Source organism: Kribbella sp. NPDC043289 (assembly GCF_056436705.1).
Genome location: NZ_JBWKCB010000012.1, coordinates 113229 through 168764, shown reverse-complemented (window position 1 = coordinate 168764; position 55536 = coordinate 113229). Strand labels below are relative to the sequence as shown.

Annotated in this window: 57 protein-coding genes and 1 pseudogene (2 of these 58 running past the window's edge); 20 read left to right on the top strand and 38 right to left on the bottom strand. The window is 69.2% G+C overall.

The features are described from left to right. From AC0662_RS40355 to AC0662_RS40305, 11 genes are all read right to left on the bottom strand, one after another. A protein-coding gene (locus AC0662_RS40355; RefSeq protein WP_478307285.1) for an MFS transporter crosses the window boundary here: on the bottom strand, positions 1-520 show its 5' portion. The gene continues 860 nt to the left of window position 1, outside the view; 520 of the gene's 1380 nt are visible here — the first part of the coding sequence; its start codon is at positions 518-520; its stop codon lies off the left edge, out of view. Between the two features lie 85 nt (positions 521-605). After that, the gene (locus tag AC0662_RS40350; RefSeq protein WP_478307283.1) at positions 606-1037 is read right to left on the bottom strand and encodes a MarR family winged helix-turn-helix transcriptional regulator; all 432 of its coding nucleotides are present in this window, start codon (positions 1035-1037) and stop codon (positions 606-608) included. Positions 1038-1059: 22 nt separating this feature from the next. Then, positions 1060-1755, bottom strand: a complete 696-nt coding sequence (locus AC0662_RS40345; RefSeq protein ID WP_452192963.1) for an MgtC/SapB family protein — start codon at positions 1753-1755, stop codon at positions 1060-1062. 21 nt (positions 1756-1776) lie between these two features. Beyond that, on the bottom strand, positions 1777-2796 hold the full coding sequence (locus AC0662_RS40340; RefSeq protein WP_452192961.1) for a 2-hydroxyacid dehydrogenase: 1020 nt from the start codon (positions 2794-2796) through the stop codon (positions 1777-1779). Beyond that, entirely contained in the window at positions 2793-4253 is a 1461-nt protein-coding gene (locus AC0662_RS40335) for an FGGY family carbohydrate kinase (protein WP_452192959.1), read from the bottom strand. The genes AC0662_RS40340 and AC0662_RS40335 overlap by 4 nt, the downstream gene beginning before the upstream one ends. 41 nt (positions 4254-4294) lie before the next feature. Further along, on the bottom strand, positions 4295-5095 hold the full coding sequence (locus AC0662_RS40330; protein ID WP_452192957.1) for a DeoR/GlpR family DNA-binding transcription regulator: 801 nt from the start codon (positions 5093-5095) through the stop codon (positions 4295-4297). Continuing rightward, positions 5092-5721 (bottom strand): histidine phosphatase family protein, encoded by a 630-nt coding sequence (locus tag AC0662_RS40325; protein WP_452192955.1) that lies wholly within the window; start codon positions 5719-5721, stop codon positions 5092-5094. The genes AC0662_RS40330 and AC0662_RS40325 overlap by 4 nt, the downstream gene beginning before the upstream one ends. Continuing rightward, positions 5718-7067, bottom strand: coding sequence for an FGGY-family carbohydrate kinase (locus tag AC0662_RS40320; protein WP_452192953.1), 1350 nt, complete (start codon positions 7065-7067; stop codon positions 5718-5720). Before AC0662_RS40320 ends, AC0662_RS40325 begins: the two co-directional genes overlap by 4 nt. A gap of 146 nt (positions 7068-7213) precedes the next feature. Beyond that, positions 7214-7447, bottom strand: a complete 234-nt coding sequence (locus tag AC0662_RS40315; RefSeq protein ID WP_452192952.1) for a hypothetical protein — start codon at positions 7445-7447, stop codon at positions 7214-7216. A gap of 295 nt (positions 7448-7742) precedes the next feature. After that, entirely contained in the window at positions 7743-10394 is a 2652-nt protein-coding gene (locus tag AC0662_RS40310; protein WP_478307280.1) for a hypothetical protein, read from the bottom strand. 26 nt (positions 10395-10420) lie between these two features. Then, a complete protein-coding gene (locus AC0662_RS40305; RefSeq protein ID WP_452192946.1) occupies positions 10421-10642 on the bottom strand; it encodes a hypothetical protein in 222 nt (73 codons plus the stop codon). 119 nt (positions 10643-10761) lie between these two features. Between AC0662_RS40305 and AC0662_RS40300 the strand changes: the two genes are divergently transcribed. Next, complete coding sequence (locus AC0662_RS40300; protein ID WP_452192945.1) at positions 10762-12198, top strand: family 43 glycosylhydrolase; 1437 nt, start codon at positions 10762-10764, stop codon at positions 12196-12198. Position 12199: 1 nt separating this feature from the next. Here the strand turns inward: AC0662_RS40300 and AC0662_RS40295 are convergent, their stop codons facing one another. The 3 genes from AC0662_RS40295 to AC0662_RS40285 are packed head-to-tail and all read right to left on the bottom strand — an operon-like array spanning position 12200 to position 15239. After that, positions 12200-13021, bottom strand: a complete 822-nt coding sequence (locus AC0662_RS40295; protein WP_452192943.1) for a carbohydrate ABC transporter permease — start codon at positions 13019-13021, stop codon at positions 12200-12202. Next, positions 13018-13956, bottom strand: a complete 939-nt coding sequence (locus AC0662_RS40290) for a carbohydrate ABC transporter permease (RefSeq protein ID WP_452192942.1) — start codon at positions 13954-13956, stop codon at positions 13018-13020. Before AC0662_RS40290 ends, AC0662_RS40295 begins: the two co-directional genes overlap by 4 nt. After that, a complete protein-coding gene (locus AC0662_RS40285; RefSeq protein WP_478307277.1) occupies positions 13953-15239 on the bottom strand; it encodes an ABC transporter substrate-binding protein in 1287 nt (428 codons plus the stop codon). The genes AC0662_RS40290 and AC0662_RS40285 overlap by 4 nt, the downstream gene beginning before the upstream one ends. A gap of 294 nt (positions 15240-15533) precedes the next feature. Between AC0662_RS40285 and AC0662_RS40280 the strand changes: the two genes are divergently transcribed. Together AC0662_RS40280 and AC0662_RS40275 are read left to right on the top strand one after the other, a co-directional pair. After that, positions 15534-16253, top strand: coding sequence for a hypothetical protein (locus AC0662_RS40280; protein ID WP_478307275.1), 720 nt, complete (start codon positions 15534-15536; stop codon positions 16251-16253). A gap of 88 nt (positions 16254-16341) precedes the next feature. Next, positions 16342-17049: a hypothetical protein gene (locus tag AC0662_RS40275; protein WP_452192936.1), complete on the top strand. Its 708-nt coding sequence runs from the start codon at positions 16342-16344 to the stop codon at positions 17047-17049. Here the strand turns inward: AC0662_RS40275 and AC0662_RS40270 are convergent. After that, on the bottom strand, positions 17046-17792 hold the full coding sequence (locus AC0662_RS40270; protein WP_452192934.1) for an ArsR/SmtB family transcription factor: 747 nt from the start codon (positions 17790-17792) through the stop codon (positions 17046-17048). The genes AC0662_RS40275 and AC0662_RS40270 overlap by 4 nt on opposite strands. Positions 17793-17858: 66 nt before the next feature. Between AC0662_RS40270 and AC0662_RS40265 the strand changes: the two genes are divergently transcribed. After that, positions 17859-18998: an MFS transporter gene (locus tag AC0662_RS40265; protein WP_452192932.1), complete on the top strand. Its 1140-nt coding sequence runs from the start codon at positions 17859-17861 to the stop codon at positions 18996-18998. 132 nt (positions 18999-19130) lie between these two features. On the opposite strand, the gene AC0662_RS40260 is transcribed toward AC0662_RS40265, so the two are convergent. Then, positions 19131-20750 carry a serine/threonine-protein kinase gene (locus tag AC0662_RS40260; protein WP_452192930.1) on the bottom strand — a complete coding sequence of 540 codons (1620 nt, stop codon included), beginning with the start codon at positions 20748-20750 and terminating at the stop codon, positions 19131-19133. A gap of 61 nt (positions 20751-20811) precedes the next feature. Between AC0662_RS40260 and AC0662_RS40255 the strand changes: the two genes are divergently transcribed. From AC0662_RS40255 to AC0662_RS40230, 6 genes and pseudogenes are all read left to right on the top strand, one after another. Continuing rightward, complete coding sequence (locus AC0662_RS40255) at positions 20812-21372, top strand: RNA polymerase sigma factor (RefSeq protein WP_452192928.1); 561 nt, start codon at positions 20812-20814, stop codon at positions 21370-21372. Between the two features lie 175 nt (positions 21373-21547). After that, positions 21548-22345: an MFS transporter gene (locus AC0662_RS40250; RefSeq protein ID WP_478307272.1), complete on the top strand. Its 798-nt coding sequence runs from the start codon at positions 21548-21550 to the stop codon at positions 22343-22345. A 45-nt stretch (positions 22346-22390) separates the two neighbouring features. Further along, entirely contained in the window at positions 22391-23395 is a 1005-nt protein-coding gene (dhaK, locus tag AC0662_RS40245; RefSeq protein WP_452192925.1) for a dihydroxyacetone kinase subunit DhaK, read from the top strand. A gap of 2 nt (positions 23396-23397) precedes the next feature. Further along, on the top strand, positions 23398-24033 hold the full coding sequence (gene dhaL / locus AC0662_RS40240) for a dihydroxyacetone kinase subunit DhaL (protein ID WP_452193787.1): 636 nt from the start codon (positions 23398-23400) through the stop codon (positions 24031-24033). Then, positions 24030-24440, top strand: a pseudogene (gene dhaM / locus AC0662_RS40235) (dihydroxyacetone kinase phosphoryl donor subunit DhaM); the annotation flags it as partial. The gene dhaL and the pseudogene dhaM, both read left to right, overlap by 4 nt. Before the next feature lie 18 nt (positions 24441-24458). Beyond that, positions 24459-26363 carry an HPr family phosphocarrier protein gene (locus AC0662_RS40230; protein WP_478307311.1) on the top strand — a complete coding sequence of 635 codons (1905 nt, stop codon included), beginning with the start codon at positions 24459-24461 and terminating at the stop codon, positions 26361-26363. Here the strand turns inward: AC0662_RS40230 and AC0662_RS40225 are convergent. The 3 genes from AC0662_RS40225 to AC0662_RS40215 are packed head-to-tail and all read right to left on the bottom strand — an operon-like array spanning position 26342 to position 27984. Continuing rightward, positions 26342-26998: a cupin domain-containing protein gene (locus AC0662_RS40225; RefSeq protein WP_478307270.1), complete on the bottom strand. Its 657-nt coding sequence runs from the start codon at positions 26996-26998 to the stop codon at positions 26342-26344. The two genes, AC0662_RS40230 and AC0662_RS40225, sit on opposite strands and share 22 nt — an antisense overlap. After that, entirely contained in the window at positions 26995-27543 is a 549-nt protein-coding gene (locus AC0662_RS40220) for a GNAT family N-acetyltransferase (protein WP_452192921.1), read from the bottom strand. Before AC0662_RS40220 ends, AC0662_RS40225 begins: the two co-directional genes overlap by 4 nt. Before the next feature lie 9 nt (positions 27544-27552). After that, positions 27553-27984, bottom strand: a complete 432-nt coding sequence (locus AC0662_RS40215) for a DUF1707 SHOCT-like domain-containing protein (protein WP_478307268.1) — start codon at positions 27982-27984, stop codon at positions 27553-27555. A gap of 304 nt (positions 27985-28288) precedes the next feature. Between AC0662_RS40215 and AC0662_RS40210 the strand changes: the two genes are divergently transcribed. After that, the gene (locus AC0662_RS40210; RefSeq protein ID WP_478307266.1) at positions 28289-28855 is read left to right on the top strand and encodes an RNA polymerase sigma factor; all 567 of its coding nucleotides are present in this window, start codon (positions 28289-28291) and stop codon (positions 28853-28855) included. Next, positions 28842-29675 carry a hypothetical protein gene (locus AC0662_RS40205; RefSeq protein ID WP_478307264.1) on the top strand — a complete coding sequence of 278 codons (834 nt, stop codon included), beginning with the start codon at positions 28842-28844 and terminating at the stop codon, positions 29673-29675. Before AC0662_RS40210 ends, AC0662_RS40205 begins: the two co-directional genes overlap by 14 nt. Here AC0662_RS40205 and AC0662_RS40200 read toward each other — a convergent pair. Beyond that, positions 29668-32103: a beta-L-arabinofuranosidase domain-containing protein gene (locus tag AC0662_RS40200; protein WP_478307262.1), complete on the bottom strand. Its 2436-nt coding sequence runs from the start codon at positions 32101-32103 to the stop codon at positions 29668-29670. The two genes, AC0662_RS40205 and AC0662_RS40200, sit on opposite strands and share 8 nt — an antisense overlap. A gap of 174 nt (positions 32104-32277) precedes the next feature. Between AC0662_RS40200 and AC0662_RS40195 the strand changes: the two genes are divergently transcribed. Next, entirely contained in the window at positions 32278-33249 is a 972-nt protein-coding gene (locus AC0662_RS40195) for a LacI family DNA-binding transcriptional regulator (protein ID WP_478307260.1), read from the top strand. On the opposite strand, the gene AC0662_RS40190 is transcribed toward AC0662_RS40195, so the two are convergent. The 5 genes from AC0662_RS40190 to purS all read right to left on the bottom strand — a co-directional run bounded on the left by AC0662_RS40190 (position 33238) and on the right by purS (position 39099). Then, positions 33238-33732 carry a DUF1707 SHOCT-like domain-containing protein gene (locus AC0662_RS40190; protein ID WP_452192911.1) on the bottom strand — a complete coding sequence of 165 codons (495 nt, stop codon included), beginning with the start codon at positions 33730-33732 and terminating at the stop codon, positions 33238-33240. The two genes, AC0662_RS40195 and AC0662_RS40190, sit on opposite strands and share 12 nt — an antisense overlap. A gap of 124 nt (positions 33733-33856) precedes the next feature. Beyond that, the gene (gene purL, locus AC0662_RS40185) at positions 33857-36118 is read right to left on the bottom strand and encodes a phosphoribosylformylglycinamidine synthase subunit PurL (protein WP_478307258.1); all 2262 of its coding nucleotides are present in this window, start codon (positions 36116-36118) and stop codon (positions 33857-33859) included. 1 nt (position 36119) lies between these two features. Continuing rightward, the gene (locus AC0662_RS40180) at positions 36120-38162 is read right to left on the bottom strand and encodes a hypothetical protein (protein ID WP_478307256.1); all 2043 of its coding nucleotides are present in this window, start codon (positions 38160-38162) and stop codon (positions 36120-36122) included. Between the two features lie 14 nt (positions 38163-38176). Beyond that, on the bottom strand, positions 38177-38848 hold the full coding sequence (purQ, locus tag AC0662_RS40175) for a phosphoribosylformylglycinamidine synthase subunit PurQ (RefSeq protein ID WP_452192905.1): 672 nt from the start codon (positions 38846-38848) through the stop codon (positions 38177-38179). Beyond that, positions 38848-39099 (bottom strand): phosphoribosylformylglycinamidine synthase subunit PurS, encoded by a 252-nt coding sequence (gene purS / locus AC0662_RS40170; protein WP_452192903.1) that lies wholly within the window; start codon positions 39097-39099, stop codon positions 38848-38850. The genes purQ and purS overlap by 1 nt, the downstream gene beginning before the upstream one ends. Before the next feature lie 175 nt (positions 39100-39274). Here purS and AC0662_RS40165 point away from each other — a divergent pair, with 175 nt between their 5' ends. After that, entirely contained in the window at positions 39275-39763 is a 489-nt protein-coding gene (locus AC0662_RS40165; protein ID WP_452192901.1) for a hypothetical protein, read from the top strand. Positions 39764-39770: 7 nt separating this feature from the next. On the opposite strand, the gene AC0662_RS40160 is transcribed toward AC0662_RS40165, so the two are convergent. Beyond that, positions 39771-40646, bottom strand: a complete 876-nt coding sequence (locus tag AC0662_RS40160) for a phosphoribosylaminoimidazolesuccinocarboxamide synthase (RefSeq protein ID WP_452192900.1) — start codon at positions 40644-40646, stop codon at positions 39771-39773. Positions 40647-40783: 137 nt separating this feature from the next. Further along, positions 40784-41854, bottom strand: coding sequence for an FAD-dependent monooxygenase (locus AC0662_RS40155; protein ID WP_452192898.1), 1071 nt, complete (start codon positions 41852-41854; stop codon positions 40784-40786). 53 nt (positions 41855-41907) lie between these two features. Between AC0662_RS40155 and AC0662_RS40150 the strand changes: the two genes are divergently transcribed. Beyond that, the gene (locus AC0662_RS40150; protein WP_452192896.1) at positions 41908-42486 is read left to right on the top strand and encodes a TetR/AcrR family transcriptional regulator; all 579 of its coding nucleotides are present in this window, start codon (positions 41908-41910) and stop codon (positions 42484-42486) included. Here AC0662_RS40150 and AC0662_RS40145 read toward each other — a convergent pair. Next, on the bottom strand, positions 42470-42892 hold the full coding sequence (locus AC0662_RS40145) for a hypothetical protein (RefSeq protein ID WP_452192895.1): 423 nt from the start codon (positions 42890-42892) through the stop codon (positions 42470-42472). The two genes, AC0662_RS40150 and AC0662_RS40145, sit on opposite strands and share 17 nt — an antisense overlap. Positions 42893-43297: 405 nt before the next feature. On the opposite strand from AC0662_RS40145, the gene AC0662_RS40140 reads away from it, so the two are divergent. Next, a complete protein-coding gene (locus AC0662_RS40140) occupies positions 43298-43555 on the top strand; it encodes a hypothetical protein (RefSeq protein WP_478307251.1) in 258 nt (85 codons plus the stop codon). Between the two features lie 14 nt (positions 43556-43569). Here the strand turns inward: AC0662_RS40140 and AC0662_RS40135 are convergent, their stop codons facing one another. From AC0662_RS40135 to AC0662_RS40120, 4 genes are all read right to left on the bottom strand, one after another. Continuing rightward, positions 43570-45606: a glycosyltransferase family 39 protein gene (locus AC0662_RS40135; protein ID WP_478307250.1), complete on the bottom strand. Its 2037-nt coding sequence runs from the start codon at positions 45604-45606 to the stop codon at positions 43570-43572. Next, positions 45606-46838 (bottom strand): bifunctional glycosyltransferase family 2/GtrA family protein, encoded by a 1233-nt coding sequence (locus tag AC0662_RS40130; RefSeq protein WP_478307248.1) that lies wholly within the window; start codon positions 46836-46838, stop codon positions 45606-45608. Before AC0662_RS40130 ends, AC0662_RS40135 begins: the two co-directional genes overlap by 1 nt. A gap of 63 nt (positions 46839-46901) precedes the next feature. After that, the gene (locus AC0662_RS40125; protein ID WP_478307246.1) at positions 46902-47294 is read right to left on the bottom strand and encodes a hypothetical protein; all 393 of its coding nucleotides are present in this window, start codon (positions 47292-47294) and stop codon (positions 46902-46904) included. Between the two features lies 1 nt (position 47295). Further along, on the bottom strand, positions 47296-47652 hold the full coding sequence (locus AC0662_RS40120) for a hypothetical protein (protein WP_452192885.1): 357 nt from the start codon (positions 47650-47652) through the stop codon (positions 47296-47298). A 93-nt stretch (positions 47653-47745) separates the two neighbouring features. On the opposite strand from AC0662_RS40120, the gene AC0662_RS40115 reads away from it, so the two are divergent. Next, positions 47746-48312 (top strand): hypothetical protein, encoded by a 567-nt coding sequence (locus AC0662_RS40115; RefSeq protein ID WP_452192883.1) that lies wholly within the window; start codon positions 47746-47748, stop codon positions 48310-48312. A 7-nt stretch (positions 48313-48319) separates the two neighbouring features. On the opposite strand, the gene purB is transcribed toward AC0662_RS40115, so the two are convergent. From purB to AC0662_RS40100, 3 genes are read right to left on the bottom strand one after another with little or no spacing between them, the layout of a single operon-like run. Next, positions 48320-49756 carry an adenylosuccinate lyase gene (gene purB / locus AC0662_RS40110; protein WP_478307244.1) on the bottom strand — a complete coding sequence of 479 codons (1437 nt, stop codon included), beginning with the start codon at positions 49754-49756 and terminating at the stop codon, positions 48320-48322. A gap of 15 nt (positions 49757-49771) precedes the next feature. Beyond that, complete coding sequence (locus tag AC0662_RS40105; protein ID WP_452192880.1) at positions 49772-50383, bottom strand: hypothetical protein; 612 nt, start codon at positions 50381-50383, stop codon at positions 49772-49774. Further along, a complete protein-coding gene (locus AC0662_RS40100) occupies positions 50376-50864 on the bottom strand; it encodes a SigE family RNA polymerase sigma factor (protein WP_452192878.1) in 489 nt (162 codons plus the stop codon). The genes AC0662_RS40105 and AC0662_RS40100 overlap by 8 nt, the downstream gene beginning before the upstream one ends. Positions 50865-50937: 73 nt before the next feature. On the opposite strand from AC0662_RS40100, the gene AC0662_RS40095 reads away from it, so the two are divergent. Beyond that, positions 50938-51450 (top strand): TIGR04222 domain-containing membrane protein, encoded by a 513-nt coding sequence (locus AC0662_RS40095; RefSeq protein WP_478307241.1) that lies wholly within the window; start codon positions 50938-50940, stop codon positions 51448-51450. A gap of 30 nt (positions 51451-51480) precedes the next feature. Here the strand turns inward: AC0662_RS40095 and purD are convergent, their stop codons facing one another. Both purD and AC0662_RS40085 read right to left on the bottom strand, forming a co-directional pair. Continuing rightward, complete coding sequence (gene purD / locus AC0662_RS40090; RefSeq protein ID WP_478307240.1) at positions 51481-52758, bottom strand: phosphoribosylamine--glycine ligase; 1278 nt, start codon at positions 52756-52758, stop codon at positions 51481-51483. Positions 52759-52818: 60 nt separating this feature from the next. Continuing rightward, complete coding sequence (locus tag AC0662_RS40085) at positions 52819-53553, bottom strand: hypothetical protein (RefSeq protein ID WP_478307238.1); 735 nt, start codon at positions 53551-53553, stop codon at positions 52819-52821. Positions 53554-53673: 120 nt separating this feature from the next. Between AC0662_RS40085 and AC0662_RS40080 the strand changes: the two genes are divergently transcribed. Further along, entirely contained in the window at positions 53674-54543 is an 870-nt protein-coding gene (locus AC0662_RS40080; RefSeq protein WP_478307236.1) for an alpha/beta fold hydrolase, read from the top strand. A 90-nt stretch (positions 54544-54633) separates the two neighbouring features. Beyond that, positions 54634-55005: an FKBP-type peptidyl-prolyl cis-trans isomerase gene (locus AC0662_RS40075; RefSeq protein ID WP_387769669.1), complete on the top strand. Its 372-nt coding sequence runs from the start codon at positions 54634-54636 to the stop codon at positions 55003-55005. A 64-nt stretch (positions 55006-55069) separates the two neighbouring features. Here the strand turns inward: AC0662_RS40075 and AC0662_RS40070 are convergent, their stop codons facing one another. Next, positions 55070-55536: the final stretch of a S8 family serine peptidase gene (locus AC0662_RS40070; RefSeq protein ID WP_478307234.1), read on the bottom strand. Its footprint extends 3229 nt past the window's final position; the window shows 467 of its 3696 coding nt (coding positions 3230-3696); its start codon lies beyond the right edge, outside the window — the gene reads right to left on this strand; it ends in the stop codon at positions 55070-55072.

Sequence of the window (55536 nt, the reverse complement as noted above, 5' to 3'; positions counted from 1 at the left end):
AGATCGCCTGCCAGTCGAACGCGCCGACCAGGAAGCCACCGACGCTGGGGCCGAGCGCCGCCGAGGTCTGAGCGAAGACTGACAGCAGCCCGAGGGCACCGACCGCGGAGGCCTTTCGGCGGTCGGCGATGCGACGGATCATCGCAACGCCGGACGGGAACTGCGCGCCGGTGCCGATGCCGAGCAGAACGCGCGCGGCGATCAGCCAGCCGAGGCTCGGCGACAGCGGCGCCAGCGCGGACACCAGCGCGACCAGCACCAACCCAGCGAGGAACACGCGCCGGGCCCCGAGCAGATCAGCCAGCCGTCCGGCGGTCGGCGCCGACACTGCAGTCGCGAGATAGAGCCCGGAGACCAACCACTGCGTCTCCGTCCCGGCGTGGAAGTCCGCGCCGATCGCCACCAGCGCGACCGCGATCATCGAGGAGTTCAGCGGCTGCAACAACGTCCCGAGCCCGACCGACGACGCGTACCGAGCCGGCACCCCCGTCGCGACCCGCTCCTCCACCACCTTCGTCACGCCGCACCTCCCTCGCGGCGGACTTTGAGCCCGCACCAACCATTTCGGCGGCCCCGAAATGGTTGGTGCGGACCCCAGGTGCTGGTCACTGCGGCACCTCGGAGAGTTTGTCCATGAGGCGCGCGGCTAGGTGCAGGAGGTCCTGCTCCGTGGGGGTGAGCGTCGTGTCCATCGCCTTGGCGAGGAAGGTGTCGCGGCGCCGGCGGTCCTCGCGGACGAGCGTGGTCCCGGCGGCGGTGATCTTCAGCAGTACCTGCCGTCGATCGGCGGGATTGTCAGCACGACTGATCAACCCCGTGGCGACCAGCTCGGTGGTCGCGCGCATCATGGTTTGCGGCGTGACCCGCTCGGCAGCCGCCAGCTCCGCATTGGTCTTCGGACCCTCGCGCTCCAGCCACCCGAGCGCATTGAGCTGGGAGTAGCTCAGCTCCCCCTCGGGCCGCTCCTGACGCAACCGCCGGACCAGGCGGAAGAGGCTGGTACGGATCTCGTGGGCGGCAGCATCCGAAGCAGGCATACCATCAGCTTAGCTGATGATCTCAATCATCCTCGTCGTTGCGCAAACGCACCCCGGTGACCCCGTCCAGGTCGTCCAGCGCGAGCACCAGGTTCTGCAGCGGCGGGCGGCCGGAGAACCGCATCGACGCCCGCACCTGTGGTCGCGACCCGTCCCGGTGTACTTCGGTCCCGAGCACCGACGCCTCGAAACCCATAGACGTCGCGGTCGACAGGATCGACCGGAGTACGCCGGCGCCGTCGTCGTACCGCACTGTCACTGTGCGGCGGCGGTCCGGGGACGGCAGGAAGCGGGCGAGCCGGGCGAACGGGCCGACGGCGACGAGGTGCAGCACGGTCGCGGCGACCGCGAGGACCGGCATGCCGGCGCCGCAGGCCATCCCGATCGCGGCCGTCATCCAGATCGTCGCCGCCGTGGTGAGCCCGCGGACGACGTCACGGCGCATGAAGATCACGCCGGCGCCGAGGAAGCCGACGCCGGAGACGATCTGGGCCGCGATCCGGGACGGGTCCAGGTTCACGTCCGTCCCCAGGACGGCGGTGAAGCCGAAACCGGAGACCAGGGTGAAGAGTGCGGCGCCGGTGCCGACCAGGGTGTGCGTCCGCATGCCGGCGCTCTTCTGCCGCATCTGGCGCTCGATGCCGATCAGCATCGAGAGCACGAACGCGATCAGCAGGAGCAGGAGTTCGGTCCAGGTACTGGACGTTTGGAGTTTCATGATTCGAGTCCGATGCCCGGCTTACGCGGACACCAGTCCTACGGGGTCCTTTCCGTTGAGGAACGCGGCGACGGCTTCGGCGGCGATCGAGCCGGCCCGGTGCGCGGTCTGGCGGGTGGCGCCGGCCAGGTGCGGCGTCATCACGATGTTTGGAGCGGTCAGCAGCCTCGAGCCCGTCGGCAGCGGCTCGGCCGGGAACACGTCGAACGCCGCGGCCCCGAGCTGCCCGGACTCCAGCGCGCCCACCGTCGCGTCGTAATCGAGCAACCCGCCGCGCGCGGTGTTCACGAGTACGGCGCCACGTGGCATCGACGCGATCTGTTCGGCACCGATCATTCCGCGGGTCTGGTCGGTGAGTCGCGCGTGCAGACTCACCACGTCCGAGCGCCGCAGCAGTTCGTCCAGTTCGACGAGCTCGATGCCGTCCGGGGCCTGATCGACGAACGGGTCGGCGACCAACACCCGGGCGCCGAAGGCGAGCAGGACCCGAGCGACGCGCTGCCCGATCGCGCCGTACCCGATCAGGCCGACTGTCGAGCCGTCGAGCTCGACGCCGCACTCGTTGTACGCGTAGAGATCGGAGCGCCACTCGCCCTGCTCGAGGGTCTTCTGCAGTCGCGGAAGGTTGCGCAGGGCCCCCATCATCAGCGCGATCGCGTGCTCGGCAGCCGCGACCGCGTTCCGGCCCGGCGTCGACGCGACGGCGATCCCGCGCTTCGCAGCGGCCGCCACGTTCACGTTCACCGGACCGCCGCGACAGACGACCAGGAAACGCAGGTCGGGCGCCGCGTCCAGCACTCGCTCGGTGAACGGGCCCATCTGGGTGACCGCGAGCTCGACCCCGGCCAGCGCCTCGATCAGCTGGTCCTCCACGTCACTGGCCTCGTCCACCTCGGCAACGCGCCCGTACGGCGTCAGCGGCCAGGGCAGCGTCAGCTCGCGGAACTCGAACCCGACGTCCGGGATCGTGCCGAGGGCCGCGGCCAGCAGATCGTTGCGGACAAAGTGATCGCCGGCGAGCAGGGTCTTGACGGTTCTCATCGAACTCCTGGGAAAGTAGGTGCTGGGTCGGACCAGCGCGGGCGGGCCGCGTCGATGCGGCGCAGGTAGTGGGCGTATCCCTCGGCGTAGAACGCGGCGCGCTCCGGATCCGGGTCGACCTGGCGGGTCTCCGCGATCCACTCCGCGCCGGCGCTGTCCGGGTCGACCGCACGGCGCGCACAGATCACGGCTCCGCGCGCCGCAACCTGCTCGGCCTCGGCGGTGTGCAGCGGCGCATTCAGTACGTCAGCGAGGATTTGGGTCCACTCGCTGCTCCGCGCACCACCCCCACACACCGTCACGCGGCCGGTCCACCCTGCTGCATCGAGGCAGTGCCGAGCGGCGTACGCGATGCCTTCGCAGGTCGCGCGGACCAGGTCGGCGGTCGTCGTGGACAGCGAGATGCCGTCGATCGTGCCGCGGGCGCGCGTGTCGACGAACGGCGCGCGTTCGCCGGCTTCCGAGAGGTAGGGCAGCACGGTGACGCCAGATGCGCCGGGTGGGCTGTCCGCGAGCAGCGACGGTAGCTGATCGGTGCTGACGCCGACGAGGGCGAGCACGCGATCGAGGGCCGCCGTACCGACCATGGCGGGCATCGCGCGGAGCCAGACGCCCGGGGTCCACGTCCCGAGGAAGAGGCCGGCGGGTTCACCGTCGACGGGGAGCTCACGCGTGACGACCTGGCAGGCCAACGTTGTACCGACGGTCAGGAGCGCGTCGCCGGGCTCGGTCACACCGGCGCCGGCGGCTGCGGCCGGGAGGTCGTACGGGCCGGCGGAGACTCTGGTGCCGCGGGCCATGCCGGTCGCGTCGGTCCGCAGTTCGCCGACGGGACCTTCGGGCTCGACCGGCGCGAGCAGATGACGCAGTTCACCGAGACCGGTCGCGGCGAGCGCGGCGTCGTCGTACGTGTTGGTGCGCGGATCGAGGAACGGCGCCGACGCGTCCGAGACATCGGTCGCCCGGACACCCGTGAGCTGCTGCATCACGACGTCCTTGCAGTACGCCGCCGTACCGGAGCGCTCGATCACGTCGGGCTCCTCCGCGAGTACGGCGGCCAGCAGCGGCCCCGATGCGCCCGGGAACATCCGGTTTCCGGAACGGCGGAACACGTGTTCCGCGACCCCGTCCGTGGTCCAGCGCTCGAGGATCGCGCTGCTTCGCGCGTCCAGCCACGAGATCGCCGGGCGGGCCGGCGTACCGTCGGCGTCGACGAGCCACAGGCCGTCGCCCTGGGCGGTGATCGCCAGCACCCCTGGACGGTCCCCCACCGTGCCGGCCAGCTCCTTCACCACCTCGTTGACCGACGCAACGATCTCCGAGGTGTCATGCTCGAACCGGCCGCTCGCCGGCCGGACCAGCCGGGTCGGCCGGGAGGCCACCGCCACCGGACGGCCGGCGTCGTCGAAGGCGACCGCCTTGGTCACCGTGGTACCGACGTCGACGCCAACATCCATACGCCCCTCCTAGTGTCCTGAGCCGGAAGTTCGGCGAGTGATCAGAGTTTGGCGACCTCCACGGTCACGCCGTGGTCGCGCAGCGGGGTGATCAGGTCTTCCGGGGTCTTCTCGTCCACGACGACGATGTCGAAGTCGGTCAGCGGGGCCAGCCGGTGCAGGGCGGTGCGCTGCAGCTTGCCGTGGTCGACCAGCAGCACCTTGGTCTTCGCCGAGCGCAGCATGGCCCGCTTCACCAGGACGATCTCCTCCTCCTGGTGGAACGCGTGCGTCGACGACACCGCCGACACCGAGCAGAACAGCAGGTCGGTGTGCAGCGCCTCGACGGCCCCCGCGCACGGCATCCCGCCGAACGAGTCGTGGGTCGCCGAGTAGATCCCGCCGAGTGCCAGCAGCGTGATGTCGCGCAGCTGCGACAACCGGGTGATGGCCGGCAGGAAGTTCGTTGCCACGGTCAACGGGGTGATGTCCTCGAACAGGTCGACCAGAGCCAGCGCGCTGGTCGAGTCGTCGAGCATCACCGACATCCCGGGCTCGATCATCGCCCGCGCGTGCCGGGCGATCGCGGCCTTCTCCGCGTGCGCGGTGTTCAGCCGGTACGCGACGTTGCTCTCGAACACGCTGGTCGGCTGCGCGCTGACGCCGCCGCGGTACTTGCGGACCACGCCTTGGCGTTCGAGCTCGTCCAGGTCGCGGTGCACGGTCATCACGCTCACGCCGAACGCTTCGACCAGGTCGTTGGCCGAGACCGAGCCGTGCTTCACGACGTACGCCGCGATCTCGGCCTGCCGGCGCGCGGGACGGCTCAGTTCGGTGGTGTCACCGTCGACATCCGATGTCATGCCAGGGTCTCCAAACGCAGTGCAGGAATCAGGGGTGGAACGTTGTACGCCTCGAGACCCACTGTGCCGTCCTGCCAACGGAAACGCACCAGTGCCGCGGGACCGAGTGCAGGTAGCAGTCTGCGGTAGTCGTTCAACCGCAGCCCGAGGACCCTGCACACGAGCAGCCGGATGAGCGTGTTGTGAGCGACGACGAGGACCTTCTGCCCCTGGTACTGCTTGCCGATCTCACCGAAGACCTCATGGACCCGATCGGCCGCGGCGACCGGGTCCTCGCCACCCGGCAAGTGGTTCCGCACCGGGTCGAGCTCGAACGCCTTGCCCACCGCCGGCGGCATCTCGCCGAGCATCTTGCCCTCGGCCGAACCGAAGTCGACCTCGCGCAGCCGCGCGTCGAGCGTCGGCGTCAGACCGAGTGCCTCGGCGGTCGGCGTAATCGTCTGCCGGGCCCGCAGCATCGGCGACGCCCAGAGCACGTCGGGCGCATAGTCGGTCGCCCAGTCCTTGAGCTGCTGCGCTTGCTGTGCGCCGACCTCGTCGATCGGAAGGTCCGTGGAACCGGTGTACCGGTTGCCGTGATGCCATTCGGTCCGGCCGTGCCGAGCCAGAACGATCGTGGTCTTCATCCCCGGTACCCCCTGCGGTCGAGCTCGGCGACGAACTCGCCGTACAGATCATCAAGTGGCCGGTTGCCCGGCTCGAGGACACGGTCGACACGAACCATCCGTTGCGCCGTGCCGGTCAGGTCGGTCCCGCCGGACGCCGCCAGGACAGCCATGCCGTACGCCGGGTCCGGTACCGCGGGAAGTTCCACGGGTACGCCGAGAACGTCAGCGCGAAGCTGGTTCCAGTAACCGCTCCGGGTGGCGCCGCCGGTCAGTGAGACCGAGCGCACCGGGTCGGCCCCGAGCGTCTCGAGGTGCTCGAAGGCGAGTCGCTCGATGAACGCGGCGCCTTGCAGAACAGCGGCGTACGTGTGCAAGTCGTCGGGGGTGCTGCCGAGGGTGAAGCGCTCGGCCTGCGGCGCGACGAAGGGGAACCGCTCGCCGGTCTTCGCGATCGGGTAGGTGACCGCGTCGATCGGGTGCGCGAGCCCGTCCAGAGCGTCGAGGTCGGCTCCGGGGAGAAGCTCGGTCAGTACGCCGGCGCCGGTGCTCGATGCTCCGCCGGGGAGCCAGCCGCCGTCGGGGTGACGGTGGCTGTAGACCGCACCGGTCGGGTCGGTGATCAGGTCGGCGCTGACGCCTTTGAGCACGAGGGTCGTGCCGAGGACCGAGTTCCAGGCGCCGGGTGCGAGAGCGCCGGCAGCGATCTGAGCGGCGCAGCCGTCGGTCATGCCGGCGTAGACGGGCACGCCTTCGGGGGTCCGGCCGAGTTCGGTGCCGGGCCGTACGACGTCCGGGAACAGGGTGAGCGGGAGGCCGAGTTTGTCGAAGGCCGCCGCCGGCCAGGACTCGGCGATCAGGTCGTAGCCGGTCTTGAGGGCGTGGCTGGTGTCGGTGGCGACCGGATGGCCGACCAGGTGCGCCGCGACGAAATCGGCGCTGTGGGCGACCCGGCGATCCGCGAGGTCGTCACTGTCGGCGACCAGATCGAGGATCTTCGGCAGCGCCCAGGTGGGTTGCATGCTCGTCGCCCAGCGATCCGGATCCGCGTCCACGATCTGACCGCGACGGGCGGCCGCGCGCGCGTCGTCGTACATCAGCGCTCGCGTGACGGGCCGGCCGGTGCTGTCGGTCAGCAGGAAGGTGCCGGAGGTGGAGCAGATCGCGATGCCCTCGAGCCCGGCCGCGCCGACCTCGGCCAGGACCGCGTCGACGGCGCTCAGCCAGGACTGGGGATCCTGCTCGTGCCGGACGCCGTCGCGGTGGCTCGCGAGCGGGCGCGTTGCGCGGGCCAGAACGCGGCCCTTGGCATCGGCCAGCACGGCCCGCACACTTTGCGTGCCGAGGTCGAGACCGATCCAGGCCACTGAACGCCTCCCAAGTGAGTGTTATCTGTGTTGATAACATAACACCAGAAAACGATAAGAACGCGCCACCCCTGGTCCGAACCCGGACACACAACGGCTCCCGTCCGCGGTGAGCGAACGGGAGCCGGGAGCTGGAACTGCAGCGATCAGGAGTGCATGAGGATCAGGGACGGGTCCATCGTGGCCAGTTCGAGCCGGCCTGCGTCGACGGCGCCGTACGCCCCGATCGGGCCGCTGCTGCGGCGGCCGCTGCGATTGGTCCAGAAACCCCAGCCGGCCGGTGCGGCGGGCCAGGTCGGGTCCGGTGTCCAGCCGACCGGCGGTCGCCAGCTCGCGCTGGGCGGCTCCGGCCAGTCGGGTGGCGGGTTGAACTTGTGCACGAGCGGCCCCTTCGGATTCCCCAGCGATCCGCTGATCGCGACTGCTGACAGATCAACGACCTGGCGCGCCGAACGTCACGAACAAATCTTCGTAAAGTTTCGGTCTGCACACGGCCACTTATCTCACCACCGCAGCCACCCCCCGGCAAGCGTGCTCTCACCTGGCGGACTGCACGTGCATCGGCACCCGCTTTAGTTGCCTTCTCCACAGATCGCGGAGAGTTGTCCACAGCAACCGTCCACATATCCACAGCCGGACCGCTTTATTCACAGGTAATTCTGTGGATACGCAGGGTTACAGGTCGTCGAGGCGGGCCTGGACGCGATGGTGGTCGGTGAGGGACTCGGTCAACGCATAGCCCAGCGAGCGGTAGGCCTCGAAGTCCCACTCGTCGTAGAACTGGTCGCCGGTCGTGCGGCGCGGGAAGTCGGCGTGCTCGACGGAGTACTGCTCCAGGTCCCAGTCGAGGTGGCCGGCCAGCACGGCCTTCACGAAGAAGATCTCGGTCTTGTACGGCTTGTCCTCGCCGTCCTCCACCGGATGGGTCGCGATGCCGTAGGCCCAGGCCCGGTCCGCGCGCGGCTTGCTGCCGCGGATCATCGGGGACGGGTCGATGTCGATCTCGATGCCGTGGTCCATCCGGGCCGTCGCGGTCGCCTCGGCGAGAGCGGTGAAGCGGTCCTCGACGTCGTTCGAGGCGTCGATGACGATCACCTGCGCCGGCCGGCGGCGGAGCGCCTCGACCAGTCCGAGGTTGTCGTAGTGACCACCGTCGGTCACGTAGATCCGGCGCTCGTACATCGACGGCGACCCGACCGCCTCGTGCAGCAGGCGGTACGGCCCGGGCTTGTCGATCACGCTGCCGACGTACCGCCGGAGCTTCGGGAAGAACCCGTGACGCTCCGGGAAGGCGGGACCGCTGCGGTTGTTCCAGTACGGGTTCGGCAGCCAGACGCCCAGCCGCGCATTCAGTACGGCGAGCAACAGCCGCACCGGCCGGGTCCGGCTGTTCGCCCGCCCGGTCAGCGGACTGAGCGCGGCGCCGCTGATCGCCATCGCGGCCGGCACCGTCACCTCACGCTTCAGTACGTCGGCCTCGCGCTCGTAGTCCGCCGTCTGGCGCTGCCCGCCGTCCGGCAGCGACCGGTCGCCGACGATGCCGATCTGGTGGGCGTCGAACACGAACGGCACGCAGCCCCGCTGGGTCGGCACGAAGTCCGGGTCGTCGACGTTCGCGACGCCCGCGATGACGAGCTGCGGGCCGCCGTCGACCGGGTTCGCCCAGTCCGAGTACCGCAGCCGCAGGTGGTAGTCGAGCGCGACCGCCGCGCCGTTGTCCTTGCGCGTGACCAGGAACGCGCGCGACAACCGCTCCCGGTAGAACGAGTGCAGCGAGGTCCGGTTCGCGTCGGTGAGCACCTTGATCGCGAGCGCGATCGCCGCCAGCACCAGCGCGACGTTCCAGTCCTCCTGGTACGTCGTGTCGGTCGCGTACCCGCCCGTCCAGCGGAGCAGCACGATGACCGCGGCGACCACGATGATCGCGCTGCCGGCCCACGGCGCGAGCTTGGTGCGGGCGAACACCAGCAGCTTCGCGCGCATCCCGGTCGCGGCCTTCCCCTCGACCATCAAGCCGTTCCACACCGTCTTACCGAGCCCGATCAGGACGACGACCAGCGCACTGAACGACGCCACGCCCTGTTTCGTTGGGTCCACCAACGCCAGGAGCGCCGACGGCAGACTCGGCGAATCCGCGGAATCACCGGGGATCTTCCCCAACAGATAAAGGCCTCCCGGCACACCGAGCAACAGGACCGCGACCGGTACGCCGTACCGAAGGGTCACGTTGCCGATCGTGGTGAGGATCGACCGGACGATGTCGGGCATCCGGGCCCAGCGGTCCCAGACCTTCTCGATGAGGAACATCAGCGCGCTGACCGCGAGCAGCGCCACCGACAGACCGACGAAGAACCACGAGTCGTTCGGACGCCAGTCGACGTGGATCTCGGAGCTCTGCGAGACGACGACCTTCTGGTCGGCGAGGAACCAGCCCAGCACCCACGCGATCGCGCGCAGCATGATGCCGATCAGCAGGAGGTTCACGACGAGCCCGAAGAGCACCGACAGGGCCGCGCGGAACATCGCCCGCCCACCCGACAACAGGTAGCGGGTCTGCCGGCGCAACCGCGCCAGCTCCGGCGATCCCGGCGAGAACGGGTCGGCGCAGGTACGACGCAGTACGTGGAAGGCCGCGGCCATGTAGCCGCCGCCACTGACACCGATCACGGTCGACGCCTTGTCGTACAGGCCGCGCTCGCGAAGGAGTTGCAATGCGCCGAGGCAGAACGACGCCGAACGGATGCCGCCGCCGGAGCAGGTGATGACGAGGCGTCCGGCATCGCGGTGGTCGCGTTTCGCACGGCGGAACGTCGCGGGCGGTACGGGCGCCACGCCGTACCACTTGCGTTGGCCGCGGCGGCTCGTCGCGAGCAGGCAGCCGGCGAGGATCAGGGCACCGGCCAGGAAGACCGCGCGCATCAGCCAGGTGATCCAGCCCGCCGAGAGGTCGGCGCACGGGGCGGAGCCGAAGTCGCTCCACAGCACGAGGTCCTCGCCGACGTCGAGCACGGCCGCGACCAGGACGACCCCGAACCCGAGGGCCGCGATCCGCTGCCAGGACTGGCGATCGACGAACCTGACGTACTTGTACGCGCGGAACGCGGCGTACACGTAGGCCATCACGAACGTCGCGTCGACGAGGAGCGAGAGCCGGCCGGGCACTTCACAGCCGAGGGCCGATCCGGCCGCCTCGTGGACCGCGGCGCGCATCGGCACCTGGACGATCGCGAGGACGACGGCGAGCTGGAGTGTGTTGGTGAAGGTCCGGCGCCGGCCGATCTGCTCGATCGTGGCGTCGCCAGTGGTGCCGTCCGATTCCCCGAGCATCGCCCTATGATGCCCGGTCCGGGGGATCAAGCAGCCAGGATCTCGCTGATCCGATGCGGGTCGGTGCCGGTCGCGAGCGCGCGGTCGAGGGCGGCCAGCTCGGTGCACGCCAGCGCGATCGCCTCCGCCTGGGTACGGCACCGGTCGGCGTACCAGAAGGGGTTGTCGGGCTGCCGGTCGTCGGCGTCGTCGATGTCGGCGTACCAGCAGTCGTGCCGGTAGTGCACGACGCGGACCTTGAGCTTCATGCGCGGTACGACGCCGGCGGTGGTGTTTCGGTTCCGGTGTGAAGGGTTTACAACGATGGCAAACGGACGGTACAACCGAAAGCGAGACCGGTCCGCCCCCCGGTGTCGAGAGGTGAGCCATGAGGTTCTTCCGCCCTGTCCTCGCCACGTTGGCCAGCACATTTACCGGCGCGTTGGTCGCCGTACTGCTGACCAGCGTTTCGGCGTCGAACGCCCCAGCCGTCGAGAAGCAGGAGACCGCCTTGGCGTCCCAGACCTTCCGGAACCCAATCAATCCGTCCGCGGATCCGTCGCTGATGTTCTTCAACGGCAAGTACTACGTCGCGACCACGCGCGGCGACCGGATCGGGATCTGGTCGTCCTCGAGTCTTGCCACGTTGCTCGTGCAGCCGGAGCAGGTGGTCTGGCGGGACTCGGACACCTCGCGCAACACCCAGATGTGGGCGCCGGCGTTCCGGCATGTCGGGAACCGTTGGTACATCTACTACACGGCCTCCGACGGCGTGGACGCCAACCACCGGATGTACGTGCTCGAGTCGGCCGGCGACGACCCGCTCGGCCCGTACAGCTTCAAGGCGAAGATCGCGGACTTCGGCGAGTACGCGATCGACGGCGAGCCGATCACGGTCAACGGCCAGCAGTACTTCGTCTGGACCGGCCCGGGCCGCGGCCAGGGCGGACCGGCACAGCTGTACATCGTGAAGATGAGCAACCCGTGGACCGCCACAGGAGACCGGGTCGCGATCCCCGCGGACGGCGGCTGCTCGGAGGTCCGCGAGGGCCCGACCCCGCTGTACGGCGCGACGCGCACGTTCCTCACCTACTCCACCTGCGACACCGGCAAGCCGGACTACCAGTTGTGGATGAAGAGCATCGCGAACGGCGCGGACCCGATGGTCGCGGCGAACTGGGTGCAGCACGCCGGACCGATCTTCTCCCGCAACGACGACACCGGCGTCTGGGGCCCCGGCCACCACTCGTTCTTCAAGTCCCCGGACGGCACCGAGGACTGGATCGCGTACCACGGGAAGAACACCAGCACCTACACGTACTCGTTCCGCACCACCCGCGTCCAGAAGATCACCTGGAACGCCGACGGTACGCCGAACCTCGGGCGGCCACTCGCCGCCGGCGCGACCCAGAACCTGCCGTCGGGCGACCCCGGTTCGTCGAACTACTGGATCAACGACACCGACAGCACCGTCACCTACGCCGGCAACTGGAGCTCCGGATCCGGCTGCGGCAACCAGTGCTTCTGGGGCAACGACCACTGGAGCGGCGAGACGAACGCGACCGCCACGATCAAGTTCACCGGCACCCGCGTAGCCCTCCTCAGTGTCGCCGACACCGGCAACGGCATCGCCGCCATCTCCATCGACGGCGGCCCCGAACAACGCATCGACTACTACAGCTCGATCCGCGTCGGCGAACACCTGATGTACACCAGCCCGGCCCTCGCCGCCGGCCCCCACACCCTCAAGGTCCGGGTAACCGGCGACAAGAACCCGGCGTCAAGCAGCACGGTCATCAGCCTCGACCGCATCGAGGCCTATTAGCTCAGCCCTTCAGGCCGGAGGCGAAGCCTCGGATTACGTAGCGTTGGAGGAAGAGGAAGAGGAGGAGGATCGGGAGGGCGGCCAGGATCAGGCCGGCGGCGACCAGGCCGTAGTTGGACGTGTACTGGTTGACGAAGGCGAACACCCGGACCGGGACGGTCTCGTGGCCCGAGCCGCCGAGGTACAGCAGTGGGGTGAAGAAGTCGTTCCAGATCTGTACGGCGTTCAGGATCAGCACCGTCCCGGTGATCGGCCGGAGCAGCGGGAAGATCACGTGGGCGAACGCCTGCAGGTGCGACGCCCCGTCGATCAGGGCCGCGTTCGTGTAGTCCGCGGGCAGCGAGCGGATGAAGCCGGTGTACAGGAAGACCGTGAACGGCAGCTGGATCCCGGTGTAGAAGAGGATCATGCCCTGGTACGTCCCGAGCAGCCCCAGGTTGTCGACGAGCTGGTACAGCGGGATCATCCCCAACTGGAACGGCAGGATGATCCCGACCAGGAACAGGATGTACAGGCTGTAGCTCAGCCGCGTCACCGTCCGGGCCAGGAAGTACGCCGCCAGCGACCCGAGCGCGATCAGCAGCAGCACGCTCGCGACGGTGATCAGCGTGCTGTTCAGCAACGCCGACCCGAGACCGGCCGACCGCCACGCCTCACCGAAGCTCGCCACACTCGGCGGCGACGGCAACGACAGCGGCCGGTTCGCGATCTGCTGCGGGTCCTTGAACGCCAGCGTCACCAGCACGTACACCGGGAACAGGAACCCGACCGCGACCGCGATCATCACCAGCTCGAGCACGAACGTCCGCGGGCGGTATCTCATGCCGTCGTCTCCCTCGACCTCAGGTACCCGATCTGCAGGAACGACACCGCCGCGACGAACAGCGCGAGCACGAGCGCGACCGCCGTACTGTAGCCGAACTTCCCGTAGACGAACGCCTGCTTGTACAGCACTGTCGACAACGTGTCCGTCGCGTACCCCGGACCGCCGTTCGTCATCGCGATGATCTGGGTGAACAACGTCAATCCGCCCACCGTCGACAGCATCACGTTGATCGTCACCGCGGGCGCGAGCAACGGCCAGGTGATGTGCCGGAACCGCGCCAACGTTCCCGCGCCGTCGACCATCGCGGACTCGTGCAGCTCGGCCGGGACGCCTTCGAGACCGGCGAGGAAGATCACCATCGAGTACCCCGCGCACTGCCAGATCACCGTGAACGCGACCGACCACAACGCGATCGACGGGTTCCCCAGCCAGTCCTGCCGCAGCGAACCGAGCCCGACCGCACCCAGCGCCGCGTTCAGTCCCGCGTCCGGCGCCGGGTTGTACACGAACTTCCACAGGAACGACACCATCACCGGACTCACGACCACCGGCGCGAAGAACACCAGCCGCAACGCCATCCGGCTCTTGATCCCCGTGTGCACACCGAGCGCCAGCAACAACCCGAGCCCGTTCTGCACCACGACGATCGCGACCGTCAGCAACAGCGTGTTGCGGAGTGCCCCGAGCGCCTGGTCGTCATGCACCAGCTGCTTGAAGTTGTCGACTCCGACGAACGCCTTCGCGTTGCCGATCCCCGACCAGTCGGTGAACGCCGACCCTGCGCCGGCGATGCTCGGATACAGCACCACCGCCGCGTACACCAGGATCGCCGGCACCGCGAACCACCACGGCGGCACGATCCCGCCACGCCCGCTCCGCCTCCGGGACCGCTTCGCCGCGTCCGTCCGGACCTCGACCGCCGATGCCGTCATGCGCTCTTCTTGTAGGCGTCGTCCATCTTCTTCAGGGCGTCCGGCACTGTCGTCTTGCCGCCGAGCAGTTGCTGGACGACGGCGAGGTGCGTCGGCTGTACTTCGGCGTTCGGCCAGCGCTGGTCCATGAACGGGACCGCCTTGTTCGCCTTCAGCGACGGGAGGAACGAGGTCAGCGCGGGGTCGACCTTCGCATCGCCGTACAAGGGCACGCAGGACACGGCGCCGGCCCACGCGTTGAGGTTCTCCTGCTGACCGCAATACTCGAGGAACGCCTTCGCCTGGTCGGCGTTCTTGCCCTTCGCGCTGACCGCGATCCCGACCACCACGCCGGCCGGGATCCAGTTGTCCGCGACCACATCCGTGGCCGGGAACGGGAACATCGACAGGTCGTCCGGCGACGGCGCCGCGGCCCGGAACGCGGCCAGCACCGCGGACACCTGGACCGCCATCGCGGCTTTTCCGGTCGCGACCATCGAGGTCGCCTGCTCGTACGTCGTCCCGTTCGGGTTGTCGTTGAAGAACCCGCGCTTCTGCAGTTCGAGGTACTTCGTCATCGCGTCGACCCACCCGGAGTCCGCGAAGGACGCCGTACCCGCGGCCATCTTGTCGTCGAAGTCCGGGGTCTTGGCGTAGACCGTCGCGGGGACCAGCGCGTAGTTGATCAGCTGGGTGATCCACGGGGTCTGCGCGCCGACCGCGATCGGGACGATGCCCTTCTTCTTCAGCTTGTCGCAGACGCTCAGCAGCTCCGACCAGGTGGTCGGCGGCTCGACACCGGCGGAGGCGAACGCCTTCTTGTTGTAGATCGCGCCGAGCATGCTGGAGCCGGGCGCGAACATGTAGGTCTTGCCCTCGTTCTGGAACGCGCCCTTGAACCCGCTCGGGATCTTCTGCGTCCACGACTGGCTGCTGAGGTCGGTGAGCAGTCCGGCCTTGGCCAGTTGGGCCATCGACATCGCGCTGCCGTTGCCGGGATAGACGACGTGCACGTCGGGCGCGTTGCCGCCGCCGAGCTGGGTGCGCAGCGCGGTCTGCACCTGATCGGTGGGCGCGACGGACAGGTTGAAGTCGAAACCCGAGTGCGATGTCTTGTAGCTGTCGAGCACCTTGCGCAGGGCAGCCTCCTGGTCGCCGACGCCGATCACCTTGAGCGTGCCGCCGGACGACGAACCGCCGCCTCCGCCACAGGCCGCCAACGTGCCGGACGCGGCAGCGGTGACGGTAGCGCCGCCGAGCAGCTGCAGGAGCCGCCTGCGGCTGACAGACCGATCGAGTGCCATGGGTGCCTCCCTGAAGCGCCGAGATACCGGCTGAGAATGTGAAGTAACCGCAAGATCGTGTTACTTTCGTCACGCGGGACGCTACGTACGGCCCGGGAGGGTGTCAAGACCTCGTTGAAAGGATTCAGTCCGGGGCAGTGCGAAAAGCCGTCCACAGGGGTTTTGGGCCCGGACCTGGGTCGCCTGAGAAGATGGCGCCGTGCCCGTGACTGCCTGCCCTCGACCGGCCGGTACGCCGTACCTCGTACCGCGGCCCGGCGGTGCCGTCACGTCCACCTGCGGACCGGTGCGCAGGTGAAACGAGTCCTCCTGGCCGGCCTCCTGCTGCTGGCTCTCGCGCTGGGCGTCGGCGGTGGCTACTACACCGGCGACCGCCTCGACACGCCCACGCCCAGCGCAGCCGGGACCGCGGGGCCTCTCGGTCAGGTCACGCCGTCGCCGTCCGAGACACCGTCGGAGACGCCGCTCCCGGTCAAGACACCGGTCCCGAACAACCTCGAACCGCTCGAGACCGGCCTGGAGTACGTCCGCCGTAGCTTCACGGTCAACCCGAAGGACTTCTCACCGGTCCAGCTGGCCGTCGACATCCCCCAGGGCTGGCGGCAGACCCGCGACCCGAAGGCCCCGGGCGAGGTGAAGTTCCTCGACAAGCTGCGGGAGCGCGCCGTCCGCGTGGAATCCGACCAGCCGGCGACCATGACACCGGCCGACCACCGCGCCAAACTCGTCGTCGACCTGAAGAAGTCCCAGGCCCCCGAGAACGACGTACGCATCGTCAGCGAAGCCGACAACGAACAAATCCTCGGCGACGACGGCCAGCCCCGCACCGTCTCCACCCTGATCTACACGTACATCCCCGGCGAGACCCTCCGCTACGTGATCGTCCGCTGGATCGCCATGAACGACAGCCCTCTCGCCACGGTCGAGATGAGCATCACCGGCCTCCCCCAGGACGCCGACGGCCTCGCCGAAGTCCTCCAACACGCCACCACCTCCGTCCACGAGGTGAGCTGAGCGGCTTTCACAGAATCGTTACCTGTGTAGTGCAACCTGAGAGGGGGCTCAGGGGTCTTCAGTACGGAGAGCTGTGGAAAGTGGGGGTGTGGTGCGGAGCGTGTCGCGGCGGGCGTTTCTGGGCGGCGGCCTGCTGGCCTTGGCCGGGGTCGGTGGCGCCGGTGGGTACGGCGTGGGCCTCTTCCTCACCGCCGAGCCCAGCCTCGCCGGCACCGCAGCCCCACTGCCGACCACGTCCACCCCGGGTACGCCGTCCACGCCGACGACTCCGACGCCGCCACCGAAGACTGTGGTCGAGGACAAGACCAAGGCCCTGGATGTCAACGATCTCGAGTACAAGACGCGCGCTTTCGAGGTGACCGGCGTCGTGCACTCGACCGTGCACGTCCGCGTGCCGAGAACGTGGAGCTTCACCCAGCCTGATCCGCCGAAGACCGGCCGTTACACCGATCCCACCGGGAAACGCTGGATCCGGATGGAAGCCGGGTTCACCATCCGGCGCCCACCGGCGGACTCGATGCAAGCGAGGCTCGTCGCCCTGGGAACGATTCCGGCCGCCCAGATGCTCTCGATCAAGTCGACGACCGTGGACCCGGACACGAAGGAAGCCACGCTCGTCTACACCTACGTGCCGGAAGAGTCGCTCCGATACGTGATCATCCGCTGGGTGGCGAATCCGGACGGCTTGTGCACCTTCGAGATCGGTGTCACCGGGCTGCCGCAGGACCGGGAAGCCCTCGAGGACATCTTGCAGCATGCCGCGGAGTCGGCGACGCGCGACGACTCCTCGATCTAAGGCTTCTGCAGCTCGGGGACCAGCTGCGCCAGGCCTTTGTGGCCTGCTGGCGTGAGGATTACGGCTCTGTGGTGGGGGCGGCGGTGGAGCCAGTTGCGGGTCAGGAGGGTGTCGGTGATGGAGGCTCCCAGGTGGCCGGCGAGGTGGTGGCGTTGTTCGCTCCAGTCGACGCAGAAGCGCAGGAGGTCGCGGCGGGGTGGCTGGGTGGGCAGGTGTACTCCCAGCTCGGCCAGAACCTCAGGAGCGTTGGGGCCCAGGGCGTACGGGCCATCTGAGAGTTGCTGGGCCAGCGGGTCTTGTGGGCGGCGGGTGGTGCCTCGGCCGCCGTCGGTGCGGGTCAGGGCGTCGCGGCGTACCAGGCCTTCCAGAAGCGCTACGCCTAGGCGGCCTGCCAGGTGGTCGTAGCAGGTGCGGGCTTCGCGGAGTGCTGCGGCTCGGGTGCTCTGGCGGAGAGACGTGATCGGCTGGGGCTTGGCTAGGCGGGCCAGGGCTTCCACAGCGGCGGCTACTTCGGCGCCGGAGAGGCGGTAGTACCTGTGCCGTCCGGAGCGCTCCACCGCGACCAGACCGCCGTCCAGTAGCTTCCGCAGGTGCGCACTGACAGTCTGCGGTGACACGCCGGCCTCAGAGGCCAGTAACGACGCAGGTAGCGCCCGACCGTCCGCCAGGGCCATCAGGACCTTCGCCCGCGCCGGCTCGGCCATCAGCGCCGCGACACGGGCTACATCGGCATCTCCGTCCATGACTCCCATGCTGGCACCAGCACACTTCGACGTGGCCCGAACTGTCCGAGTGGGAACTTGGGAAGCATGCTCCTGGCGTTGCTGTGTGTCGGCATCTTCCTGATCCAGCTGGACGTGACGGTGGTCAACGTGGCCCTGCCAACGATCCGCATCGATCTGGCGACCAGTCTGAGCGGCCAGCAGTGGGTTGTGGCGGCATACGTGATCACTCTGGCCGGTCTACTGCTCGTGTTCGGGGCACTGGGCGACCGGATCGGCCATCGGCGCGTAGTACTCGCCGGGCTGGCTGTCTTCGGCTTTGCCTCACTGGCGTGCGGTACTGCGCCCAACATCGGGCTACTCGTTGCGGCACGCGCTGTCCAAGGCGTCGGCGCCGCACTGCTGCTACCAGGCACTCTTGCCGTCATCACCGACTTGTACGCCGACAGCGCGGCAAGGGCCCGTGCCGTCGGCATCTGGTCCGGCGCTGGGGCGCTGGCGCTGCCGTCCGGGCCACTGTTGGGCGGCGCACTGGTCAGCGGCTTCGGCTGGCAAGCCGTGTTCCTCGTCAACCTTCCGATCATCGCTATCGCGCTCCCACTGGCCTGGAGGCTCATACCGAAGCGCAGTAGCCACCAGCGCGCTAAACCGCGACTGCGGATCGGTGCGGACTTCGTCGGCGCCAACGTGGTCGCCGGCCTGATGAACTTCGTCGGCCTCGGCACTGTCCTGGTACTGACGCTCTATCTGCAGGAACACCTGTCCCAGAAGGCGTTCCGGGCCGGACTGGAGCTCATCCCGCTCTTCCTGCCGCTAGCTGTCCTGGGACCGGTCTCCGGCCGCATCACCGCTCGCTACGGCCCACGGCTCCCCATGTCGATCGGACTGGTCCTCGGCGTGATCGGATCGGCTTGTCTGCTCGCAGTCCACGACACGAGCGGCTACCAAGCCGTCGTACCGGTGCAACTGTGTCTAGGACTCGGCATGGGCTTCCTGACCGCTGCGGTCGTGCACGCCGCCATCGCTGCTCTCCCGTCGGAGCGAGCCGGATTCGCCAGCGGGGTCAACAACACCGCTCGCCAGGCCGTCGGTGCACTGGGCATCGGCGTGTACGGCGCGATCGTGGGTCACTCCCCCGACTTCGTCAGCGGACTACACACGCTGGCGTGGCTGGGCGCGGGCCTGTGGACCGTGGGTCTGGCCATCACCTGGATGACCGTTGAATAAGTGAGACGTCAGTCGACGGGCCAGATGGTGCGGAAGATCGTCGAGCGCAGCCGGTAGAACCTGCGTCGTGCGGACTGGAGCAGCGCCGGCGACGGCCGAAACCGTTCGGTCGGAAAACGCATGGGGACATCCTCAGTCGGAGTACTTCACCGAATCGGCGATCTCCGTGGCCCGATCGACGTCGGACCCGGGCACGATCACCTGGACGAGCAGCGAGCCGCCGTCCCCGTGATCGACGACCCGTTCGAACAGCACCATATCCGTCCCGGCGCATTCTGTGGACAATCGGCTCGTTGCAGTTCGGCCATTGACGCTGCCAGGGAAGGGATCTCCCTCCTTGCAGCCGAACTGCTTGCTGTCCGGCAGCGCCAGCTTCGAGCCCGCCACTCCGACGAAGACCCCCGGCGACCGCTCCGACCAGTTGACGTCCTTGCTGACCCGGAACGCCGGCGCCTGCTCCGAACCGCCGGGTGCCTGCCAGTTGGTCTGCGCCATCGACTGCGCCCACGCCCGCGGCAGCGTCACCGAGAAGTCGCCCTCCGAGACCTCGATCGCCTGCCGACCGGACAGGTACCACTGCCCGGCGTACCCGGCCCCGCCACCGACGACCAGCGCCAGCAGCGCGGCGACCACCCACAGCCCCCGCCGCTTCTTCGGCGCCGCTCCAGCAGGCGGAGCATCCGGTACGTCGGTCTTCGGGGCAGCATCGGACTTCGGGGCAGCATCGGCCTCGACGGCAACAGTCTCCGCCTCGGCGGCAACGACCTCCGACGGCTCGGCGGTCTTCACGACCGTCGGCTGGTTCTCGTCGCTGAACGCGGTCCGCGCGTCCAGGTCGTCAGCGTCGTCGGCGGCGTCGGTGTCGGCGGTGTCAGCAGTGTCGGCGGCGGCCGAGGCAACGGTCACCGTCTCGCGGAGCCGCAGCGGGAAGTCGTGCGTGGTCTCGTCGAGTCCACCGACCAGCTGGCGAGTGAACGTCTGGACGTCCGGCCAGCGCTTCTCCCGGTCCGGGTCCAGGGCCCGCACGATCGCCGCGTCGACCGGCTCCGGCAGCACGAACCCGAGCGAACTCGGCGGCGCCGCCACCTTCACCCGGCTCGCCGCGCCCAGACCGTCGACCTGGTGCGGGGAGCGCCCGGTCAGAGCGGCGTACGCGACGGCACCGAGCGAGTACTGGTCGGCGCGCTGGTCCAGCCGCTCACCGAGCGCCTGCTCCGGAGCGACGTACGACGGGGTGCCGCCGGGCATCGTGATCCGGGAGATCTCGTCCAGCGACTTGCCCAGGCCCAGGTCGGACAGGACGGCACGCTCGCCGTCGTCGGTGCTGCGAAACAGCACGTTCGCCGGTTTGACGTCCCGGTGCAGCAGGCCGCGCCGGTGCAGCGCCTGCAGGCCTCGCCCGACCTGGACGACCACGTCGACCGCCTCGGCGAGCGGCAGCGGCTTCTGTTTCAACCGGTCGGCCAGCGTGCCGCGGTCGGCGTACGTGAGGACCAGAAAAGGGCGCCCGTCCTCCAGTTCACCGACGTCGTGCACCTGGACCACGTGCTCGGACTCGACGCGGCGCAGGAACCGGCCCTCCTCGAGGAACCGCCGCCGGACCGACTCGTCGTGCCCCCAGTTGTCGGCGAGCACCTTGATCGCCACTTCGGCATCCAGTTGCTCATCGTGAGCGAGCCATACCGTAGCGAAACCGCCTGCGCCCAGGCGTCGGCGCACGACGTACCGACCGAGTCTGGTTGGGACCCCCATACAGGGCATTATGGGTCATTGGAGTGTCCCTCTCCGGGGCCGATCGAGAGCAAAGGCGCAGATGAGCGAGAGCACCAGCCCGGCCGACGACCTTGCGACCCTCGCGGAGCGGGCGCAGGCCGGTGACAAGAACGCGATGGAGGACCTGCTGAGGCAGGTGTATCCGCGCGTCCTGCGGATCTGCCGCAGCGTCCTGCCGTACTCCGCCGACGCGGAGGACGCGGCCCAGGAGGCGCTCCTGAACATCGCCACCAAGATCAACACGTACTCCGGACGCAGCAGCTTCTCCACCTGGGTGCACTCGGTCGCGGCGAACTCCGCGCGCTCGACGTACCGCAAGCTGAAGCGCTCCGCGCAGGCCGCGCACAACCCGGAGCAGATGGAGAAGCCGGACCCGCGCACCACCAGCGTGATCGCCGGCACCCGCCTGGACCTCCTCGAGGCGCTGGAGACCCTGGAGCGCGACCGCCCTCAGATGGTCACCCCGCTGGTCCTCCGCGACGTCTACGGCCTCTCGTACGAGGAGATCGCCGCCGAGGTCGGTGCACCTTTGGGCACCGTGAAGTCCCGGATCCACGACGCCCGCGAGGTCGTCCGCCCGCTCCTCCGTCCCAAGGACTAATTGCATCAACCTGCATTGCATCAGGTCTGCCACCGGACCTGATGACGCCATAGCCTCCCGGCTATGTCGGCTCGGGGGCTCCTGCACAACGGCGACTATCTCAAGCTGCTGATCGGTCAGACGGTCAGCGGCTTCGGCTCAGCGATGAGCTCGTTCGTCTTCGTCCTGATCGCGAATGTCGATCACCGGCTCCCCGGCGAAGGCAGGTCTCGTCGGTACGGCGTACATCGGCCGCATCGTCCCGGTCGCCGTCGACGCGGTCTCGTACTTCGTCATGACCGTGCTGCTCGCAACGATCCGGAAGCCGCTCCCGCCCGCGCAGCCGGCCGGGGAAGCCCCCGAACCGATGCTCCGGGCAATCCGGTCCGGCCTGGCCTGGCTGGTCCGGCAGCCGGCGCTGCTGACCATCGCCCTGGTCGCGACCGGGATCAACTTCGCCGCGCTCGGCACCCTCCTGGTCCTGGTCCTCGACCTCCAGCAGGCCGGTACGCCGGCGTCGATCATCGGTTTGCTCGAGACCGGAATGGGTGTCGGTGGCATCGTCGGCTCGATCGTCGCGCCCAAGCTGCTCGACCGGTTCGGGACCGGGCGGCTGGCGATCACCAGCAGCTGGATCACGGCGTTCACGTTCACCGCCACCGCGTTCACGCGGCAGCCCGCCGTACTGATCGTGCTGCTGTTCACCGCGCTGCTGTTGCTCCCCGCATTCAACTCGGGTCTGTTCGGCTACCAGATGCTGATCACCCCGGACAACTTCCAGGGGCGGGCGCAGAGCGCCATCGGCTTCCTGGCGACCAGTACCAACCCGCTGGCGCCGTTGCTGGCCGGTGTCCTGCTCACGGCTGCCGGAGCACGGCCGACGTTGCTCTTCTTTGGCGCGCTGCTCGCCCTCTGCGCCGTCGCGCTCACCGTCAGCCGATCGATCCGGGCGATTCCGTTGCTGTCCGAGGTGCAGCCGGTGGCGGCCGCGTGAGGAAGGGACTCCCGTTCCGGTCTGGTGTGTGCTCAGATGGGGTGTATGAAGAAGCTGATCAACGACCCTGGTGATGTCGTGAGTGAGGCGCTGCGGGGGATGGCAGCAGCGCATCCGGATCGGTTGCGGGTGGATCTGGAGAACCGGATCGTGTACCGCAAGGACGCCCCGAGGCCGGGCAAGGTAGGACTGATCTCCGGTGGTGGTTCGGGGCACGAGCCGATGCATGGTGGGTTCGTCGGGATGGGCATGCTGGACGCGGCCTGCGCGGGTGAGGTGTTCACCTCCCCGGTGCCGGACCAGATGATGGCCGCGACCAAGGCGGTCGACTCGGGCGCCGGCGTACTGCACATCGTGAAGAACTACACCGGCGACGTGATGAACTTCGAGATGGCCGCCGAGCTGGCCGCCGCCGACGCCGGTACCGAAGTGCTGTCGGTGGTGACCAACGACGACGTCGCGGTCCAGGACAGCCTGTACACGGCCGGCCGCCGCGGGGTCGGCGTCACGGTCCTGCTGGAGAAGGTCGTCGGCGCGGCCGCCGAGGAGGGCCGCCCGCTGCAGGAGATCGCGGACCTCGCGAAGAAGGTCAACGACAACGGCCGCAGCATGGGGATGGCGCTCACGTCGTGCACCGTCCCGGCCGCGGGCAAGCCGACGTTCGACCTGGCCGAGAACGAGATGGAGGTCGGGATCGGCATCCACGGCGAGCCCGGCCGGCAACGGTTGCCGCTGGCGCCGGCGCGGGAGATCGCCGCCATGCTGGTCGACCCGGTAGTGTCCGATCTGCCTTACCAGCAAGGCGATTCGGTGATCGCCTTCATGAACGGCATGGGCGGTACGCCGCTGATCGAGCTCTACCTGATGTACAACGAGGTCGCCCAGCTGCTCGACCGGGCCGGTATCACCGTGGCCCGCTCGCTGGTCGGCAACTACATCACTTCGCTGGAGATGGCCGGCTGCTCGGTCACCCTGCTGAAGGCCGACGACGAACTGGTACGCCTCTGGGACGCCCCGGTCAACACCCCCGGCCTACGCTGGGGCGCTTGAGCATGGGCGAAGAAGTCACCACCGACAACTTCAGCAACTGGCTACGGGACTGCGCGAGCGTGCTGCACGAGAACGCGGCGTACCTGACCGAGCTCGACTCGGCGATCGGGGACGCGGACCACGGCGCGAACATGGACCGTGGGTTCCAGGCGATCGTCGCGGTGCTGGACGAGACGCCGTTCGACTCCCCGGACGAGTTGCTGAAGAAGTCCGGTATGACGCTGGTCAGCAAGGTCGGCGGGGCGAGCGGGCCGTTGTACGGCACGTTCTTCCTGCGCTTCGGGACCGCGCTGGCCGGCGTCGAACCGATCACCGCCGAGGCGGTCGGGAAGGCGCTGCACGCCGGTGTCGAGGGCGTCCTGGCCCGCGGCAAGCCCGAGCGCGGCGACAAGACCATGTACGACGCCTGGGTGCCGGCGCTGGACGCGTACGACGCAACGGTCGCCGGCGGCGCGGGGCTCGCCGCGGCGCTGACCGCGGCGGCGGAGGCTTCCGCGATCGGCCGGGACGAGACGATCCCGATGGTGGCGCGGAAGGGCCGGGCGAGTTACCTCGGTGAGCGGAGCGCCGGGCACCAGGATCCCGGGGCGACCAGCACCACGCTGATCTTGGAGTCCGCGGCTCGTACCCTGCCATGATCGGGATCGTGGTGGTGTCGCACAGCCGCGCGCTGGCTGATGCGGCGGTCGGGCTCGCCGCGGAGATGGTGGCCGAGGACAAGCGCCCGGTGATCGCGGTGGCGGCCGGGCTGGACGCGACCACGTTCGGGACCGATGCGATGGCAGTGTCCGAGGCGATCACCGCCGCGGACAGCCCGGACGGAGTACTCGTACTGCTCGACCTCGGGTCGGCGATCCTCAGCGCGGAGATGGCGCTGGAGTTCGTGGATCCGGAGCTGACCGAACGCGTGCGGCTCACGAGCGCACCGTTGGTCGAGGGCCTGGTGGCCGCCGTCGTCACGGCGTCCACCGGAGCCGGGCTCGATGCTGTGGTCGCTGAGGCGCAGCGTGGTCTGGTCGCGAAACAGGATCACCTGGGCGATTCGACGGCAGCGTCGGTTGCCGTGGTGGCCGAGGCTGATCGCACAGTGGACGTGGTGGTGGGCAACGAGCACGGGCTGCATGCACGCCCTGCGGCTCGGCTGGTCGGTTTGGTCAACGGGTACGACGCCGCGGTCACGCTGACCGATCTGGACACCGGGCGAGGACCGGTGGATGCGGGCAGCCTGAGCATGGTGGCGACGCTGAATGCTCAGCAGGGGCATCGAGTGCGGGTCGGAGCCAGCGGTGCGCAGGTCGATGAGGTGCTGGCGGCGATCGAGAAGCTCGCGGCGGAGAACTTCGGCGACGAGCCGGTGCAGAAGGCCGCGCCGGCTGCTGGTGGGTCCGGGTTGGACGTGGCGATCGGGCCCGCCGTCCCGGTCGGCGCGGAGGTCGACCTGGGTGAATATGTTGCCGGTGACAACGAGTCTGGGCGGCTCGACGAGGCTCTGCAGACGGCGGGTGCCGAGCTGCGGGAGTTGCGGGACGGGAGCCCTGAGCACGGGGGGATCTTCGAGGCGCACCTTGCGTTGCTGACGGATCGCCAGGTTCTCGACGAGGTACGGGCGGTGATTTCGGGCGGGGCTGCGGCGCCGGACGCTTGGAAGCAGGCTTATGACCGGCTCGCTGAGACGTTCGAGCAGCTCGACGATCCCTATCAGCGCGAACGCGCCCAGGACGTCCGCGCAGTCCGCGACCGGGTACTCCGTTCCCTCGTCGCACCGACCGAAGACAACGCACCCGCTCCGGGCGGTGGTGGGGTGCCGGGGATTCTTGTGGTGGCGGAGTTGGATGCGGCGACGGCGGCCACCTTGGATGCGACTCAGATCGCGGGGATCGCGGTTCGCGCGGCGGGGACGACCGGGCACGGGGTGATCGTGGCGCGGTCGCGCGGCATCCCGTTGATCACCGGGATCGGGGACGTCGCGGTGCCGGCAGGCGTCACGGTCGCGTTCGACGCGCGGGCGGGGTCGTTCGAGGTCGCGCCGGACGAGGCGACCGTCCGCGCGACGATCGCCGAGCGGAAGGACGAGCGGCGGCGCGCCGTCGAGACCGCCGACGAGCCGGCGACCACGCGGGACGGCAGGACGATCGACGTACTGGTGAATGTCGGCGCGGTCCAGGACGCCGTGGACGTTCGCGGCGCGGACGGCTCCGGTCTCGTGCGTACCGAGGTGCTGTTCGGGGACCGGCGGACGGCTCCGTCCGTCGACGAGCAGGTCGAGGCGTTCCTCGCGATCGCCCAGGCCCTGGGGAACAAGCCGATCACGATCCGCACGTGGGACATCGGCGGCGACAAACCGCTCCCGTTCCTCCCTCAGGCGAAGGAGGCGAACCCGTTCCTCGGCGAGCGCGGCCTCCGCGTGTTCCGCCGTCGCCCGGAACTGCTCCGCGACCAACTCGAGGCCATCCGTTGTACGGCGGCCGAAACGCCCGTGCACGTGATGTTCCCGATGGTCACGAACGCCGCGGAAGTCACCTGGGCGCTGGAGGAGCTCGGCCCGCGGGACGGTCTCGAGGCCGGCATCATGGTCGAGGTCCCGGCCGCCGCGCTGCGCGTCGGCACCCTCGCCAAGGACCTCGACTTCGTCAGCATCGGCACCAACGACCTGACGCAGTACACGACCGCCGCGGATCGCACCAACACCGCGGTCGCAGCGCTTGCGGACGGTCTGGATCCCGCTGTGCTGCAGCTGATCGACCACGTCGTTCGCACTGCCGGTGTGCGAGTCGCAGTCTGCGGTGACCTCGCCAGCGACCCGCAGTCCGCCGTACTGCTTGCTGCTCTTGGTGTGACGGAGCTGAGTGCTGTCGGGCCGCAGGTACCGCTGGTCAAAGCCCGGCTACGGCAGGCCGACCTCGGTCAGGTCGACGTTGCCGCAGTACTGGCGGCTCGGGACGCGGATCAGGTGCGCGGCTTGGTGTAGTAGCGCAGCTCGACCAGGTTGAAGCCGGACGTGCGGTCCGGCTTGGCGGGCAGCGTGTAGGTCTCGCCGGGCTCCAGATACGTCACATCGGGGTGGTCGAGGTCCAGGTCGACGACCAGGGCCGGGTAGGCGCCGGTGTGCCAGGTGTAGGACTCACCGGCTTCCGGCGTGACGTGCTGCACGCGTACGTCGTCCTCGTCGACCACCACCTTGGCGGGGATCTCACCGGCCTGCTCGAACCCGGACTCGGCCGGCACCCCGGCCACCCCGAAGAACGGGTCGCCTGAGGCCTCCTCGCCGAGGTCGAGCACCTCGATCAGCCGGTTCAGGTACGGCGCGTCGCCGTCGTTCGTGAGCATGTGGACCGGGGACACCGGGCGGTACACCGAGCCGCCGACGGTCTCGCTCAGCTGCCGCGCCGGGCTGCCGTCCAGCCAGTCCATGTGGCAGGGCGACGTCGACAGGCACAGGACGACGTACGGGTTGTGGTGCAGGTGCCAGCCCTGGGCCTCGCCGGGCTGCAGTGAGACCTCCCAGACCCGCACGCGGGAGTTCTTCAGCAGCACGCGGGTGCCGATCTCACCCAGGACGACCTCGGCGCCATCGGGGGCGGTGACGGTGGTACCTGCGGTCATGCGGTCTCCTCCAGATCGATCGGTCGTTCCATGGCCACGCCGGCGAGCACGACGCCGTCCGGCATGGGGAGCTCGGCGGACTCCACCTCGATGAAGCCGAAGGCCTTGTAGAGCGGTACGCCGGGCAGTGTCGACATCAGCGCCAGTCGGGTGAACCCCTCTGCCCGCGCGGCGTCGGCACACGCGGTCAGGATCGCGCGGCCGAGTCCACGCCGGGTCCAGTCCGCGCGGACGAACATCGCGCGGATCCGTGCTGGTTCGGTCGCCGGGTCCAGGAGCCGTTCGTCAGCTCCCGCCGTACTCGCGTTGAACAGCTTGTTCCGACGGCTCCAGCCACCGGCGGCGACGATCTCGCCACCCGCCTCGTGCACGTAGTAGGTGCCGTCGTCGATCAGTGCGGTGTCCAGCGTGGTGATGTGCTCAGCCGCACTGGCAGTCTCCACAGCGTCGTAGTACGCCGGAAACTGCTGCCTCACCGCCGCCCGAGCCAACTCGGCCACCGCAGCCCCATCAGCCCCCACCGCCACCCGCAACACAGCCTCCACCCCCACAGGCTAGTCGGACCGGCGGCCCTTGGTGGCCCAGGTCCAGGCGATGTAGTCCCAGGCGCCGGCTGCCGCCAGCATGATCAGGCCGACGATGACGTCGCCTAGGTCGTGGTGGGTGGCTACCAGGGCGAAGCCTGAGAACAGGAACGGGACGGAGAGCCAGAACGCGAGCTGGAAGACGACCTTGCGCCACTTCGGCACGCCAGGTAGGACGGCAGACGGCTTGTCCAGGACCGGGTCCGGCAGTCCGTCGAAGACGGCGGTCAGGTCGCCGCGGGTCTTCGCGGCGTACAGCAGGTTCGTGCGGCGGTCCAGCTCCGGCTTGTCGATGCGGCCGAGGCCGAACTGTTCTCCGAGGGCTGTCGAGCACAGCAACCGGTCGGCGTCGCTCAACAGCAGCTTGTCCATGACCTTGTCCCGCACCGTGTCCTGCACCATGTCCTGCACCGTCGGCCGCGCCCTCGGCCTGGGCCGCTCCCCCGCGGGTCTCCGCTTGGTCTCGATGATGGCGTCCCCGATCGTCTTGCCGAGGGCAGTGAACGGCGAGTTGAACAGTTCCTGGGTTGTCAGTCACAGGCTCCCCCTCGACTTGCCCCACCGTGATTGTCGCAGGACAGGTGGTCATCGAACCCACACGGAACAGTGCAGGAAGCTGCAACCTGAGCCGGGTGAAATGGACCGACCGGCAGCCGGACATCTACCGGGTATGACGCTGATACCGATCGAGGCTCGGAGTGGGCCGGTGAGTGAGGGACTCGTGCACTCACCACCAGATGCGCGCCGGGAGCGGTTCGAAGAGGTCTTCGCGACGCATCGGGACGCCGTACTCGGCTACCTGCGCCGCCGGACCGACAGCGGCCACGACGCCGCTGACCTCCTCGCCGACACGTTCCTGGTGGCGTGGCGCCGGCTGGACGACATACCGCTCCCTCCACAGACCAGACCCTGGCTGTACGGCGTGGCTCGGCGGGTGCTCGCCAATCACCGCCGAGGTGAGGGCCGACGGCACGCACTGGCGACGAAGCTGCGCGATGAGCTCACCGACTCCCCCGAGCAGTCGTCACTGGACGACACCCCAGCAGCGCGCGCCTTCCGGGCCCTGCCCGAGCAGGACCGCGAACTGCTGTCACTGGTCGCCTGGGAGGAACTCGACACCGTCGAGATAGCGACCGTGCTCGGCATCACCCGCAACGCCGTACGCATCAGGCTGCACCGCGCCCGCAAGCGGTTCGCCAAGTTGCTCACCGCCCCGATCGCGAACCGCACCGCGGTCGCCCGGAACGAAGAGGTCTCCCATGAAGACGCATGACATCGACGCGGCCGTCCGTGGCCTGGACCCGCTGCGCAGTACCGACCAGGTCTCCGACGACGCCTGGACCGACCTGGCCGACGCCGTCACCGCGGAGACCGACGCTCCGGTCGTGGCGCTCGCCCCACGCCGGTCACCGCGCCGCCTGGTGCTGGCTGCTGCCTGCACGCTGCTGATCGGCGGCGTGGTCGCCGGGGCGTTCGTCAACCGTCCGCACCAGGACCAGCCGGAGGCTCTGTCGTTCACCCAGCACGGGAACACGCTGATCGTCCGCGTGGTCGACCCGACCGCGGACCCGGAGCGCTACAACGCCGAGTTCAAGAAGATGGGCCTGAACGTGACGGTCCACGCTGTCCCGGTCAGCCCGCCCGGGGTCGGCGGGATCATCAGCTTCAGCGGCCGCGACGAGCACGACATGTCGCAGCTCCGGATCGTGAAGGCCGGCGAGCTGTGCAACGGCACGCTGAACGCCTCGGACCCTGGCTGCCAGGAAGGTGTCGAGCTGCCGCGGAACTACAAGGGCGTGACCGAGATCGAGTTCGGCCGCGCGGCGAAGAAGGACGAGGTGTACCGGCACACCTCGTCGTCGGCGACCGAGAAGGGCGAGGTGCTGGCCGGCCTCACGGTGAAGAACAAGACCGTCGCGCAGATCCGCCCGCTGCTCGAGGGCCGCGGTATCCGTTTGGTGGAGTACGTCACCGACGGCGCCGCGGACTCCAAGCCGAAGGACTCTGCTCCGGACAACTGGTACGTCCACGACGCCGTCACCTACGCGGAGGGCGAGATCAGCCTCTACGTCGGCCCGAAGCCGGCTAGCTGAACTTCAACTGCAAAAGACCTCCGGAGTACGTCGGACGCAGCACAGCCTCTACTCGGATGTGCTGCGTCCGCACCGGCGTGAACGCAGTCGCATTGAGCTTGTCGACCGCCACGTCGTACGGCGTGGTGTTCTCAACCGGTCGCCACGTCTCTCCATCGAGCCAGAGCACCCGCCACGACTCCGGCACCCGGCACTGACCAGAGCCCGTGTCGTCGAACCAGTACGCCGCCGCCTCGGACAGCTCCTGCACCGAGCGCAGGTCGTACTCGATCCACTCCGTCGTACCCCGGCGGTCCCACCAGGTGAAGCGTGGGATGGACGTGTCGTTGGAGGCCTTCGGCACGCGGCCCCAGTCTGGAGCCTCCAGCGAGTCGCCGTCGTTCACATGCGAGGCGGAGTACCTGGTGCGGTAGCTCCACTCCCCGCCGTCAGCAGACACCTGTGGGAACGAGGTGATCCGCAGCCGAGCGGCACCCATCGGGATCAGCGTGACCGTCTCCACCGGTTCGTCCGAACGCACAGGACTGGCCTGCAGCATGCCGATCACGTCCTCGGTGTCCAGCTCCCACTGCGGGATCCGCTGCGCCTGTGTGGTGAGCGCCAGCGGCACACCCGTTGTAGTAAAAGGGTTCTCGCCCGCTTCACGCTCCACGAGTTCGAAGCCGGCACCCCCGACGAGGCCGTAGTTCCAGGCGGACTCCGGGTAGATAGACAGCTCCGGCCACTCCTCCGTGCCGCCGATCTGCTCGTACCGCTCGTCGATCTTCAGCGAGTAGGTCAGCGGACCGCGGTCGACAGTCACCGAGTCGTGGTTGTCGCTCCAGACCCGAGTAGTGGTTCGCATCGGCACTGTGAGCTCGACGCGATCACCGGTGTGCCACGTGCGGTCCAGCTTGAGCCAGGCGCCACTGACGCGCACCGGCTCGCCGTTGACCTTCACCGAGACGTCATGAGCCCAGCCAGGACGCCTTAGATAGAAGGGGAATCGGACTGGTCGCTGCGTCGTGACTATGAACGTGATCGTGTCCGAGAACGGGTACTCCGTGTCCTGCACCACGGTGACCGTCTCACCAGCGCCGGGCCCAACCGTGGCGGTCACCTTGCTGGCGGCGTACATCGAGGCGGCCAGACCGTTGTCGGTGGTGGCCAGGAAGAGCTCCTGCACGTAGTACGGCCAGCCCATGCCGTAGTTGTGCGGACAGCACCGGTACTGGTGCACGCCGTACTTGTAGGCCTGCATGGCGAACGGGTTCTCGAACTGCCCGTGCTTGCGCTGGTCGTCGAGCTGCGGGCTGTTCGGACAGGTGATGTAGTGCATGACCTTCTGCTGCGCGTCGTACGACGCCGGCAGCGAGTTGAACGCCAGCTCTTCGCACCGGTCCGTCCAGGCGACGTCACCGGTGAAGCGGGTCAGCAGCTCGCAGCTGTGCATCAGCTCGACGATCCCGCACGTCTCGAACCCCTGCCGCGGATCAGTGAGCCCCGGACGCGAGTTCTCGTCCCCGGCCCACCCACCACCGGGGAACTGCCCGTACATCCCCAGCACCGTCGCATAGTTCCGGTACGTCGCCTCGCGGTGCTGAGCGTCGCCGGACAGCAGCCAGTACTGCAGCGGCTCCCGGAACCCCTGCGCGATGTTCACGTTGTGCCAGGTGGGGATGCCGTTGACGTAGTCCGCCGAGCCGCTGTGCATCTTCGTCACCAGGTCGAGCAGCCACGCGTCACCGGTCCGGTTGTACAGCCAGTACGCACTGTCGATGTTGTCGCCCCAGCGGAACGCACCCCACGACCGGTTGAACACCTCCGGCGGCTGCGTGTTCTGGAACTGCAGGTACTTCGTCATGAACGGGAGGATCCGCTCGTCACCGGAGTACTCGTACCAGGACCGGAACGCGCCGAGCAGCGGCATACCGGGCCAGAAGTCCGGTCCGTTCTCCAGCGAGGTCCGCAGCCGCTCCGGACCGAACCACCCGTCCGGCGTCTGCGTCGCGAGAATGCCGTTCATCCACCGCTCGGTCCGGGTCAGTACGCCGGTGTCGCCGGTGACGTACCCGAGATCCGCGAGCCCGCGGAGCCAGTACGGCAGCTCCTCCCAGGCTCCCTGCGCCGGGTCGACCCAGCCGTTCGTGTCGTAGACCAGGAAGTCCGAGATCTCGTCGTACCGGCCGCAGAGGCCGTGGACCTGCAGATCGAGTTGCTGCGCGAGCCAGCCGCGGGCCTCGATCGCGCCGGGTGGGAGCTTCTGGAACGGGACCGGCCGGAGGGGTGCGCGTTGCGGGACGTAGTGCCCGCCGCGCCCGGCGGGCGGGCCATCTGGTTGCGCGGCCGCGGCGTGGGCCGGGTCGAGGGCGGTCACGACAGCCGCCGCAGCGAGGGAGACACCGAGGAAGTCACGACGAAGCATTCCTTGTGGACTGGGTTCGGGCATGACAGGACCTTTCGGGTGACGGGGGCGGACATCACACCTGACGGAAATACCGCACACGTTTTCCGTCATTGACAACGTAGGACTGCGAAGCACCTTGGTCAAGATCAAAGCGCAGGTCAGCTGGGCCCTGAAGGCTTCCTGCTACGCTTCGACGGAAACCCGGAAGGAAACGTGATGAAGCGACCGTCGGTGCGGATCACGGATGTCGCCGCACTCGCCGGGGTGTCCGCCGGCACCGCCTCGAAGGCACTCAACAACACCGGCCAGCTCAGCCCGCAGACCCGCGATCGGGTACGCCGGGCCGCCGCGCAACTGGGGTTCACCCCGGACGCCCGCGGCCGCGCGCTCTCGTCCGGGCGGACGTACACGGTCGCGCTGCTGACAACCGACAGCTCCGGCCGGTTCAGCATCCCGATCATGCGCGGCGTCGAGGACGTGCTCAGCGCAGGCGAGCTCGCCACCGTCCTCTGCGACACCCGCGACGATCCACTGCGCGAGCAGTCCTACCTGCGCTCCCTGGTCGCCCGGGGCGTCGACGGGATCGTCGTCACCGGCCGCCGGACCGAGCCACGCGCGCCGATCGACGTACCGCTGCCGGTCGTCTATGCGCTCGCTGCCTCGACCGACCCGGCGGACGCCTCGGTGATCGTCGACGACGCGGCCGGTGCCGCCGCGACGATCACGCACCTGAGCAGCCTCGGCCGCACCCGGATCGCCCACATCACCGGGCCTGCCGACCACCGTTCCGCCGCCGAACGGGCCCAAGCCATCGCCCCGGCGCTCTGCATCGACCCGCTCTTCGGCGAGTGGAGCGAACGTTGGGGCCGCCAGGCCACCGACCTGGTACTGCGCGAGCACCCGGACGCGATCACCTGTGGCAGCGACCAGATCGCCCGCGGCGTCTGCGACCGCCTGCGTGAGCTGGGCCGCTCGGTCCCCGAGGACATCGCGGTCACCGGATACGACAACTGGCCGGTGATGGCGCTCGCCAGCCGGCCGCCGCTCACCACGGTCGACCTCCGCCTCGATGACCTCGGCCGCCGCGCCGCCACGCTGCTGCTGGAAGCCATCGCCGGCAACCCGCACCACGGCCTACTCGAGCTTCCCGCGCAGTTGATCACACGGGAATCGACGCTAGGGTCCTGACTGCCGGCGCTCGTCCCGCGCCGGTCGCGAGGCCCAGCGGTACGTGTAGAACACCCACGCCAGCGCGGGCAGCCCGAAGATTGCGGCCACGATCTCGCGACCGAACACCAGGAACAGCAGCCCGGCCAGCACGAACGGCACGGCCATCCACACCGCTCCGGCGAACGCAGCCCACCGCCACTTCCCCGGCTTCCGCGCCGGCGGCTTGTACAGCGAGGGCGTCGGCAGCCCCGCGAAGATCGGCTGCAGATCGCCATGCGTGACGGCGTCACCCAGCAGGTCGACCCGACGGTGCAGCTCCCCCTCGTCCAGCCGCCCGACCGCGAACTGCTCAGCGAGCTCGTCGGTGGCGATCCGCCGCTCTTCGTCGGTCAGCCGCACCGAAGCCATCCGCCGGCGCGCCGCACCTTCGCGCGCCTCCTGACCGGCCGCTGCCGCGAACCCGATCAGATCGCCCGGTTTCACCGGCCGCCGCTCCGCCATTCCGCCTCACCTCACTCGCTCCCCTCCGAGTGTGCCAGACGGCAGGGCAGGCCCAAGGGGCTCGCGACGGCCGGCCGCACCTCGGACCCGGGCACCGTGGGCGCCCGGGTCTTTCAGCGGCCGGTCAGCCGAGGACCGACGGCAGGGTTGCGGTCCAGGCGGCGCGGAGCTCGGTCAGCGGGACCTCGAACTGGTCCTGGACGTCGAGGGTGTCGCCGGTGATCACGCCGATCTTCGCGTGCGGGAAGCGGCGGGCGGTGCACATGTCGGTGAACCGCACCTCCTCGGTCCGCGGTACGGCGACGACCACCCGGCCCGCCGACTCGGCGAACAGGAACACGAACGGGTTCAAGTCGTCCGGCGCCCACACCCGCGCGCCGACGCCGCCGCGCAGCGCGGACTCGACCAGTGCCTGGGCGACACCGCCGTCGCTGACGTCGTGCGCCGCGTCGATCAGCCCGTCCCGCGAGGCGTTGATCAGGATATCGGCCAGCTGCTTCTCGGCCTCCAGGTCGACCGCCGGCGGCCGCCCGCCGAGGTGCCCGTGGACGACGTGCGCCCACTCGGACCCGGACAGCTCCTCCTCGGTCGCGCCGAGCAGGTACAGCTGGTGGCCCTCCATCTCCGGCGTGAAGCCGATCGGCGTCCGCCGCGTCACGTCGTCGATGACACCGAGCACACCGATGACCGGGGTCGGCAGGATCGGCGTCTCACCGGTCTGGTTGTAGAACGACACGTTGCCGCCCGTGACCGGGATACCCAGCTCCTTGCAACCGTCGACCAGGCCACGGATGGCCTCGGTGAACTGCCACATCACCGCCGGGTCCTCGGGCGAGCCGAAGTTCAGGCAGTCGGTGACCGCCGCCGGCCGCGCACCGGTGGTCGCGACGTTGCGATAGGACTCGGCCAGTGCGAGCCTCGCACCGGTGTACGGGTCCAGCTTGGCGAACCGCCCGTTGCAGTCGGTCGACACCGCGACCCCGAGGCCGCTGGTCTCGTCGACCCGGATCATGCCGCTGTCCTCGGGCTGCGCGAGCACCGAGTTGCCGAGCACGTACCGGTCGTACTGGTCCGTCACCCAGGACTTGTCGCACAGGTTCGGCGAAGCGACCAGCTTCAGCAGCGTGTCCCGCAGCTCCGCGCCACTGCTTGCCCGCGGCAACTTCTCGGCGCCGTCGGCCTGCAGCTCGTCCTGCCACGCCGGCCGCTCGAACGGACGGTTGTACACCGGGCCCTCGTGCGCGACGGTCCGCGGCGGTACGTCGACCACGCGCTCACCGTGCCAGTCGATCTCCAGCCGTCCGGTCCCGGTGACCTCACCGATCACGTCGGCCTGCACGTCCCACTTGGCGCAGATCTTCAAGAACGCCTCGACGTTCTCCGGCGTCACGCAGGCCATCATCCGTTCCTGCGACTCGCTCATCAGGATCTCTTCCGGCGCGAGCGACGCGTCCCGCAGCGGCACCTTGTCCAGGTCCACCCGCATGCCGCCGTCACCCGCGCTGGCCAGCTCCGACGTCGCACAGGACAAGCCCGCACCGCCGAGGTCCTGGATCCCCTCGACGACGTTCGCGGCGAAGAGTTCGAGTGTGCACTCGATCAGCAGCTTCTCCATGAACGGGTCGCCGACCTGGACCGCCGGACGCTTGGTCGGACCGCCCTCGGCGAAGGTCTCGCTGGCGAGCACCGACACGCCACCGATCCCGTCGCCGCCGGTCTTGGCGCCGTACAGGATCATCTGGTTGCCGACACCGGTCGCGTTGGCCAGGTGCAGGTCCTCGTGGCGCATCACGCCGACGCAGAGCGCGTTCACCAGCGGGTTGCCGAGGTACGTCGGGTCGAAGACGACCTCGCCACCGATGTTCGGCAGCCCGAGGCTGTTCCCGTACCCGCCGACGCCGGACACGACTCCCGGCAGCACCCGCTTGGTGTCCGGGGCGTCCAGCGGACCGAAGCGCAGCGGGTCCATGACCGCGACCGGGCGAGCGCCCATCGCGATGATGTCGCGGACGATCCCGCCGACACCCGTCGCGGCACCCTGGTACGGCTCGACGTACGACGGGTGGTTGTGCGACTCCACCTTGAACGTGACGGCGTACCCCTCGCCGATGTCGATGACGCCGGCGTTCTCACCGATCCCGGCCAGCATCTTCCCGGCCGGCGTCTCCTGCGGGATCTCGCCGAACTTGCGCAGGTGCACCTTGGACGACTTGTACGAGCAGTGCTCGCTCCACATCACGGAGTACATGGCCAGCTCGCAGCTGGTGGGGCGGCGGCCCAGGATGTCCCGGATGCGCTGGTACTCGTCCGGCTTCAGTCCGAGCTCGGCCCAGGGCTGCTCGACGTCCGGGGTGCTGCTGGCGTTGCTAACGGTGTCGGTCGACACTTCAGGACTCCTGCACTAGGTGGGACTCAGGTGAAACGGTAGCTGGCTGGTAGGAGGCGACCAGGTGGGCCACCAGCACGGGGACGGCGAAGCCGGCCATGATCGCGGGCAGGGCGACGCCCGCGTCGTTGAGGAGCATGCCGACCAGACCGCAGGTCGACAACGCCAGCAGGGTCGGCCGGATCATCGGCTGACTCCTGTAGAACTCCCGGTACGCCTGCGACGGCACGCGGTCCGGGAACACCGTGGCGAGCATGCAGAGGACGACGGCGATCAGCATCAGCCAGCCGGACGGGCCGGTGAAGAACTGCACCGCCATCTGCAGCTTGCGAATCAGGACGTCGTCGACATCACCGTCGAGGAGGCGGGCGACGAACGTACCGAAGTGGCTGCGCTCGTCGGCCGGACGCAGGTAGTCGAGGTAGGCGACCAGGGAGACCGCTAGTACGCCGGCCACGCCCACACCGATCAGTGCGCGCAGGGAAATGCTCCCGCGCCACGTCAGCCAGGCCATCAGCAGGACAGCCGGGGTCAGCGCGATGATGCCGCCGAAGTCGGTCCCCCAGCCCGGCTTGCCGTCCACGACGATCGCAGCGCCGCCGATCGCGAGGACTGCGATGGCTGCCTGCACTCTGCTCTTGTTGATCAGCTTCTGCGCGGCCCAGCCGGCAGTGACCAGCGCACCGACCGCCAGCGTCGCGAAGGTCGAGTTGCCGAAGCCGTAGAAGCGCCCACCGATCACCGGACCGTCGGCGAACAGGCTGCCGACCTGCATAGGTGTCCCGAGCACGCCGTCCACCAGCAACAGCAGGTACGCCGCCAGCGCCAGCCCGAGGAATGCGTACCTCTTGAACACCACCTGCGCGACCGCTGCGGACACCACGCTGATCCCGATCACCACGCAGTACAAGGAGAACCCGGGCGACGGCCAGCGCCACCACAGCGTCACCTGCGACAGGAACACCCCGATGTAGAACCCGCCCTGCACCAGCAGCGTGAACACAGCGGTACGCCGGGACGCGGGCGAGCGCCGTAGCAGGAACCAGGCCAGCGCGAGCACCTCGGCGCCGACGATCGTCAACGCCACCGCGAACAGGACGGGCCGGGGTTTCTCGAACCGTTCGTTCGCGTCCATCCGGTCGTCGATCACAGCGGCCGCGTCGGTGTGCACGCCGCCCGTGGAGTGGATCTCGTTGCCGTCCAGCGGGCCTGCCTTCGCGGAGCCTGCCGGGTCCACGACTGCGGGAGTCCGGCCCCGGAGGATCGTCGCCGTGATGTCGGTGAGCTGGATCAGGCCGGGCCGTCGGGTGCTGTCACTGGTCAGCCAGCGCGCGCCGTTGTCCGGCGGCAGCTGCATGGCGACCAGCGTCTGCTTCTGCGCGTTGAGCATCTCCTGGCTCAGACCAACGAGCAGCACCCAGCCGCCCGCCGCACGGGCCTGGGCAACCAGCTGCGCGACCTTCTGCCGCGCCTCGGCCCGTCCTTCACGTGGCGGCAGCGCACCGGCGTCCACGACCGCGTCACCGCAGTCCGCACTAGCCAACCGGGCCTGGTCGAACTCAGGCTGCCAGTTCGTCACAGTGCCGTCCGTCTTGGCCAGCGCGACCGCAGCGCCCGGACCGAAGCCGCAGATCGGGTATCCGGTCTGTCCGAGCCGGCCGATCGGCGCACCGGTGTGGTGCTCCGCCTGACGGTCCACGTAGGTCTGCCAGCCGTCCACCTTGCCATTGGTCACCGCGGGCAGGTCACCGCACTGCCAGTCGGGCACATTGCCCCACGCCCGTGTCCCGGCGCTGATCGTCAGCCAACCATCGATCGGACAGGTGTGCGGACCGGCCGTCTTCACACTCATCGAGCCGACGTTCGACTGGTTCACCAGTGCGGTTAGCTCCGGCGAGGCCTGGACGTCGTACCAGGTCAGCCCGGGCACGCCGATCACCACGACCTTCGGCGGTTCATCCGACGGCTGCGCGGCCGCAGTACCAGTGGCGGCCAGCACGAACGCGACGGCCAGCAAGAGAGTGCGGCCCAGGAGCGACCGCACCCCGGTGAACCCCATCAGGAGGCGACGACAGCCTTCAGCACCGAGGTGAAGAAGCCCAGGCCGTCCGTGGTCGGGCCGGTCAGCGTCTCGACGCAGTGCTCCGGGTGCGGCATCAGGCCGACCACGTTGCCGCGCTCGTTGGTGATGCCGGCGATGTCGCGGTACGAGCCGTTCGGGTTCTCGTCCAGGTAGCGGGCGACCACCCGGCCCTCACCCTCCAGGCGGTCCAGCGTCGCCTCGTCGGCGACGAACGACCCGTCCTGGTTCTTCAGCACGATGGTGATCTCGTGGTTGGCGTCGTAGTCGCTGGTCCAGGCGGTGCGGTTGTTCTCGATCCGCAGCGGCTGGTCCTTGCAGATGAACTTGCGGTGGTGGTTCTTGATCAGCGCGCCGGGCAGCAGATGCGACTCGCAGAGCACCTGGAAGCCGTTGCAGATCCCGAGCACCGGGAGGCCTTCGCCGGCCTTCTTGATGATGGTCTCCATCACCGGCGCGAACCGCGAGATGGCGCCGGCGCGCAAGTAGTCGCCGTACGAGAAGCCGCCGGGCAGGACGACCGCGTCCACGCCGTGCAGGTCGGCGTCACCGTGCCAGAGCGCGACCGCCTCGGCACCGGCCACCGCGGCCGCGCGGCGGGCGTCGACGTCGTCGAGTGACCCGGGGAAGGTCACGACTCCGATCTTCATCAGACGTCGCCCTCGACGTGGAGGACGTAGTCCTCGATCACCGGGTTGGCCAGCAGGGTGTCTGCGGCCTTCCGGATCTCGGCGACGCGCTCCTCGGTCGCCTCACCGTCCAGGGTGATCTCGAAGCGCTTTCCCTGCCGGACGTCGGCCACGCCGTCGAAGCCGAGCCGGCCGAACGCGCCGTGCACCGCCTTGCCCTGCGGGTCGAGGATCTCGGGCTTGAGCATGACGTCGACGACAACGCGAGCCACTGACTACTCCAGTTCCGTTCCGGGGTGACGCCTGAATCCTACCGACCGGCGCCAGGATCGCCGCATCCTGGACCAGAATCCGGCGCTCGGCGGGGCTCGGGTGTGACCCTGGTCGCTCCCCGAAGTAGACCTAACTTCCCTGTCAACAGCCGGCCGAACGCCTAGCCTCGATGTCATGTGGGTGTGGCAACTGGTCCTCGCGGTGGGCTTCGGTATCGGGTCGGCCGTCGTACCGGTGCTGAACGCCGAGGCATACGTCCTTGCCCTCGGCGCCACCCACGCGCTGAACCCGGTGGTCGCCGCGATCGGCGTCTCGATCGGCCAGACGATCGGCAAGGTCGCGATGTTCCTGGCCGTCCGCTACCGCCCCGGGTACGCCGCCCGCAAGACCAAGGAACCCAAGCCGGTCAACCTGGACACCCGCTGGGGCCGCTTCGTCCAGTGGAACCGCGACGTCAGCAAGCGCCTCCTGGACGCCATGAGCGACAGCCGCTGGGGCATCCCGGTGACGCTGCTGAGCGCGTTCGTCGGCATCCCACCCCTGTACGGCGTGGCGCTGATCGGCGGCGCCTCGCGGATGCGGACGATCGTCTTCGCGCTGTCCGTACTCGTCGGCCGCGGCGCCCGCTTCGTCCTGCTCGCGCTCGGCGTGAGTGTGGTCTAGGCCATTCCTAGCCCTGGAACTTCCGGCCCGTCAGCTGCTCGTAGGCGTTGATGTACGCCGCCCGGGTCCGCTCGATCACCTCGTCGGTCAGCCGCGGCGGCGCCTCGCCCGACGTCCGGTCCCAGCCCGAGTCGTACTGCAGCCAGTCCCGCACGATCTGCTTGTCGTACGACGGCTGCTGCTTGCCCGGCTCCCACTGGTCGGCCGGCCAGAAACGGCTCGAGTCGGGCGTCAGTACCTCGTCGGCGAGCACGATCGTCCCGTCGGCGCGGGCACCGAACTCGAACTTCGTGTCGGCGAGGATGATCCCCCGCTCCTCGGCCATCGCCCGCGCCCGGGTGTAGATGTCGAGGGTCTTGTCGCGCAGGGCGGCCGCGATGTCCGCGCCGACGGTCGCGACGACCGCGTCGTACGAGACGTTCTCGTCGTGCTCACCGAGCTCGGCCTTCGTGGCGGGGGTGAAGATCGCGGTGTCCAGCCGCGACGCCTCGACCAGTCCGTCCGGCAGCGGGATGCCACACACGGCACCGGTCGCCTTGTAGTCCAGCAGGCCCGAGCCGGTCAGATACCCGCGGGCCACGCACTCCACCGGGAACATCGCGAGCTTCTCGCACACCACGGCCCGCCCGGCGACCTCGGCCGGAACGTCCGTCGAGATGATGTGGTTCGGCACGTTCAGCTGCTCGAACCACCACAGGCTCATCGCGGTGAGCACCTTCCCCTTGTCGGGGATCGGCGTCTCCAGGATCCAGTCGAACGCGCTCTGCCGGTCGCTCGCGACCATCAACAGGTCGCCCGACTCCAGCTCGTAGAGGTCCCGGACCTTCCCGGAGTGGATGTGCTTCGCACCGGGGATCTCGGGCGCCTGCGGAGGTGTGGTCACGCCGGTGATTGTTCCATCCATCACCGGGGCGCGGACGCGCAGCACTCACCAACCTCGCTCATCGGGGTTCATCGGGGCGCGGCTGAGCGTGAGCCTGCGTCGGCCGGGCTGGTTGGTGAGTGCTGCAGGTCCGCCCGCTAGCGGTGCCGCAGGGCGACGAGCTTGCCGCCGAGCGCGAACACACCGTCACGCAGTGTGCGGACCGCCGGGTTCTCAGTCTGAGCGAGGCGGCCGAGGCTCCGGGACCGCTTCACCAGCTTGGTCGTCGCGGGCCGGCGTTCCTCGTCGTACGCCGCCAGCGCGGCCGGGAGATCCGTCGCGCCTTGCAGGTGCCGGGCGAGCGCACCGGCGTCCTCGATCGCCGAGCACGCACCGCGGCCGAGGTTCGGCGTCATCGCGTGCGCCGCGTCGCCGAGCAGTACGACCCGGCCCTGCACGAACGGAACCAAGGGCAGCGTGAGGTCGTAGATGTCGTTCTGCAGGATCTTCTCGCTGCCGGAGATCAGCCGTGGGATCGGGTCGTGCCAGTCTCTGAACACCGTCGGTTCGCTGGTCGCACCGGCCGTCTGGTTAGCAGTCCCGTACCAGTAGTACCGCCCGTCGATCAGCCGCGCGAACCCGAACAGTTGCCCTGGGCCCCAGGTCTCGCCGCCGCCGTCGTCGAGATCCACATCCGCGACCCCCCGGTACGCCGTGAACCCGGAGTACCGCGGTCCGGCGTACTGCGGGTACAGCGTTCCCCGGATCACGCTGCGGATCCCGTCGGCCGCGACGAGGAGATCGGCCCGGAGTTCGTCGTTGACCGTGACGCCGTCCGCGTCCTGGTCGACCGAGCTCACGTCGTACCCGGTCCGGACCGTCACCGCGGGGCCGAACTCGGCGGTGATCAGGTCGTGCAGCTGCGCGCGGTGGATCATCACCGGCATCTCCACACCGAGGTCGGTGGCACCGACGACCCAGCGGCCGTCCGGCTTGCGCATCCCGGCCGGTTTTGACGGGATCGACGACTGCTCGACGCCCTTGACCCCGAGTTCCTCGAGGACGGCGACCGCCGGCGCCCAGACCGAGATGCCGGCGCCCACTTCACCCAGTTCCGGTGCGCGTTCCAGAACCGTGACGCGCCAGCCGCACCGCTGCAGCGCGACAGCAGCAGTGACCCCTCCGATTCCCGCTCCGGCCACGATCGCCGTCTTGCTCCCGGTACCCATATTCTTGACTCTACATCTGTAGAGTTCGGTGCGGAAGTGCGAGACTGTCCAGCGTGACGAAGCAGGTTCCGCGCGGCGCGGATCGCCGGGACGCCATCGCGGACGCCGCGATCCACCTCGTCGCCACCCGCGGTCTCCGCGGCCTGACGCACCGTGCGGTCGACGCCGAGGCCGGCCTGCCACCGGGCTCCACGTCGTACTACCTGCGGACGCGGGACGCGCTGCTCACCGCCTGCGTCAGCCGAATGCTCACGCGCGACATCGGCGGCATGCCGGCTGGCGGAACGGATCCGCTCGAGCTGATCGTGACGATGACCGTCGGGCTCGCGGAACACCGGCGCGACGACCTGGTCGCGCGGTACGAGCTGTCCCTGGAAGCGAGCCGGCAGCCGCAACTGCGAACCGCGATCGACGAGGGTGGGCGACAGCTGCGGTCGATTCTCGCGCAGACGCTGACCGGGCTCGGCGTCCCCGATCCGGACGCCGCGGCCTGGCCGGTGGCCGCGATGCTGGACGGGCTGATGTACGACCGGGTCGCCGGCACGGGGGCAACGCTCTCACCAGAAGCGTTCGAGACCGCCGTACGACGCTGCGTGACGGCGCTCGTGGCGGGACTCAAAGACGCTCGGTGACCGCCACGAACGTGAAGTAACAGACGCCGACCAGCATGCCGACGTGACCGAGGACCGAGAGCCCGGCCCCTGAACCCCAGGCGTCACTCTGAGTGTCCTCCGAATGTCTGCCGCCGCTCGGCAACCATCTGGTCAGCAGCAACAATCCGACGACGGTCAGCAACCACCACCCGGCCAGCATCACCAGCGCGATCTCCCGCCGACCGGTGACCAGGGCAACGACCCAGCCGATCAGCGTGATCACGCCGACGACCGTGTGCAGCTTCAGCAGGGTCGCGGAGTACCCGTGCCGGCCCGCGCCGTGACCCGTGCCGTCCACCACGGTGCCACCGAGCCGGACACGCGTAATCAGCACGACGACCGCACCGAGCGCGGTCAGGAACCAGGTGACGTTCGACCATTCCACGACCCGATCTTTACCCCGCAGCATGCGCGGGTGAACCATTCCGCGTGTCGTCTCGTCCTTGACGATCGTCAAGAGAACAACGCCCGGCGGGCCGAGTGTCCGCTCAGGACCCGCCGGGCTGCTTGCTTCGGGCGCGACTCAGCTGGTCTGCGTCTGCCCTTGCTGGCCTTGTTGAGTTCCCTGCCCTTGCTGAGTTCCCTGCCCCTGCTGGGTTCCCTGCCCTTGCTGGGTGCCCTGGCCTTGACCTTGGCCCGGGAGTGTGCCAGTCCCCTGACCGTTTCCTTGCCCCGTGCCCTGACCTGCGCCCTGCCCCGTGCCCTGGCCGTTGCCTTGGGGGAATCCGCCGCGGAACCCGCCGCCCGGGCCGCCGAACTGGCCCTGCTGGTTACTCGTCCCATCCCACGAATGGCCGACCGCCATACCGCCGAGGAACGCCAGTACAGCAAGGATGGAACCCGCACCCGCCAGCACCAGGTTGCTTGGCCGGCCAACGGTCTTCGCGCCTCCCGCGGCCGCGGGTTGCTGCTGCACCGGAGCGGACGGCGCCACCCCAGCCGCACCCGCCGCCTGCCCCGGCTGGTGCTCGGCGGGCGGCTGCTGCTCGGCGGGCGGCTGATTGCCGGGAGCCTGCGCGGCTCGCGCGGCTTGGAACTGCGCTTCTGAGGACTGCTTCATAGTCATGCTCCCTTTCCGGTGGAGAGGTCGTAAATGGTGGTGCTGCCAACGGTCTGCGCGGTGAAGTTCTCGCTGACCCAGGTGGAGATCTCGCTCGAGGTCCCGCTGTCCCGGCCGCCGAACCCGCCACCCATCCCGCCGCCACCGACGAAGTAGTGGACCTTGCCCTGCGCAACCAGCTCCTTGAACTCGGCCAGCGACGGCGCCGGGTCGGTGCCGTTGAACCCGCCGATCGCCATGATCGGCTCGCCGGACGCGATCTGCAGCGGCGCGGCGCCGTTCGCGGTCACCGCCGCGGCGGCCCAGGTGTATCCCTTCGCCCCCTGCTGCAGCAGTGTCACCAGCTCACTGGAGACGCTGCTGGTCCCACCCCCACCGAGGAACCCGCCGCCGGCCATCCCGCCACCACCAGGACCACCTTGCGTCGTACCAGTACCAGTTCCCGGCTGCGTCGTGCCCGTGCCCGGCTGCGTCGTACCAGTGCCGGTCTGGCCCGGCGGCATGCCCATCCGGCCGCCACGGCCACCGCCCATACCGCCGAAGCCGCCCATACCGCCCGGTCCGGCCGTCGGAATCGCGCCGGCGTGCGCCGTGCTGATCGTGTCGATCGAGTACGCCGCTGGTCCGGCCAGCGCGCTGAACGCGAGGACCGTGGCGGCGATCAGACCCCCACGACGGGCGGCCGTGCGATGCAGCTTCAGCTCCGGAAGCAGCATGACCAGGCCGGCCGCCAGGATGCCGGTGATCAGCACCACCCAGCGCAGCCACGGCTGCCAGGTCGGCGTCTGGTTCAGCAGGGCGAAACTCCACCCGGCCGTGAGCAGCGCGCCACCCGCGAGAGTTGCGCGCGGCAACCACTCCGCGCGGCGCCGCCACAGGATCGACATCGCGCCACCGATCACCGCACCGAACGCCGGCGCCAGAGCGATCATGTAGTACGGGTGGATGATGCCCTGCATGTAGCTGAACACCAGTCCGGTGACGACCAGCCACCCACCCCACAGCAGCGCGAACGCCCGGGTCTTGTTCGTCCGCGGCGCCTTGCCTGCAGCGACGACCAGAACGACGGTCGAGAGCAGTGCGGCCGGCATCAGCCACGAGATCTGCGACCCGAACTCACCACCGAACAGCCGCCGCAGACCGGTCGCGCCACCCCATCCGGGGTTGCCGACCCCGCCGCCGACGGACCCGGTCTCGTTACCGCTCAACCGCCCGAGACCGTTGTATCCGAGCGTCAGCTCGAGGATGCTGTTCGTCGACGACCCACCGATGTACGGCCGCGCCGACGCCGGCAGCAGCTCGACGATCGCGACCCACCAGCCGGCGCTCACGATCAGCGAGACGGCCGCCAGCACCAGGTGCACGATCCGCTTGCCGAGGGCCGGCTTTCCGGCCACCAGGTACGCGATCCCGAACGCCGGCAGCACCAGGAACGCCTGCAGCATCTTCGTCAGGAACCCGAACCCGACCATCGCACCGGCCAGGATCATCCAGCGCGCCGAGTACTTGACCGAGTCGATCGCCCGCGTCACCGCCCACGCACCGACGCAGAGCAGCAGCATCAGCAGCGCGTCCGGGTTGTTGAACCGGAACATCAGTACGGCGACCGGCGTCAGCGCGAGCACCGCGCCGGCCAGCAGACCGGCGTTCGCGGAGAACCAGCGTCGGACCGACGCGTACACGAAGCCGACGCTCGCGACACCCATCAACGCCTCGGGCACCAGCATGCTCCAGCTGTTGAACCCGAAGATCCGTCCGGACAAGCCCATCACCCACAGCGAGCCGGGGGTCTTGTCCACGGTGATGAAGCTCGAGGAGTCGAACGAGCCGAAGAACCAGGCCTTCCAGCTCGACGACCCGGCCTGCACCGCCGCGGCGTAGTACTCGTTGGCGTAGCCGTTCTTCGACAGGCCCCACAGGTACGCGATCGCGGTCAGCGCGAGCAGGCCGCCGTACAGGATCTTGTCCCTGCCCAGCGTGTACTGCGTGGTGATCGAGCGCGGCCGGGTGGCCTCGACAGGATCAGACAGCGTCGTCATCAATTACTCCGGGTCTGGTCGAGAACCGCGGGCGGCTCGAAGGCAGGCAGGGTGGGTGCGTCGTCGTCGAAGACCCAGGTTTGGAAGAGGCTGAAGCGGACCACCGTGGCGGCCAGGTTCGCGAGGGTCAGGACGGTGATCTCCACCGCCTGGTGCGGTGCGGAGACCGCGGTGTGCAACAGCCAGAGCGACGCCGCGGTCAGGCTCCAGCCGATGCCGAACGCGACCAGCCCACGCAGCTGATGCCGCCAGCGGCCCTCGACGCCGGTCACTCCGAACGTGATCCGCCGGTTCAGCGTGGTGTTGCCGACCGCGGTGATCAGCAGCGCCAGCAGGTTCGCCACCTGCGCCGGCATGCCCTGGCGCAGCACGAGATAGAGCAGCGCGTACGCCGCTGTGCTCAGCACACCGATCGCGCAGAACCGGAGCACCCGCGCGGCCATCGCGGTCCGCGGATCGAGAATCCGCGGCCGGCCGTACTTCTGCCGGATCGGCTCCAGGTCGACCCGACCGCGACCGAGATCGCGTGTCAGTCGAGCGATCCCCCGCAGATCCTCGCCGACCGTCTTCGCGATCGCGACCCGCGAGTCCAGGTCGTCGACCCAGTCCACCGGTACTTCGTGGATCCGCAGCCCGGCCTTCTCCGCCAGCACCAGCAGCTCGGTGTCGAAGAACCAACTGGTGTCCTGCACCAGCGGCAGCAGCTCCCGCGCCACGTCCGCGCGGATCGCCTTGAACCCGCACTGCGCGTCCGAGAAGTGCGCGCTCAGCGTTGCCCGCAGCAACAGGTTGTACGAGCGCGAGATGAACTCCCGCTTCGGCCGCCGAACCACCCGGGAGCCCTTCGCCAACCGAGTGCCGATGGCAACGTCACTGTGCCCTGCCAGCAGCGGCGCCACGAGTGGGAGCAGAGCGTTCAGGTTGGTGGACAGGTCGACGTCCATATAGGCCTGCACCTCGGCGGTGCTGGCGGACCAGACCTGCTTCAGCGCGCGGCCGCGCCCGGACTGCTCGAGCCGGACGATCCGGACCCCGGGCAGCTCGCTCGCGAGCAGCATGCCGATCTCATAGGTCGCGTCCGTACTTCCGTTGTCCGCGATGCAGACCTCGGCCGAGAACGGGAAGGCGGTGTCGAGGAACTCACGGAGCCGCCGGATGTTCGGGCCGAGGTCGTTCTCCTCGTTCTTGACGGGTACGACGATCTCGACCCGAGGCTGACCTGGAATCTCCATGCCACCGATGCTGTCCGGTGAACCTGAGTCAGCCCCTGTGGGTGGCTGGCAGTTTCCTGGCAGTTACCGGGTGCGACGGAGCCAGAGCAACCCGAGCACGGGGAGCACGACCGGTACGAAGCCGTAGCCCTGGCCGAAGTGCGACCAGACGGTCGCGTCGGGGAAGTCGTCCGGTACGGCGTAGCTGAACGCGCCGATCGCGAGCACGCCGGTCAGCTCGATCGCGATCGCGATCGTGGCCACCTTCCGGGACACCGCGGTCGCCTTCGCCAGCGCGACCGTCGCGGCGATATAGATGACCGCGGCAACCGCCGACAGCAGGTACGCGATCGGCGCATCGCGGAACTTGGTCGCGATCTGTACGGCGGCCCGCGCGGTCGCGGCCAGCGCGAACACGCCGTACACCGCGATCAGGATTCGCCCGGGGCCGTGCTTCGTGGCCGACGGGTCGGTCATCTCAGACCGCCCACAGGTCGTGCAGCCGCAGCTCGAGGATCGGGATCACCAGGCACGCGACCGCCAGTGCGCCCGCACCCCACCGGCTGCTCTCCGCCAGCGCCCAGAACGCCCCGATCGGCAGGATGATCAGCGAGCCAATCAGGTAGCCGACGAAGAACGGCCCCGACACGTCCCGGTCGGTCCCGGCCAGTTGCACGATCCCGACGACGAGCTGCGCGATCAACCCGAGCTCGATGACGCCCAGCGCCCCGAGCACGGTCCAGTCGATCCGCTTGTTCCGCGCCGCCAGCACAACGGCGTACACCATCGCAGCCAGCGACAGCGCGACCAGAAACCACGTGAGCGGTACGAACACGGGTTAGAGGATGTCACCTCGGCCGGAACCGCCGACAGACGGGGCATGACCTCACCTTTTGCGAAACTGCCGGGAACGATCTGGAGGTGGCTGGTGGCTCCGAGCAAGGAAGTCTTCGAGGACCTGATGCGGCGGTCGTACCCGGAGGCGTTCGAGCGCGCCCAGGCCGCCCAGTCCCGGCTCCGCTTCGCCTCGCCCGAGCGGCTACCGGACCCGATCGACCGCCAGGCCGCGGTCGTCGCCCAGTTGACGGCCGATTGGCAGTGGATGGACGACGACGACCGGAACGGTCTGATCCAGCTGGCCAACCAGGGACACCCGGCGGTCGACCTCGGGAACTACATCGGATACCGGTCGAGTCAGACGATCGTGCCCAACCCGAGCACCGGCGGGCACGATCGCTACGGCCCCGGGGACTCCGAATGGAGGCCGATGACCGAGCCGCCGTCCACGGACCCCGCCGAGCTCAGGGCCGCGTGGCAGCACACCGCGGCCATGGTCGCCGAGACGGTCCGGAGCGTGCAGCAGGTCCAGCAGCCGGCTCGATTCCTCGACGCCCAACCGCCGGCGGGCACCAGGTCACCGCTCGGCGATCAGGGCGCCGTCCAGCACACAGGGACTCGCGCCGGGGACCAGCGGCAGGCCGGGCACGGCCGCTGACGAACGATCAGAGAATGTCGCCCGGGCTGTAGGCGGCTGCTTCCGGGTGGCGCTTGGCGAGTTCGTCGATCTGGGCGACGACGGTGCCGACCTGGGCGACGGCCGCGCCGGTGAAGGACAGTGGTTCGCCAACGATGCCGACGATCTGCTCCTCGGTGAGGCCGAGGCGGCCGTCGGTGCCGAGGCGATGGAACAGGTCGTTCGCGGCGAGGCCCTTGCGCAGGTCGAGTGCGGTGGCGACCGCGTGCTCCTTGATCACCTCGTGCGCGGTCTCGCGGCCGACACCGTTCTTCACCGCGGCCATCAGCACCTTGGTGGTGGTCAGGAACGGCAGGTACCGCTCGAGCTCCCGCGCAACCACCGCCGGGTACACCCCGAACTCGTCCAGCACGGTCAGGAAGGTCTCGAACAGTCCGTCCAGCGCGAAGAACGCGTCCGGCAGCGCGACCCGCCGTACGACGGAGCAGAAGACGTCGCCCTCGTTCCACTGGTTGCCGGCCAGCTCGCCCGCCATCGACGCGTACCCGCGCAGAATCACCGCGAGACCGTTGACGCGCTCGCAGGAGCGGGTGTTCATCTTGTGCGGCATCGCCGAGGACCCGACCTGGCCCTCCTTGAACCCTTCGGTGACCAGCTCGTGCCCGGCCATCAACCGGATCGTCGTCGCCAGGCTCGACGGCCCGGCGGCCAGCTGCACCAGCGCGGACACGACCTCGTAGTCGAGAGACCGCGGATAGACCTGGCCGACGCTGGTCAGCGCGTTGTTGAAGCCGAGGTGCTGGGCGATCGTCGTCTCCAGCGTGGCGAGCTTCTCCGCGTCGCCACCGAACAGGTCGAGCATGTCCTGCGACGTACCCACCGGGCCCTTGATGCCGCGCAGCGGGTAGCGCTCGATGAGCTCCTCGAGCCGGGCGACCGCGACCAGCAGCTCGTCGGCCGCCGACGCGAACCGCTTGCCCAGCGTGGTCGCCTGCGCGGCCACGTTGTGCGAACGCCCGGTCAGCACCAGCGCCGCGTGATCGGCGGCGAGTTGCCCGAGCCGTACGGCGGTTGCCACCGCACGGTCCCGGACCAGCTCGAGCCCGGCGCGGATCTGCAGCTGCTCGACGTTCTCGGTCAGGTCCCGAGACGTCATCCCCTTGTGGATGTGCTCGTGACCCGCGAGCTCGCTGAACTCCTCGATCCGCGCCTTCACGTCATGCCGCGTGACCCGTTCACGGGCGGCGATCGAGCCCAGGTCGACCTGGTCGATCACCCGCTCGTAGTCCTCGACGACCCCGTCCGGAACCGCGACCCCGAGCTGCCGCTGGGCCCTCAGGACCGCGACCCAGAGCTTCCGCTCGAGCACGATCTTGTGCTCCGGTGACCAGAGCTCCGCCATCGAGACACTGGCGTAGCGCGCGGCGAGAACGTTCGGGATCCGGGGTTTGGTCACGAACCCCATTCTCCCAGATGGCGACTACTTGACGGTCACCAGACCGCACAGGCGGGCACCGGACAGCGTGCACACCTCGTACGACCCGGCCGGAATACCCTTCGGCACGGCCAGCGTGTACGGACCGGCGCCCGTGTACTGCGGGAGCGCGACGCCCATCTCACCGGTCAGCCGGATCGCGTACGGCGTGGTCGGGTCGCCCGGGATCTTCGCGACCAGCGTGTACAGCGGCGCGTTCGGCGAGGACGCCAGCGACATCGAGAACGTCGCCGAGCGGACCGCCTTGTCCGGGAACGAGGCCACGAACTGGGCGCCGGCCTTCGTCACCGTGGACGTCAGCGCCAGCGGCTTGGCCTTCGGCAGCACCTGCGCGGTCGGCTGCACCTCGACCTCGGGCGGCGCGACCGCGTTCGTCGGTACGGGGCTGCCGGCCACCGGCGCGGTGTCGTGCGCCGGCCGGAGCGTGGGGACGATCGCGACGGCGCCGACCACCAGGGCCGCGCCGAGCACGGACAGACCGGCGGTCTTGCGGCGCTTGCGGGAACGCGCCGTGGTCAGGACGGAGTCGAAGTCACCGGTGGACTCGGCGGCGCGGCGGTCGGCCACCGCCTGCAGGTCCTCCTGCAGATCAGGCATGGTCGTCACTCCTCAACAGCAATGAATCGGACAGGGCGTCCCGGGCGCGGGACAGGCGCGACTTGACCGTGCCTTCCGCGATCCCGAGGGTGTCGGCCACCTGAGCCACGCTCAGGTCACAGACGTAATGGAGGACGACGACCTGCCGGGTCGGCATCGGCAGGCCGGCGAGAGCCCGCTCGAGGTCACCCGAATACCCGTCGGCATGGTCCGGGACGTGCTCGGTCGGCAGCCGGTGGAACAACTGGCTGAACCGGTTGCCGTCCCGGTGCTTGTTCGCAGCGAGCCGCATCGCGACCAGCCGCACCCAGGCCTCGGGTGAGTCGTACCGCGACACCTTCTCCCAGCGGGGCACCAACCGCACGAACGCCTCCTGGACGATGTCCTCGGCCTCGGCGCGCGACCCGGTCAGCAGCGAGATCACGCCCACCAGCCGTGGCTGATGAGCGCGGTAGAACTCCCGCAACCCCTCCGTCTCCATACCTGCCTACACCCCCGACCTCTCGATCCGGTTCCATCGAATGCGTGACCCTATCCAACGTCACTCTGAGTACATGGACAAGCTCACGACGTACGAGATCGCGTGGTTGGTGGGCGGTAGCGAACGTGCCGCAGTGGTTGTCCTCGTCACGCTCGCGGCCGGTGGGCAGCTCGAGGTCGCGTACAAGCGGCAGCGGATCAGGGTCGCGCGGGTCGAGTCGGCGTACCCCGTCGAGGCGGCCGCGCTCGACCTGGTCCCGGACAGCGGGATCGGTGTGAGCGAGTTCCTCGCGGCGGTGGCTGCGTCTCCGGCCGTGTCGGCGCTGGAGAAGGACGTCCGCGCGAAGGGTCAGCTCCGGGGGCTGCGGTGGTTCAGCAAGACCTACCGCGAGCTGCGTGAGCATCCCGGCACGGGGGTACGGCGGGTTGCCGTGCTCGGCGTACCGGCGATCGAGGACCAGGAACTGCGGGACATGCTGGCGCACCCGCTGCCGGGGATGCCGAAGATCGAGCCGATGCTCCCGGTCCGCGACAACACCATCGACGGCACGATCGGCCCGTCGCCCGGCACCTGGACCGCGGGCTGACTCAGACGGGCTGGCTCAGACTGGGCCGACTCAGACCGTGATCTCGCCGCGCTCGGCCTTGAGCGCGATGTCGGTGCGGTGCTGGGAGCCCTTGATCCGGATCTGACCGACGGCGGCGTAGGCACGCTGCCGCGCCTCGGCGAGATCCTTGCCGACGGCGCTGACCGCGAGGACACGGCCGCCCGCGGTGACGAGTTCCTCCCCGTCGAGCGCCGTACCCGCGTGGAAGACCCGTACGTCGTCGTTCTCCGCCTGGTCGATGCCGGCGATCTGATCGCCCTTGCGGGGGCTCGACGGGTACTTCTTCGCCGCCACCACGACCGCGACCGAGGAGGCGTTCCGCCAGCTCAGGTCCCCGTGGTCGCCGAGCTTGCCCGTCGCGGCGGCGTACAGCAGGCCACCGAGCGGGGTCTTCAGCATCGGCAGCAGCGCCTGCGTCTCCGGGTCCCCGAAGCGGCAGTTGAACTCGATCACCCGGACACCACGCGAGGTCAGCGCGAGACCGGCGTACAGCAGGCCGCTGAACGGCGTACCGCGGTGGCGGAGCTCGTCGATGGTGGGCTGCAGGACCTTCTCGGTGATCTCCTCGACCAAGTCGTCCGGTGCCCACGGCAACGGCGTGTACGCGCCCATGCCGCCGGTGTTCGGGCCCTCGTCGTTGTCGCCGAGCCGCTTGAAGTCCTGCGCCGGCTGCATCGGCAGGACGGTGGTGCCGTCGGTGATCGCGAACAGCGAGACCTCGGGACCGTCGAGGAACTCCTCGATCAGCACCTGCTCGCACTCACCCGCGTGCGCAAGCGCCGCCTCGCGGTCCGACGTGACCACGACGCCCTTACCCGCGGCGAGCCCGTCGTCCTTCACGACGTACGGCGGGCCGAACGCGTCGATCGCGGTCGCGGCCTCCTCGGGCGTCGTACACACGTACGCACGGCCGGTCGGCACACTCGCCGTGGCCATCACGTCCTTCGCGAACGCCTTCGATCCCTCGATCTGCGCGGCTTCGCGAGACGGTCCGAACACCGCGATCCCGGCGTCCCGCAACGGGTCGGCCAGGCCGGCCACCAGCGGCGCCTCGGGCCCGACGACGACCAGGTCGACCTCCAGCTCACGCGCCAGCGCGACGACGGCATCGTGGTCGGCCATGTCCACGGGCCGGCAAACGATCGTTTGCCCGTCGTACGCCGGACGCAACACGGCGATGCCCGGGTTCCCCGGGGCCGCCACCACTTGTTCGACCTCCGCGTCCTGGGCCAGCGCCCAGACCAGAGCATGCTCGCGGCCACCAGAACCGATCACCAAGACCTTCACGGGCCATCAGCCTAGCGTGCCTGGAGCACCCCACAGGACCGTGGTCTGAACGGTTCGCTGTCAGTAGGTCCAGTAGTAGCGGCCGTCGGCGTTCCATTCGACGGGGGTGGTGGTGTGGTTGGTGAAGGCCATGCCTTTGCCTTGGGCCAGTTCTACGGTGCGGGCCAGTTGGAGGGAGTAGGGGTGCTGGTTGTCGTCCCACCACTGTTCGGACTGGGTGATGCAGGTCTGGCCGGCGTAGTACGGGTTGGAGCACTGATGGGGTGGTAGCCACTTCTGGACGTGGCGGAAGGTGACGGTGGTGGAGCCGTTGGGGGGCTTGATCGTGCCGGTCGCGTCCAGGCAGTAGCCGGTGGCGGGGATGTTCCACTTGACGTAGTGCTGGCGGCCGCCGGCGGACGGGATGGGCTGCAGGTTGTTGCAGTCGGCATCGCCGATCTTCTCGCTGGTGACGCGTTGGACCTGGGTCAGCGGGCGGCCGGCGCCGTCGTTGTAGCCGTCGAGGAGGACCCACTCGCCGGCCTTGACGAAGTGCTCCGCGGACTTCGGCGGCCAGGCCTTCGGGTCGCCCCACGAGATGTCGGACTCGGTGGCGCTGAGCGGCGTCCAGGTCCACTGACCGGCGGCGGACGCGCCGGCGAAGTACTGCCCGGCCGACTTCTGAAACATCAGCGAGTACTGCCCGTAGTTCTCGCCCGTCGTGCTCGCGTCCGACGAACGCGGCACGGCTACCGCGACTGCGGCCGCCACCACAGCGGCGGCGAGAGTCAGAACAGGGAGCCTCGTCTTCGTCACAGAGTGCAACTTTAATGCCGACTGGGTTCAGGTTGAGTTCCTGTTCCGTGCCGCGGCTGCGGTCTAGGCTCACCACCACGGGCCGACCAAAGGGGGTGGGCCGGACCAAGGGGAGCTGTGATGCCAGAGCCTGTCACCCGAACGCTCGACGTACCGGGCGCCACACTGACGTACGACGTCCGCGGCGACCTCGCGAACCGCCCGGTCCTGCTGATCTTCGGCTCACCGATGGCGGCCAGCGGATTCCCCACCCTGGCCTCGCATTTCGAGGACCGCACGGTGGTGACGTACGACCCGCGCGGCACCGAGCGCAGCGCCCGGAGCGGCGAGCTGACCGAGCTGTCACCCGGGGATCACGCCGCCGACCTCGCCGCGCTGATCGAGCACCTCGACGTCGGCCCGGTCGACATCTTCGCCAGCAGCGGCGGCGCGGTGAACGCGCTGGCCCTGACCGCGAAGCACCCGGACCTGATCAACACGCTGGTCGCGCACGAGCCGCCGCTCGCCGCGATCGTCCCCGACAGCGACGCCGCGCTGGCCGCGATCGCCGACATGTACGAGACGTACCAGCGCGACGGCCTGGGTCGCGGCATGGCGAAGTTCATCGCCCTGGTCGGGTACGACGGCGAGCTACCGGCCGCCTACTCGCAACAGCCCGCGCCGGATCCGGCGATGTTCGGCCTCCCCACCGAGGACGACGGCAGCCGCACCGACGCGCTGCTCGGCCAGAACCTCCGCGGCTGTACGTCGTACCAGCCGGACTTCGACGCCCTGGACAAGGCGAAGGACCGGATCGTGATCGGCATCGGCGAGGAGTCGGCGAACCAGCTCGCCGCACGCGGCGGGAAGGCCGTCGCCGAGCGGCTCGGTCTGACGCCGGTCGTGTTCCCGGGCAACCACGGCGGCTTCCTCGGCAACGAGTACGGCATGCCCGGCAAGCCCACCGAGTTCGCGGCCACGCTGCGCGAGGTGCTGACCAGCCGCGCCTGATCCACGACCCGTTGTGCACGCCCGTTCCGCTGTCAGCGGAACGGGGGTGCTGGGGGGTGACGTGGGTGGGGTGTCTGCTTAGCTGGTGACATGACTGACAAGCCAGAGATCGACTTCCCTGACGGTCCGCCGCCGGCGGATCTCGAGATCACCGACATCACCGTGGGCGACGGCGACGAGGCCAAGGCCGGCTCCCGGGTGAACGTGCACTACGTGGGCGTGGCCCATTCGACCGGCGAGGAGTTCGACGCGTCGTACAACCGGGGCGCCCCGCTGGCGTTCCAGCTCGGCGTCGGCCAGGTCATCCAGGGCTGGGACACCGGCGTCCAGGGCATGAAGGTCGGTGGCCGCCGCAAGCTGGTCATCCCGCCGCACCTGGGGTACGGCGACCGCGGCGCGGGCGGCGCGATCAAGCCGGGCGAGACCTTGATCTTCGTGGTGGACCTGATCAGCGTCAGCTGACCCCACCAGCGAACGAACAGCCGGCGGCGACCAGGTGGTCACCGCCGGCTGTGTCATATGAGCGTCAGCGAATCGCGGCCGCCCGGATCACCTCCTGGCTGATCTTGTTCCCGGCCTCGTCGCCGGCCGTCGCCCGCAGCGAGAGGTACGACGCGCCCTTCGGCACCCGGACATCGGCAGACCATCCGCCGGCGGTTCGCGACAGCGACACCGGCTGCCAGTTGGCGCCGTCGTCGTACGAGACCGCGAGCGTCGCGGCGTTGACCTTGCCCGCGCCCTCGACACCGGCGAACTGGAACGCGCTCAGACCGATCCGCTGCCGGCCGTTCGTGAGCGCACCGTTGAGGTCCGTCGCGAGGTGGTAGTCGACCTGGACCAGCGGCAGGTACACCCAGTCGCTCGCCTCGGTCGTCTGGGCCCGGAAGTCCCACGCGGTCGTGGTCTTGGTCCCCTGTCCCCAGACCGCCGGCCGGGTGGTGTCCATCTCGAAGCGGTAGTTCGCCCAACCCGTCGTGGCCGGCACACTCGTCT

Bases quoted from the DNA above. Each gene is read 5' to 3' on its own strand.
- AC0662_RS40350 (WP_478307283.1), bottom strand. From the start codon at position 1,037: ATGCCTGCTTCGGATGCTGCCGCCCACGAGATCCGTACCAGCCTCTTC.
- AC0662_RS40345 (WP_452192963.1), bottom strand. From the start codon at position 1,755: ATGAAACTCCAAACGTCCAGTACCTGGACCGAACTCCTGCTCCTGCTG.
- AC0662_RS40340 (WP_452192961.1), bottom strand. From the start codon at position 2,796: ATGAGAACCGTCAAGACCCTGCTCGCCGGCGATCACTTTGTCCGCAAC.
- AC0662_RS40335 (WP_452192959.1), bottom strand. From the start codon at position 4,253: ATGGATGTTGGCGTCGACGTCGGTACCACGGTGACCAAGGCGGTCGCC.
- AC0662_RS40330 (WP_452192957.1), bottom strand. From the start codon at position 5,095: ATGACATCGGATGTCGACGGTGACACCACCGAACTGAGCCGTCCCGCG.
- AC0662_RS40325 (WP_452192955.1), bottom strand. From the start codon at position 5,721: ATGAAGACCACGATCGTTCTGGCTCGGCACGGCCGGACCGAATGGCAT.
- AC0662_RS40310 (WP_478307280.1), bottom strand. From the start codon at position 10,394: ATGCTCGGGGAATCGGACGGCACCACTGGCGACGCCACGATCGAGCAG.
- AC0662_RS40305 (WP_452192946.1), bottom strand. From the start codon at position 10,642: ATGAAGCTCAAGGTCCGCGTCGTGCACTACCGGCACGACTGCTGGTAC.
- AC0662_RS40300 (WP_452192945.1), top strand. From the start codon at position 10,762: ATGAGGTTCTTCCGCCCTGTCCTCGCCACGTTGGCCAGCACATTTACC.
- AC0662_RS40295 (WP_452192943.1), bottom strand. From the start codon at position 13,021: ATGAGATACCGCCCGCGGACGTTCGTGCTCGAGCTGGTGATGATCGCG.
- AC0662_RS40290 (WP_452192942.1), bottom strand. From the start codon at position 13,956: ATGACGGCATCGGCGGTCGAGGTCCGGACGGACGCGGCGAAGCGGTCC.
- AC0662_RS40285 (WP_478307277.1), bottom strand. From the start codon at position 15,239: ATGGCACTCGATCGGTCTGTCAGCCGCAGGCGGCTCCTGCAGCTGCTC.
- AC0662_RS40270 (WP_452192934.1), bottom strand. From the start codon at position 17,792: ATGGACGGAGATGCCGATGTAGCCCGTGTCGCGGCGCTGATGGCCGAG.
- AC0662_RS40265 (WP_452192932.1), top strand. From the start codon at position 17,859: ATGCTCCTGGCGTTGCTGTGTGTCGGCATCTTCCTGATCCAGCTGGAC.
- AC0662_RS40260 (WP_452192930.1), bottom strand. From the start codon at position 20,750: ATGGGGGTCCCAACCAGACTCGGTCGGTACGTCGTGCGCCGACGCCTG.
- AC0662_RS40255 (WP_452192928.1), top strand. From the start codon at position 20,812: ATGAGCGAGAGCACCAGCCCGGCCGACGACCTTGCGACCCTCGCGGAG.
- AC0662_RS40250 (WP_478307272.1), top strand. From the start codon at position 21,548: ATGTCGATCACCGGCTCCCCGGCGAAGGCAGGTCTCGTCGGTACGGCG.
- dhaK (WP_452192925.1), top strand. From the start codon at position 22,391: ATGAAGAAGCTGATCAACGACCCTGGTGATGTCGTGAGTGAGGCGCTG.
- dhaL (WP_452193787.1), top strand. From the start codon at position 23,398: ATGGGCGAAGAAGTCACCACCGACAACTTCAGCAACTGGCTACGGGAC.
- AC0662_RS40225 (WP_478307270.1), bottom strand. From the start codon at position 26,998: ATGACCGCAGGTACCACCGTCACCGCCCCCGATGGCGCCGAGGTCGTC.
- AC0662_RS40215 (WP_478307268.1), bottom strand. From the start codon at position 27,984: ATGGTGCAGGACACGGTGCGGGACAAGGTCATGGACAAGCTGCTGTTG.
- AC0662_RS40205 (WP_478307264.1), top strand. From the start codon at position 28,842: ATGAAGACGCATGACATCGACGCGGCCGTCCGTGGCCTGGACCCGCTG.
- AC0662_RS40200 (WP_478307262.1), bottom strand. From the start codon at position 32,103: ATGCCCGAACCCAGTCCACAAGGAATGCTTCGTCGTGACTTCCTCGGT.
- AC0662_RS40195 (WP_478307260.1), top strand. From the start codon at position 32,278: ATGAAGCGACCGTCGGTGCGGATCACGGATGTCGCCGCACTCGCCGGG.
- AC0662_RS40190 (WP_452192911.1), bottom strand. From the start codon at position 33,732: ATGGCGGAGCGGCGGCCGGTGAAACCGGGCGATCTGATCGGGTTCGCG.
- purQ (WP_452192905.1), bottom strand. From the start codon at position 38,848: ATGAAGATCGGAGTCGTGACCTTCCCCGGGTCACTCGACGACGTCGAC.
- AC0662_RS40165 (WP_452192901.1), top strand. From the start codon at position 39,275: ATGTGGGTGTGGCAACTGGTCCTCGCGGTGGGCTTCGGTATCGGGTCG.
- AC0662_RS40155 (WP_452192898.1), bottom strand. From the start codon at position 41,854: ATGGGTACCGGGAGCAAGACGGCGATCGTGGCCGGAGCGGGAATCGGA.
- AC0662_RS40140 (WP_478307251.1), top strand. From the start codon at position 43,298: ATGGCCGACCGCCATACCGCCGAGGAACGCCAGTACAGCAAGGATGGA.
- AC0662_RS40135 (WP_478307250.1), bottom strand. From the start codon at position 45,606: ATGACGACGCTGTCTGATCCTGTCGAGGCCACCCGGCCGCGCTCGATC.
- AC0662_RS40130 (WP_478307248.1), bottom strand. From the start codon at position 46,838: ATGGAGATTCCAGGTCAGCCTCGGGTCGAGATCGTCGTACCCGTCAAG.
- AC0662_RS40125 (WP_478307246.1), bottom strand. From the start codon at position 47,294: ATGACCGACCCGTCGGCCACGAAGCACGGCCCCGGGCGAATCCTGATC.
- purB (WP_478307244.1), bottom strand. From the start codon at position 49,756: ATGGGGTTCGTGACCAAACCCCGGATCCCGAACGTTCTCGCCGCGCGC.
- AC0662_RS40105 (WP_452192880.1), bottom strand. From the start codon at position 50,383: ATGCCTGATCTGCAGGAGGACCTGCAGGCGGTGGCCGACCGCCGCGCC.
- AC0662_RS40100 (WP_452192878.1), bottom strand. From the start codon at position 50,864: ATGGAGACGGAGGGGTTGCGGGAGTTCTACCGCGCTCATCAGCCACGG.
- AC0662_RS40095 (WP_478307241.1), top strand. From the start codon at position 50,938: ATGGACAAGCTCACGACGTACGAGATCGCGTGGTTGGTGGGCGGTAGC.
- AC0662_RS40080 (WP_478307236.1), top strand. From the start codon at position 53,674: ATGCCAGAGCCTGTCACCCGAACGCTCGACGTACCGGGCGCCACACTG.
- AC0662_RS40075 (WP_387769669.1), top strand. From the start codon at position 54,634: ATGACTGACAAGCCAGAGATCGACTTCCCTGACGGTCCGCCGCCGGCG.